This is a genomic window from Pseudoalteromonas sp. 2CM41L, assembly GCF_023161905.1.
Taxonomy (GTDB): domain Bacteria; phylum Pseudomonadota; class Gammaproteobacteria; order Enterobacterales; family Alteromonadaceae; genus Pseudoalteromonas; species Pseudoalteromonas atlantica.
In genome coordinates this window covers 1-57,671 of the sequence record NZ_JALNTN010000022.1, presented here as the reverse complement: position 1 = coordinate 57,671, position 57,671 = coordinate 1, and the positions used below count along the sequence as shown (strand labels likewise).

The window sequence follows — 57,671 nt, the reverse complement described above, 5'->3', positions numbered from 1 at the left end:
AAATCTTCAACACGGCTTTCATCTATATAGGCAAGGCAGCCATCATCTTCATCGTAATCTAGGCCGCCCTTTGCTGTGCAGTCTGCTTCATCTGTTACATCAAAGAAGTACTCGCGTGCATCACCTTCATTTGCCGATACTATAAAGTTTGCGCCTTTCCAGCTAAAGCTTGAAATTGTATCTGGCTGATACATACCATAAAGCCCTGGGTACGATTTAAAATTAACACCGCCGTCTTTATCTGAGGCATCTATTTGTAAATCTGACCAGTCTTTAAAGCCTAGCGCTTTTAGCTCTACGCTATTATCTTCTAGGTTAATAATAGCGAGACCGTTATTTTCTTGAATTGATACGTAGGCATATTTGTTATCTTTAGAAATGCTGACGTACTCAGGCTCTAAATCCATAGCTACTGTCGTATTTATTACATTTCCGTTAATAGTGCGCCCTGTAGGGTTAGCAAACACAAATCCATCAGACTCAAGTTCAGCTTGCTGACTATTGTAAGTAGTAAAGTCAATATTAGTTGCCGTATCGGCTACTACACCTTCTACTATATTAATTATGCTTACAGAGCCTTCTGGGTCGATACTGTAATCGCTATTAGGTTCACCTTCATTGGCTACAACTACTTTTGTACCGTCGTGGTTAAAAGTCACCATGTCTGGTAAGAAGCCCGCTGGTACATTTTTTATGAATGCCGGTGCATCGCCGCTTATATCGTAAAATGCAATTTGACCCGGTTCGCCCACATTTTTAGCAGCCATAGCCACAGCTAGCAATTGGTTGTTTTCATCTATTGCTATGCTGTTGGCATCGCCTGGGGTGTTGTCGTTTAAGGTAAGGGTAATGGTTGATGTTAGGTTAGTTGCACTCACTATCCCTTCGTTATCTTTAACAAGGGCAGCCGTATCAAAGGTGTCGGCGGGTATAATATTAACAATGGCTTCATCACCAGAGCTGTTAATGGCGTAAATCCACTTTTTAGATGCTTGATAAGCGACTATTTCGGCTGCACCTTCGGGGCTTTGGGCATTAAGTACAGCGCGGCCTACTAAACTTATATTTAACGCAGAGTTTGCATTAGTGCCGTTAGTACCATTTAGACCCGCTGTGCCTTGCTCCCCTTGGATACCTTGCGTGCCGTCTTGGCCGTCATCTCCATCTAGTGAGCAACCCGTTAATATTGATATGAGTGAAAGTGCTATAAGTGACCTTTTTAACATTGTTATTTTCCTTAGTGTGGTATTGAACAAAATAACAACACACAGGTATGACAAAGCTATGGCACTTTTAATAAAGCTTTTTTAACTTAAAAAACGAGTTTAAATGCTAAGGGGCACACAAGAATAAGGCTTACTGTATAACCTAAATAAGGCTTGGAATAGCTATTTTGAGTTTTAACACCTATTAAAGGCCTTAAAATATCAATACGTGTCACTATTAATGTAATAACCGCGCAAATACACCATGTACCAATAACAACCAAGAGTGGCTCAATAAAAGAACCTACCTCTAAAGGCTGCAAAACAAAACATAGGATTATGAGTACACTTTGGTGCAATAAATAAAAAGGGAACACCCAGCTATTAAATGTTTTTAAGTAATTAGTTTTAAAGTTTAAAAAATGCTGTGCGAGTGCAAGCATGGTAAGCACTCCCAATACTCTTTGAATATTGTATATAGTAGTAAAAATATAACTAGGTAAATCAAATACGTTTTGGTAAGCCATTAATATGTATATACACAGCAGGGTAAAGCTTACACATAACACCCAAAAATAGTGTTTTAGGCTCGCCCAAAAATAATTGTGTTTGGCTAACAGAAACCCTATAAATAGAAATATAAAGCCGTTAGCCTCCCTTACAGCATCTCCTTCTAAGTAGTTATGTGTAAGCAACATGGCTATGACTAATAAGCTTACCAGTAATGGCTGGCTCACTTTACCTAGCTTGAATAAAGGCGTAAAAAAAGGGAGCTTCATGAATAGTGAAAATAAAATAATGATAAGCATGAACTGCCAAAGAGAGCGTAAATACCATAAATGATTTACGTCTACGTGCGGCCATACCCCAGACTGGTAATTAGCAAACATCTCATTATTAATATCTAAAAACGCTAAGTAGAACTGCCAATACGTTATGTCTATTACGCTTTTTTGCGACATTTCTGCATACAATTGAAAGGGAACTATTAACCATAACCCCACCAGCAATGGTAGTAAGATAAAAATAGAGCGATTTAAAACAAATAACGCATTTGATTTAACACCTCTCACTTTATCGAGCATAAAGCGAAGTGCTACTCCAGATATAAACCAAATCAGTAGCATTCTCCAAGGAGCAAACACCAATAAAAAATACTCTACGTAGTGAGATATATAAGTACTTTTAAAGTGAAAGCCCCAGTTTTCGCTGTACAACATGCCAATGTGATAAAAAATAAGTACAGCAAACGCAATGACTCTCAGCCAATCAAGAAAGTAATGGCGGTTTGTTACGTGTAATTGTTTATTCATGCTAAAACCAATGTATGTCTATTGGTACTAGTAAGACTGAAACGACTCGCAAAAACTATTCATAAGTGCTTATATTACAGGCAATAGTGATAAACGGTGGTATTTAGGGATAAACTCACCACATAAATATAAGCACATACTATGAACCTACAACACTTTCAGCGTTTTCAAACCTTATACGCATCAGTATTACTGTGTGCTTACGTATTAATTAATAATACCGTAAATGCTACAACCCAAATTATGGAGGTAAAAAGATCAGGAGATTTAACATTTTTAATTTGGGAGCCATTTGTATGGGAGTATTCAAGCGCGTTAGGATCTTTGCTTATGTTTCCGGCTTTAATTTGGTTTTTGAATAACACACCTTTTAAATGGCATAAAATACCTGCTTCATTGGGTATGTATTTTGGCGCTTCAATTGTATTTAGCATGTTACATATTGCTATTATGGTAGGCAGTCGCAAGCTTGTATATTTAGCTTGGGGTCGCTCTTATGATTTTGGTTTGAGTTGGTTTGAATTAATATACGAATATCAAAAGGATGCTATAAGCTTTATATTTTTTATTGCGCTCATAAAAGTATATCAATATGTCGTTCAGCAATTAATTGGGGAGGCATCTTCTATAGAAGAAAGCGAGCAACAAGCCACACCCAGTCTAAACCGGTTGCTTGTAAAAAAGCATGGTAAAGAGTTTATTGTAAAAATAGATGATGTTGATTGGCTTGAATCATCGGGCAACTATGTAAACTTGTATATTGGCACGTCTATTTACCCTTTAAGAACGACCCTTACAGCACTAAGTGAGCAACTAGAAGATAAAGGCTTTTGCAGAGTCCATCGCAGCCATGGCGTAAACCTTGATAGAATAGAGTCTATTACACCGCTACCTAGTGGCGATAGTGAAATAAAACTAACTACAGGTAAGATGCTTAACTTATCTAGACGCTATAAAGAACAGTTTAAACTTCAACTGAAATAAAAAAGGCTACCTAAGTAGCCTTTTATAATTATTTTTTAACCGGGCGTTTCCAGCCCGTTAAATTACGCTGTTTAGAGCGTGCTATTGCAAGTTGTTCATCTTCAACGGTACTGGTGATCACAGAGCCTGCACCTACAGTTGCTGTTGTACCAATGTGTACTGGGGCAACAAGCGATGAGTTAGAACCAATAAAGGCGTTATCACCAATAATGGTTTTTGCTTTATTAACTCCATCGTAGTTACAGGTAATAGTGCCTGCGCCTATATTCACTTTTTCACCAATTTCAGCGTCGCCTAAGTAACTTAAGTGGTTTGCTTTAGAGCCTTTACCTAAGCGGGTTTTTTTAATCTCTACAAAGTTACCAATGTGCGAGTCTTCTTCCATTACCGCACCTGGGCGTAGGCGTGCATAAGGCCCCAGCGTACATTTAGCCGCTACGCTTGCATCTTCAATTAGGGTATTCGCTTTTATTACAACGTTATCGCCTATGGTACAGTTTTTAAGTACGCAGTTAGGGCCAATTTGTACGTTATTGCCAAGGGTTACATTACCTTCAAAAATAACGTTTATATCAATTAATACGTCTTCGCCTGTTTTAACATTGCCACGTACATCAATACGGGCAGGGTCGGCTAGGGTGGCACCATTTAACATTAGCTCTTCTGCTTGCCATGCTTGATAAGCACGCTCTAGGCCTGCAAGTTGTACGCGGTTGTTTGCGCCTTCTACTTCCATTGCATGATCGGGCTGTGCTGAGGTGATTTCTACACCTTCACTGTGCGCCATAGCAACGATATCTGTAAGGTAGTATTCGCCTTGCGCATTATTGTTAGATAGATTGCCTAACCATGTTTTTAAAAGCTTGCCGTTAACCGCCATAATGCCGGTGTTTACTTCGCTGATAAGTAGCTGCTCAGCGCTTGCATCTTTTTGCTCAATAATACCTACAAGCTTGCCATCTTCTCGTAGCATACGGCCATAGCCATTTGGGTTAACCAAATTAACTGTTAATACCGCCAAACCATTTTTAGGTGTTGCGGCTAGTAAGCGCTCAAGTGTTGATTGCTTTGTAAGGGGTACATCGCCGTATAAAACAAGCACAGTGTCGTCATCATTAATATGAGGGTTTGCTTGTGCTACTGCGTGGCCAGTACCAAGTTGTTCTGCTTGCAGTACCCAGTTTACGTCGTTATCGGCAAGTTGTTGTTGTAATAGTTCGCCGCCGTGCCCGTAAACTAAGTTAGTGGTGGTTGCACCAAGTGCCTTTGCGTTATCTATAACATGCTGTACCATAGGTTTACCTGCCACTTTATGCAGTACTTTTGGTAGAGCAGAGCGCATACGAGTACCTTTACCCGCAGCAAGAATTACTGTTGTTAGAGCCATTAAAACAATTTCCTTTTTCCGTTGTTTTAGTGAGGAGTTAATGAAAGTAGCTTAACTAGATTACGCATGTCACTCCATGTATACATACTCAGCCGTATTATAAAAAGTAATGGCTGAATCTATGATAAACAAACTGTTCATAATAATTACACTTATTGTAACCAGCTTTGCTAACCGATATAAGTGTAAAGCCAAATTACAGGCACAAAAAAGCCCACATAACGTGGGCTTTTAAAAACCGGATAGGCTTACTTTTTACGTAATTGCTGAATTACGCGAAGTTGTGCAATAGCTTCTGCTAGTTGCATAGCTGCTTTTTGATAATCAAATTCAGCTGCTGACGCATTAGCCATTTGGCTTTCTGCGTCACGCTTAGCTTGCTCTGCGGCTTGCTCGTCTAGGTCTTCACCACGAACAGCTGTATCAGCAAGTACGGTTACTATGTTCGGTTGAACTTCTAGTGTACCGCCAGCAATATAGATCAGTTCTTCTTCACCATGTTGCTTAACTAAACGTACCATACCAGGTTTAAGGGCAGTTAGTAGTGGGGCGTGACCGGCATTAACACCAAGCTCACCTTCACTACCAGATACTTGAATCGATTCAACTAGACCAGAGAACAAGCTCTGCTCTGCGCTTACTACGTCAAGATGTACAGTCATAGCTGCCATACTACCCTCCTAATTACATGCTTTTAGCTTTTTCTTGAGCTTCTTCGATAGAGCCAACCATGTAGAACGCTTGCTCTGGAAGGTCATCAAATTCACCGCTTAGAATGCCTTTAAAGCCAGCAATTGTGTCTTTTAGTGAAACGTATTTACCTGGCGCACCTGTAAATACCTCTGCCACGAAGAATGGCTGAGATAGGAAACGCTGGATTTTACGTGCACGAGATACAAGTTGCTTATCTTCGTCAGAAAGCTCGTCCATACCTAGGATAGCAATGATGTCTTTAAGTTCTTTGTAACGCTGAAGAACTGTTTGAACGCCACGTGCTGTATCGTAGTGCTCTTGACCAATTACTAATGGGTCAAGTTGACGTGAAGATGAATCAAGTGGGTCTACCGCTGGGTAGATACCAAGTGATGCGATATCACGTGAAAGTACTACTGTTGCATCTAAGTGAGCAAAGGTAGTTGCTGGAGATGGATCCGTTAAATCATCCGCAGGTACGTATACCGCTTGGATTGATGTAATTGAACCTGTCTTCGTTGAAGCGATACGCTCTTGAAGTACACCCATTTCTTCAGCAAGTGTAGGCTGGTAACCTACCGCTGATGGCATACGACCAAGAAGTGCAGATACTTCTGTACCAGCAAGCGTGTAACGGTAGATGTTATCTACGAAGAAAAGTACATCGCGACCTTCGTCACGGAACTTCTCAGCCATAGTAAGACCAGTTAACGCTACGCGTAAACGGTTACCAGGAGGCTCGTTCATCTGACCGTATACAAGCGATACTTTATCAAGTACGTTTGAATCGTTCATTTCATGGTAGAAATCGTTACCCTCACGAGTACGCTCACCAACACCTGCGAATACTGAGTAGCCGCTGTGCTCGATTGCGATGTTACGGATAAGTTCCATCATGTTTACGGTTTTACCTACACCGGCACCACCGAATAAACCAACTTTACCACCTTTAGCAAATGGACATACAAGGTCGATTACCTTGATACCAGTTTCTAAAAGTTCTACTGAACTTGATTGCTCTTCGTATGAAGGCGCTGCACGGTGAATAGACATACGGTCTTCTTCGCCGATTGGGCCAGCTTCATCGATTGGCTCACCAAGTACGTTCATGATACGACCAAGCGTTGCTTTACCAACTGGAACTTGAATCGCTTCACCTGTATTTTCTACCGCTGCGCCACGACGTAAACCGTCAGTAGTACCTAGTGCGATAGTACGAACAACACCGCCACCTAGCTGTTGTTGAACTTCTAAAGTCAAACCAGCTAAATCGCCATCTGTTACTTTTAGCGCGTCATATACGGCTGGCACGTTGTCTTGAGAAAACTCAATATCCACAACGGCACCGATAATTTGGACGACCTTACCTAAACTCATGTCTATTCCTCTCGTTAATCTTTGCCTGAAGCATTAAACTGCGGCTGAACCAGAAACAATCTCACTAATTTCTTGTGTGATTGCCGCTTGGCGGGCCTTGTTATAAACAAGCTGTAACTCATCCATAAGGTCGCCGGCATTATCTGTTGCAGCTTTCATTGCAACCATACGGGCAGCCTGTTCAGAGGCAGCGTTCTCAACCACACCTTGGTATACCTGAGACTCAACAAAGCGTACAAGCAAAGACTCTAATATAGCGTCTGGGCCTGGCTCGTATAAGTAGTCCCATGTGTGGGCAGATACTTCTTCTTCAGCTTTTGGCAAAGGGAGTAACTGGTCAATTGTTGGTTCTTGCTTCATGGTATTAACGAAGTTGTTATATACCAGGAATAAACGGTCAATTTTACCTTCTGAGAATGCATCTAGCATAATTTTTACAGGACCAATTACGTCTTGTACTGAAGGCTTATCTCCAAGGCCTGCTTTTTTAGCAAGCACTTGACCGCCAAAACGTTGAAAGAAACTAGCAGCTTTGCTACCTAAAGTTGCAAACTCAGCGTCCACACCTTTTTCTTTCCACGCTTTAATGTCTAATGCAACTTTTTTAAACTCATTTGAGTTTAAGCCGCCACATAGACCACGGTCTGTAGAGATAACAATATAACCAACTCGTTTTACTTCACGTTCTTCTAAGAACGGGTGAGTAAAATCAAGATTTGCTTGAGCAACACGACCAATTACTTTGCGTAATTTGTCAGCGTATGGACGGCTTGAAGCCACTCGTTCTTGCGCCTTTTTCATTTTAGACGCAGCAACCATTTCCATTGCGCTAGTGATCTTTTGAGTATTTTTAATACTCCCGATCTTGCTTTTAATCTCTTTTCCGCTGGCCATGACTCTCTCTCCGAATCAAGGTGTGCTTTAGTAAACTAAAGCGCACCATTAATAACTAAATTACCAAGTTTGCGTAGACTTGAACTTCTCAAGAAGTTCTTTAAGCTGCGCTTCGATCTCGGCGTTGTAGTTACCAGTTTCATTGATTTGAGCCACAAGCTCTGCGTATGTGCTACTTGCATAAGAAAGTAAAGCTGCTTCGAAATCCATAATTTTAGAGATTTCGATATCTTTCAGATAACCTTTCTCAGCTGCAAATAACGACAAAGACATTTCAGCAACAGACATTGGTGCGTACTGTTTCTGCTTCATTAGCTCTGTTACACGCTCACCATGCTCAAGTTGAGCACGAGTTGCATCATCAAGGTCAGACGCGAACTGCGAGAACGCAGCTAATTCACGGTACTGAGCTAGGGCTAGACGGATACCGCCACCTAGTTTCTTAACGATTTTAGTTTGTGCAGCACCACCAACACGCGATACCGAGATACCAGCATTTACTGCCGGACGGATACCTGAGTTGAATAAGTCAGTTTCTAAGAAGATCTGACCATCGGTGATAGAGATAACGTTTGTCGGTACGAACGCAGAAACGTCGCCGCCTTGAGTTTCAATGATTGGCAATGCCGTCAATGAACCAGTTTGTCCTTTCACTTCACCGTTAGTGAACTTTTCAACGTAATCAGCGTTTACACGCGATGCACGCTCTAAAAGACGCGAGTGAAGGTAGAATACGTCACCTGGGTATGCTTCACGACCTGGTGGACGCTTAAGTAGTAATGAGATTTGACGGTAAGCAACAGCTTGCTTAGATAAATCATCATATACGATTAATGCGTTTTCACCACGGTCACGGAAGTATTCACCCATAGTACAGCCCGAGAACGGTGCTAAGTACTGAAGTGCCGCAGACTCAGAAGCAGATGCTACAACTACGATAGTATTTGCAAGTGCACCGTGCTCTTCTAATTTACGTACTACGTTAGCAATAGTAGATGCTTTTTGGCCAACCGCTACGTACACACACTTAACGCCTGTGTTCTTTTGGTTGATGATTGCATCGATTGCTAGTGCAGTTTTACCTGTTTGGCGGTCACCGATAACAAGCTCACGCTGACCACGACCAACTGGAATCATCGCATCAATAGATTTGTAACCAGTTTGAACTGGCTCATCTACAGATTGACGCTCGATTACACCTGGTGCAATTTTTTCTACAGGTTCAAAACCGTCGTTATCTAAAGCGCCTTTACCGTCGATAGGAGCACCTAGTGTGTTTACAACACGACCAAGTAAGCCAGCACCAACAGGAACTTCTAAGATACGACCAGTTGTGTATACTTTTACGCCTTCAGTAAGGTCAGCGTAAGGACCCATAACTACTGCACCAATTGAGTCACGCTCAAGGTTTAGTGCGATAGCATAACGGTTGCCTGGAAGCTCAATCATCTCACCTTGCATACAGTCAGCTAGACCGTGGATGCGGATGATACCGTCAGTAACAGATACGATAGTACCTTCGTTACGAGCTTCACTTACAACTTCGAACTGCTCAATACGTTGTTTGATCAGATCTGAAATTTCAGTGGAATTAAGTTGCATGCTCTTTTTCCCAATTACGATTGTAGTGTTGTGGCTAAGCGGTTTAATTTACCGCGTACTGAGCCGTCGATTACAGTGTCACCCGCCTTAATAATAAGGCCGCCAACAACTGCAGCGTCTTCACTACAATTCAGCTTAACTTTGCGTGCGAAACGTTTTTCAAGTGTCGCTACCAATGACTCTTGCTGCGCTGCAGCAAGAGGGGTTGCCGAAATCACATCTACGTCGATTTCTTTGTCATACTCTGCTTTAAACGCAGCGAATAACTGAGCAACCTCAGGCAGTGCAATCAAACGTCCATTTTCAGCCATCACCTTAACTAGGTTCTGACCTTGTTCGTTGAGCTGCTCAGCACATAAGTTAATAAATAACTCAGCTTGTGCAGTAGCAGTAGGCAATCCAGCTAGAATGGCTGATGCTTGTTCATTGCTGGCAACTTCGCCTGCAAAAAACAACATGTCATTCCAGCTTTCAATCGTGCCTTTTTCAACGGCAAGTTCAAAAGCCGCTTTAGCGTATGGGCGAGCGATAGTAGTCAATTCAGACATGCTCATACCCTCCTAATTACAGCTCAGCGACAAGTTTTTCAACGATGTCACTATGTGCGGCTTGATTGATTTCACGCTCTAAAATTCTTTCAGCGCCAACCACTGCCAGAGTTGCTACTTGCTTACGTAGCTCTTCTGTTACACGGTTACGCTCTGATTCAATTTCAGAGTGCCCTTGAGCAATAATTTTTTCACGCTCTTCTTGTCCACGAACAGTTTCTTCGTCAACAATAAGCACGGCACGCTTTTTAGCTTGTTCAATGATATCAGCCGCTTGAGCTTTTGCATCTTTAAGCTGTTCTGCAGCTTTTTGTTGCGCAAGTTCTAAGTCTTTTTCGGCTCTATCAGAGGCAGCTAAACCATCTTCAATTTTCTTCTGGCGAGACTCAATTGCATCATTAAGTGGTGGCCATACATATTTCATACAAAATAGTACAAACACCGTAAACGCAATTAATTCACCGATAAGAGTGGCTGTTATGTTCACGACCGCTCCTCCTTAAAATAGTAAGCTGTTCAAAAAATAAAATTAAAGTACGAACAGGATTACCATTGCGATACCAACACCGATCATTGCTACCGCATCGATTAGACCAGCTAGGATGAACATCTTAACTTGTAATGAAGGTGCAAGTTCAGGCTGACGCGCACATGCTTCTAGGAATTTACCACCCATGTTACCGAAGCCGATAGCAGTACCGATTGCACCGAAGCCGATAAGTAAAGCAACTGCGATGTACTTAAGACCTAATACTAGTTCCATTTTTTTCTCCAAAGTTTCAATTGTTAAAGTTAAATATAAAAAGTGTATAAATTAGTGATTGTCTGAACTTGCCATGCTTAGGTAAACAATGGTTAGCATCATAAATACGAATGCTTGTAACACGATTACTAAGATATGGAATACAGCCCAAACAAAGTGCAACGGAAGTTGCATTAAACCAACTGCGCCGATAAGTATGAATATCAATTCACCAGCGTATAAGTTACCGAATAAACGCAGTGCTAACGAGAAAGGCTTAGACACTAGAGCGATTGTTTCTAGTAATAAATTACAAGGAATTAAGAAAATCATAGCCACTTTGCTATTAGAGCTAAACGGGTGAAGTGTAAGCTCTTTAATGAAGCCACCAACCCCTTTAATTTTAATAGAGTAACCAATCATCAGAATAAACACACCCAATGCTAATGCAGCAGTTAAGTTTATGTCTGTGGTAGGTACAATTTTCATGTAAACGTCGTGTGAGTCCATGCCAAAGGCTTGTTCACCAACAAAACCAGCAAGTGCAGGTAAGAAATCAACTGGGATTAAATCCATTAAGTTCATTAAGAACACCCAAACAAAAATTGTTAAGGCTAATGGAGCAATTAATTTGCTTTTACCGTGGTAAGTGTCACGTACGTTGTCACCAACGAACTCAACAATCATTTCAATAAAACATTGAAATTTACCCGGTACTCCGGTGTGTGCTTTCTTTGCGGCGCTTCGGAAGGTCCATAAAAATAATAGACCAAGTCCGATTGACCATGCGAGGGTATCTATATTCCATGTCCAGAAACCACTGTCTGCACACGCTTTGTTGAAGGCAAGACCTGAGTCGGTCATACACATCTTAGCGTTTGTTAAGTGATGCTGGATATGGCTTGATATAGTAACTTCTTCTGCAGCCATGTTATATCCCAAAAGTTAATGTTTAAAAAAAACGGGTGCAAACAATCCGGTAAAGAGCACAAATACGTAAACACAAAAAAACGGCACTAAAACGACCGTGGTTGACTTGAGTATCAGTGCAAACAATACGATTGTTAGCATAAATTTTAATCCGTTACCGCGTTTTAACGAGGTATACGCTTGATTTGCTTTGCTTGCACCCATATATCTGAATGCATAAAGCGCAAATACTAGGTGGGGAAGTATTGCTACGCTGCTACCGGCAAGTGCTGATACGCTGGCGTTTACTCCCCAACCAACAAAAATAATTACTGCAGCTACAAGTGCTACGATACCCTGAAGACAAATTAATTTAAATGCGGCAAGCCTATAAGGTCTTGCTAACTTATTAGTCACGTTTAGTTAACCTTTATGGCGTTCTAATTGTTAGGGTGTGAAAACTGGCGAAATTATACTTAATCCTACCAGTTTTGCAACTTGAGTAGACGCTTTGTAACACAAAATAGCTACAAATGTCTCTTATCGGACATGTAAAATTTTAATGGTCGGTATTGCTGTGATTTATACGATTTAAAATGCCATCAAGCTCATCTAAATTGGTGTAAGAAATAACCAACTTACCTTTGCCTTTCGCGTTATAATTTATTTCTACTTTAGCCCCTAAGTTGTCGGCTAATTTTTGCTCTAAGCGCTTAACATCTGGGTCTTTTTCAGGTGCTTCTTTAGCAGCAACCGGCTCTAAAATTGAGCGTACTAACTTTTCGGTTTCGCGCACAGTTAGCGCTTTAGCTACGGCTAATCTTGCAGCGTCAGATTGTGCTTCACCTTCAAGAGCTAATAAACAGCGTGCGTGGCCCATTTCTATGTCGCCATGCTCTAACAGAATTTTAACATCACTATTTAAATTGTTTAATCGTAGTAAATTGGTCACGGTAGTGCGCGACTTACCCACCGCATCGGCAACTTGCTGGTGCGTTAATTCAAATTCATTCAATAATCTGTTTAAAGCGATAGCTTCTTCCATTGCGTTTAAATCTTCACGCTGAATATTTTCTATCAGCGCAATAGCAACGGCGGCTTCATCTGGCACATCTTTTACAATACAAGGTACACTTTCAAGCTTTGCTATTTGTGCAGCACGCCAACGGCGCTCACCGGCTATTATTTCAAAGCTATTTTCTGCAACTGGGCGCACCACAATTGGCTGAATAATGCCTTGAGAGCGGATAGAGCTTGCTAACTCCTCAAGCGCTTCTTCAGACATATCTTTACGAGGCTGGTATTTTCCTGAGTGTAAAAACTCAATAGGCAGCTTTTGCAATTCATTCGCAACGGGCTGTGCTGCAGTTTGTACAGCTTCAGTCACATTTACTGTGTCTTGTTCCTTGCTTGAGCTCGGCGCTGGTTTTGATGAACTTAAAAGGGCATCGAGTCCTCGGCCTAAACCTCGTTTTTTAGCAGACATGTTATTTTTTTACCTTAAAGTTAGGCGACTACCGGCGCTGTTTTTTCTTTTCTGCGTAGCATTTCGCCCGCAAGTGCTAAGTAGGCTTTTGCGCCACTTGATGCGCGGTCGTAGTACATTGCTGGTGCACCAAAACTAGGTGCCTCGGCGAGACGCACATTACGTGGGATCACGGTGCGGTATACTTTATCGCCAAAATGTTGTTTTAATTGTTCTGATACATCATTTGCTAATCGATTGCGCGGATCGTACATAGTACGAAGAATGCCTTCAATTTGTAAGTTAGGGTTAACTAACTTTGCAAGTTGCGTAATAGTGTCCATTAATGCGGTTAACCCTTCAAGCGCATAATATTCACATTGCATAGGTACTAAAATAGAATCAGCAGCAGCCATGGCGTTTACTGTTAACATATTTAGTGAAGGCGGGCAGTCGATAAAAATAAATTCGTATTTATCTTGTATTTTTTCAAGCGCATTACGAAGGCGTACTTCGCGTGCAAACAATTCCATTAACTTTACTTCGGCTGCGGTTACATCGCCGTTGGCCGCTATCATATGATACTCACCCGAGGTTTCAGTGATTATCACCTCATCCATTGGTTTTTCTTCAATGAGTAAATCGTAAATGGTGGCGACATCGCCATATTTGTCTACACCGCTACCCATCGTAGCGTTGCCTTGGGGGTCGAGATCTATTAACAGCACTTTACGCTTCGTTGCAGCCATAGATGCAGCGAGATTAACAGCCGTTGTTGTTTTACCAACGCCGCCTTTTTGATTTGCTAATGCGATGACTTTTGCCACTATGTCTCTGATCCCTAGTCTTTAGAAAGAATAATTAAATGTCGTTGTGCATCAAGCTCAGGCACTACTAGCGAGATTTTATCTTCAAATTTTACCCCCTCAGGAAGCGACTCTAGCTCTTCACTAGGAAACACACCTTTAAGCGCTATAAATTTGCCTGAGTGATCAATTAAGTGTGAACACCAATCAACCATATCTTGCAGTGAAGCAAACGCACGACTTAGTACGCCATCTAATTTAACACTTGGTTGATATTCTTCAACTCTTGACTGCACAGGGGTGACATTATTTAGCCCGAGCTCGTGTTTAACTTGCATTAAAAAGCGAACACGTTTGCCTAAGCTATCAAGCAATACAAATTGCGTATCAGGTAGTGCAATAGCTAATACAATACCTGGTAAGCCAGGACCTGTGCCTACATCAATATAATGATGACCGGGTAAATGAGGTGCAACAACTAAGCTATCCATAATGTGCTTAATCATCATTTCTTCTGGTAAGCGTACAGACGTTAAATTATACGCTTTGTTCCATTTGTTTAGTAACTCAACGTATTTAACTAATTGCTGTTGTTGTTTTTCAGTTAGCGCAATATCAGTTTGCGCTAACAATGTTGTTAATTGTTGCTGTAACACAGTTTACCTTTACCATTACGCAGTTTTGCGTAATAAGCCTTGCTTCTTCAGATACACTAATAATAGCGAAATCGCCGCTGGGGTGATACCAGAAATACGAGAAGCTTGGCCAATAGTGTCTGGACGCGCATCCGTTAGCTTAGCAACTACCTCGTTTGATAAACCCGATACCGTTGAGTAATCGAACTCTTTAGGCAAAATGGTTTCTTCATGACGAAGCTGTTTATTGATCTCATCTTGCTGGCGCGCAATGTAGCCTGCGTATTTAGTATGGATCTCAACTTGTTCAAGTGCAGCTTGGTTTGTAAACTCAGATCCTAGCCCATCAATAGCCATTAAATCGTCGTAACGAATTTCTGGACGACGAAGTAGATCCTCTAAACTTGCTTCACGAGTAAGCGGTGTTTTTAATAAGGCGTTTACTTGATCAACCACAGCATGATCTTTATGGATCCAGGTTTCTTTAATACGCTGTTTCTCTTTTTCGATCACTTCCATTTTTTCGTTAAATGCCTGCCAGCGCTCATCGTTAACTAAACCAAGTTCACGGCCTTTTTCTGTTAAGCGAATATCAGCGTTATCTTCACGCAATAATAAACGGTATTCCGCACGGCTAGTAAACATACGGTACGGTTCTTTTGTACCAAGCGTTGCTAAGTCGTCTATCAGTACGCCCACATACGCTTCATCACGACGTGGAGTCCATGCATCTTTGCCTTGTACTTGTAAAGCGGCGTTCATGCCGGCAATTAAACCTTGTGCACCGGCTTCTTCGTAACCAGTAGTACCATTTATTTGGCCTGCAAAAAATAATCCGTCTATAAACTTGGTTTCTAATGACTGTTTTAAATCACGCGGGTCAAAGAAATCATATTCAATAGCATAACCAGGGCGACAAATATGTGCGTTTTCAAAACCATCTATCGATTGCACTATTTGTAACTGCACATCAAAAGGTAAGCTGGTTGAAATACCGTTAGGGTAAAGCTCGTACGATGTTAAACCTTCAGGCTCTACAAATATTTGGTGCTTGTCTTTATCAGCAAAGCGCACAATTTTATCTTCTATTGAAGGGCAGTAACGTGGTCCTATACCTTCAATTACGCCAGAGTACATAGGCGAGCGATGTAAATTGTTACGAATAACCTCATGGGTTTTTTCGTTTGTGTAGGTGATATAACACGGTATTTGCTGTGGGTGATCGCTTTGTTTACCAATAAACGAAAATACTGGTGTGGGCGCATCACCTGGTTGTTCTTGCATCTTGCTAAAATCAACTGTACGGGCATCAATACGTGGTGGAGTACCTGTTTTTAAACGGTCTACTCTAAAAGGTAACTCACGTAAACGATCAGCAAGTGCAATTGAAGGGGGATCGCCTGCACGACCACCTTTAAAATTCTCTAAACCAATATGTATTTGGCCACCTAAGAAAGTACCTACGGTTAATACAACACTAGGTGCGCTAAAACGTAATCCCATTTGGGTTACTACGCCAACAACTTTGTCGTTTTCAACGATAAGATCATCACACGATTGTTGAAATATTTTTAGGTTTTCTTGGTTTTGTAATGTGTTTTGAATTGCAGCTTTGTACAAAGCGCGATCAGCTTGTGCTCGAGTTGCACGAACAGCAGGTCCCTTTGAAGAATTTAAGGTACGAAATTGAATACCGCCTTTATCAATAGCCTGTGCCATAGCACCGCCTAGCGCATCAATTTCTTTAACCAAATGGCCTTTGCCTATGCCACCAATTGCAGGGTTGCAAGACATTTGACCAAGTGTATCCATATTATGAGTTAGCAGCAGGGTATTCATCCCCATACGTGCAGCAGCCAATGAGGCTTCAGTGCCTGCATGTCCACCACCTACTACGATAACGTCAAACTTTTCGTGAAAAATCATTAATGGGATCCTACTTAATCAAACCAGTAAACTTCAAAAGGGAGCGTATTCTACCTAGAAATTAGCAGAAGATAAATGATTAAACAGTGGGCAAGATCTAAGTCACTGATCACTTATAATATAAAGGATCTTTTAAAGAGATCTTTTAATACTATTACTACTAGTGATCGGGTTTTCTGTTGATAAGCTCTATTTATTCATTTAAAACATAAAATTAGATCAGATCTAAAGGTGTTAATATGATCGGATCATCAGGCAAATAAGCTCTGATCAAAAAGGGGGTTTATACACAGCCCAATATCGATTGGATCTTATCCCATGGATAAGCATGCTTAAAAACGCAGTTTGATCAGCGGTTATCCACAAAAGCTATTAAATTATTAGTAAATTGTGGGTAACTTTGTTTATGCATTTTAATCGATCACATTACTTTAATTGTGTTTTCTCTATCCACGAATCTAACCACTCTAGGGCGGTATCTTCGGGTAATGCCTCATCAAGAATATTTAATTCAAGCCTTGGCGCTATGCATGTTGCGCCAAGGCTTGCCATTAAACTATTTATATTACGCCCAGCAAGGTTATAGGTGTCGTAGCTGGTATCGCCTAAGCCAATGACTGAATATTTAATTGCAGATAAGTCACTTTGCTGATTTAGCTGCTCAATAAATGGTAAAAGGTTGTCGGGGTAATCGCCCGCGCCATAGGTCGATGTGCATATAAGCCAGATTGTATTGTGTTGATCAATATCAGATAAATTAGGTTGATCATGTAGTTCAGCACTTATACCTTGGTTATTTAACTCATCACATAGTTGTTCTGCTACATATTCTGCAGATCCCATTTGACTACCAACGATTATATTTACAGAACTCATATTTAAACTGATCACACATTACTTATTTGCCCGCTATGATAACTGAGTTAGGCTTGCAGTAAAGAAAACCTTTGTAATTTTGTATAACTATTTTTGAGTTGTTTTTGCTCTTTGTTGTAATTACTTATATAAGTTACTGAATATAAATGAATTAACAAAAACTATTTAAATGTAATCTTCTGATCAAGTTGTTGATAAGGTTGGGGAAAGCTCTGCTTAACTAGTATGTTTTGTAGATCTAAATAAAGCTAAGTCATTGATTTTTTATTATAAGTGAGGCCACCAGCCCACGTTTTTATATAGCTAAGCTGTTGTTGATCATAATGTGGATAGTAATCTTGTTGATAACTTAAAAAGGCGATCAAAAATAATTTTTAAAAACGATCCGATTAAGCAGATCTGCCCTAAAAAAGTGAAATTAAGTGTAATAAACCACGTTTTTTTATAGATCGTGACTGTTTAAGCTTATAAATGTGTCGCTATTTTAGATTTATTAGCCATAAAGTAGACGATTGTGGATAACCTTTTTTAATTAGTCTTATTATTTTTCAAGTTCAGCGAGAAGTTTTGCTGGTGGATCAATTAAAAACGAGGGCGTTGGCCTTAATAGTACCGGTTACTTTTGCTTATAAATTCATAAACTGTAGTTAAAACGATCTACTTAAGGATGCTTTTTAGCGGCATATTGGTACTTTTTTAAGCTATATCGAGCGCCAATTACGCGCTTAACGTGGTGTATTTTTATACTGTAAGAGATTACAGAGGTGAGTTGAATACGCTAAAATCAGGCGCGTTTTTATTTAACTTTAGCCCCATTTTAGCTTTTTAAATTTTTATACCGGGCATAAAAAAGGGCACTAATGTGCCCTAAAGTAAGTGTTATTTTATGCTGCTTTAGCGAGTTATTTACCAATACAGAATGAGCTAAATATTTTGCCTAGTAGGTCGTCTGAGGTAAATTCACCGGTTATTTCGTTTAAGTACTGCTGCGTTAAGCGTAGCTCTTCGGCTAATATTTCGCCGGCTACGTGCATTTCTAACTGCGTTTTACCAGTATCTAAGTGATAGGCCGCATGTTCAAGTGCATCTAAATGGCGGCGGCGCGCCATAAATCCACCTTCTGTTGCGCCCTGAAAGCCAATACAAGCTTTTAAGTGGTCGCGTACAAGCTCAATACCTTGCGCATTTTTAGCGCTTAAACTAATTACTGGGTATTGTTGGTTTTCATCCATACCTACTGCATCGCCCGATAAATCGGCTTTATTTCTGATAACGGTAACCCCCATTCCTTGCGGTAACTTTGCCATAAACTCAGGCCAAATTGCGTGTGGGTCTGTGTCGGTGGTGTCGGTGCCATCAAGCATAAACAACACGCGATCAGCTTGATTTATTTCATCCCACGCGCGCTCTATTCCTATTTGTTCAACGCGGTCTGGGCTTTCACGTAGACCTGCGGTATCGATAATATGCAGTGGCATACCATCAATATGAATGTGCTCACGTAGTACGTCGCGAGTAGTACCGGCTATTTCGGTTACTATGGCGGCTTCGCGGCCTGCTAGGGCATTAAGTAGGCTTGATTTACCCGCATTAGGGCGCCCTGCGATAACAACGCGCATACCTTCGCGCATAATACTGCCTTGCTTAGCTTGGCTCGTTACTGTGTGTAATTGACTGATAATGGCATCTAAATCGCCCGATACTTTGCCATCGGATAAAAAGTCAATTTCCTCATCAGGGAAGTCAATGGCTGCCTCTACATACATACGTAAATGAATAACTTTTTCTACTAGGGTTTCAATGTGTTTAGAAAACTCACCTTGTAGCGACTGTAGGGCGCTTTTAGCTGCTTGCTCTGAGGTTGCATTAATTAAATCGCTAATAGCCTCTGCTTGGGTTAAATCAAGCTTGTCGTTCATAAAGGCGCGCTCAGAAAACTCACCAGGCTTAGCTAAGCGAACGCCTTCTATTTGGCTAATTTCTTTTAATAGCATGTCGAGTACAACAGGGCCGCCGTGACCTTGCAGTTCAAGTACGTCTTCGCCGGTAAATGAATTTGGGCCTGCAAAATAAATAGCGATACCTTGGTCGAGTTGCTCGCCGCTTAAACTTTTAAAAGGAACGTAGTCGGCATAGCGAAGCTTAGGTACTTTACCTATTATTTTTTCGGCCACGCTTTTCGCAAGGCTGCCAGAAACCCGAATTATACCTACGCCACCACGCCCAGGGGCGGTCGCTTGTGCTGCAATTGTGTCTTGATTGATCATGCTATTTATTTGCCAACGAGAGTAACTTTAATGGCGCTATTGTAACCTATGCATTTATTGGTAGCGAATAGCTGTGGTAAAAAATAGGCAATAAAAAAGGCGACCTAAGTCGCCTTTATATGAGTAGCCGTTAAGCTAGCCTCTTACTTTTATACCTTGCTTTTCCATGCCACGGTAGATGATAAGCATCTGGACAATAGAAATAAGGTTAGACACTAACCAGTAAAGTACTAAACCAGATGGGAACCATAAGAAGAATACAGAGAAGATAACCGGCATAAAGGTCATCATTTTTTGCTGCATTGGGTCGGTAACCGTCATTGGTTGTAGTTTTTGCGTCACAAACATACTTGCACCAAATAATATTGGTAATACGTAGTATGGGTCTTTTGTAGAAAGGTCAGTTAGCCAAAGAATGAACTCTGCATGGCGCAGCTCTGTTGATTCTAAGAATACGTAAAATAGTGCTAAGAAAATTGGCATTTGTAGCAAAATAGGGAAACAGCCACCCATAGGGTTAACTTTTTCTTTTTTGTACATTTCCATAGTAGCTTGGCCGAACTTTTGACGGTCATCACCATATTTTTCTTTTAGGGCAGCCATTTTAGGCTGAAGGGCACGCATTTTAGCCATTGACGTGTATTGCGCTTTAGTCAGTGGGTACATTAACGATTTAACGATAATAGTGATGGCAATAATAGCGACACCCCAGTTACCTAAAATGCTGTGTAACCATTTAAGAAGTACAAATAAAGGCTGCGAAATAAACCATAACCAACCGTAATCTACAGTTAAGTCTAAATCTGGGTGAATCGCTTCAAGAATATCTGACTCTTTAGGGCCCATGTAGTAAGTCGCATTAAGAGTTTGCTCGCTGCCGGCTTGTACATTTATAGGCGCTGCTTTTGTACCAATAATAGCGGCATTACTTTTAGTAATTAAGCTGTAAAGCGTGTGTGTTTCGTCTTGCTTAGGTACCCATGCACTTACAAAGTAATGCTGAATAAATGCAACGTAACCGCCTTGGGTGTTTTTATTTAAGTTTTTGTCAGCCATATCTGAAAAGCTGTATTTTTCGTACGACTCTTCATCAGTACCGTAAGCTGCACCTAAATAGTTTTGATCTACTAAGCTGCCTTTTTCTTGTACGGTACGCTTAATTTGCGTGTATAGCTGTACTTGCACTGGCGCACTTGTAGCATTATTTACTGTGTACTCTAGGCCTACATCGTATTGACCTTTTTTAAATACGTATGTTTTAGTGAAGCTAACGCCATTACTATCAACATAGGTAAGTGGTACACGTAGCTCATCACCGCTTAGCGTGTAGGCTTTTTGCGTTGCTTGGTAAGTAGGGCGACCATTCGCTGATGCGTCTGGGCCATTTAAACCAATTAAACCACTTTGTGAGAAGTATTGATTGCCATCAAACTCGCCTAGAAGCATAAATGGTGTTTCTTCACCTTTTACTTCTTCATATTCGAGTAAGTCTGCTTCAACAATGTCACCGCCTTTGGTGTCTATTTTTACTTTGAAAACGTCAGTCGTAATGTCAATAACTGAACGCTTAGCAGCGGTAGCCGAAGCAGGTAAACCTGAATCTGACGATGACGGTATATAATCATCTGACTCTGGTGACGTTGTGTTTAGTGTTTGTGTAGTGGCACTAGGATCGGCTTTAGGAGTGTTGTAGTCATTATTCCATTCTTGAAATAATAAAAACGACACTAACATTAAACCGATTAATAAAAACGTGCGTTGCGATTCCATAACAGCTCTTATTTCTCGTGTTGGTGGTTAATACGGGTTAATTTTTCAGGAACGGGGTCTTCTCCGCCTGAATGTAAAGGATGGCATTTTAATATGCGTTTAAGTGCTAACCAACTCCCTTTTACAAATCCATGCAAATTAATTGCTTGAATAGCGTAATGAGAGCAGCTTGGATTAAAACGACAATGCGGGCCTAGTAGTGGGCTTATCCACATTTGATAACCGCGGATAAATAACACTAAACAACGCTTTGGAATAGCAACAAGTGGTTTAAGTAACCTCATGGTGTTTATACCCCTGCGTATATTTAGTGAATAGATACCATGTATTTAAAGGCTCAATTAGAGATTTTAAACGCATGATTAAAAGGTGAGCTAAAGATACCCTAATTAACCCTGCAATTCTATTGCTATCGGGTTTGTTTATTAGATTTAGCTGATTTGTTTGGGCGTTTTTTAAAAGGTGGTGGTTTAGGTGCACCAGGTTTGCAGCGTTCATTTATTTTACGCCACAGCTTTGTAAGTTGTTTGGTTATTTCTTCGTTAGACTGCTCATCAATACCACTTTTTACCATAAGCACAATATCGATATTATCGATGGTGTGTTGATTTAAACGAAAACTTTCGCGAGCGAGTCGTTTAATACGGTTTCGTTGGCATGCCTTTTTTACACGTTTTTTAGCAACAGTGAGTCCTAACCTAGGTTTATCTTGGTCATTAGGTTTAGCTAAAAGAGTAAATAAAGGAGTTGCAGCCCGAGCGGGTTCATTAAATATGCGAGAGTAATGCGAGGGAGTTAACAGACGTAACTCCCTGCCAAAGCTAAAGTCTTCCACTTATATATTAAGCAGAAAGAACTTTGCGGCCTTTAGCGCGGCGACGTGCTAATACTTTACGGCCATTTACAGTTGCCATGCGAGCACGGAAGCCGTGTGCACGTTTGCGTTTTAAAACGCTAGGTTGAAAAGTTCTTTTCATAACAATCTCATCCGATCGGTTAAAGTTAAAACATCCTATGCAGGTCGCGATCCTGGCACAGGTGCCATTGCGAGCGCGAGATATTATAGATTAAGCACTTTAAAGTCAATCATAATTGCGCTGTAAACACCGTGTTTATTACATTTTTTGTACGCTGGCTTGATATTTATGGATTAATTTTAAAGCAAAATGGTCTGCTTTTGCGCAAAAAGGCGAATTAATGGCCGAGTGTGACTAAAAGAATGTGGATCGTAATAAAGTAGGGTGATCAACTAGGATCATCATAATTAAGAAGTTTTCCACAGCTGGTGTTTAAAAAGTGAATAAAAGCATGGGAAAACTCATTTAGATCGTAAAATTGGTTCGCGATCTCAGTGTGTTTTTGTTATGATCTGTTATCAGGCTTTAAAATAAAAGTCGCTATAAATCAGTCTGTTAAGATATTTATACACTGATATCAACAATTTTATAAAAATCAATCTTTTACTTGTGGATAAAGTGCCTTCATAATACCCGGTCTTGGGTCGGGTAGCTGGCCAATTGAACGCAATAAATGTATGATTTTTAATCATTATTGATGTGCGGGAATAAAAATTATACCTCTGGGAGTTTAACTGTGTATCTGTCGGTTTGGCAAAGTTGTTTATATGTATTGCAAGATGAGTTGCCTTCGCAACAATTCAGTATGTGGGTAAGACCACTACAAGCAGAAAGTACCGAAGATACCTTAACGATTTACGCACCTAATCGCTTTGTTCTTGATTGGGTAAGAGAAAAGTATTTAAACCGTATTAATGAGTTACTGGTAGAAATTTGTGGTGATGAAGCGCCCGAATTACGTTTTGATGTAGGTAGTAAACCACTACTAAATACTCAAGCGGCGGCGCCAAGTGTTGAAGCCCCTGCATCACCTAGTTCACAGGCACCTGCTAAACAGCAACCTGTAGAACAAAAAGCAGCAGTAGAGCCTGCGCCTAAATCAGGCTATAAATCTAATATAAAAGATAACTATACCTTTGACAGCTTTGTTGAGGGTAAATCTAACCAGCTAGCAAAAGCGGCTGCAACACAAGTTGCAGATAACCCTGGCTCTGCCTTTAACCCAGTATTTATTTACGGTGGCACAGGCTTAGGTAAAACTCACTTATTACATGCAGTAGGTAATGGCATTATGGCTAACAAGCCCGATGCTAAAATTGTTTACATGCATTCTGAGCGTTTTGTGCAAGACATGGTAAAAGCACTACAAAATAACGCCATTGAAGAATTTAAACGTTATTACCGTAGTGTTGATGCGCTAATGATTGATGATATTCAATTTTTTGCTAATAAAGAGCGCTCACAAGAAGAGTTTTTTCATACCTTTAATGCATTATTAGAAGGTAATCAGCAAATTATTTTAACCTCTGACCGCTACCCAAAAGAAATTGAGGGTGTAGAAGACAGGCTTAAATCACGATTTGGTTGGGGTTTAACGATTGCTATAGAGCCGCCAGAGCTTGAAACGCGTGTTGCCATTTTGATGAAAAAAGCGCAGCAGAGTAAAATTAATTTACCGCACGAAGTCGCTTTTTTTATCGCTAAAAAATTACGCTCAAACGTACGTGAATTAGAAGGCGCGCTTAACCGTGTAATAGCTAATGCTAATTTTACCGGACGCCCAATTTCTATCGACTTTGTAAAAGAAGCGCTGCGCGATTTATTGGCACTGCAAGATAAGCTTGTCACTATAGACAACATACAGCGCACTGTGGCTGAGTATTACAGAATACGTGTGTCAGATCTGTTATCTAAGCGCCGCAGCCGCTCTATCGCGAGGCCGCGTCAGGTAGCTATGGCATTATCTAAAGAATTAACTAATCACAGCTTACCTGAGATTGGTGACGCATTTGGTGGACGTGACCACACCACGGTATTACATGCGTGTAGAAAGGTTAAATCACTTCGTGATGAAAGCCACGAAATAAAAGAAGATTATCAAAATTTAATAAGAACGTTGTCATCTTAGGGCTGACTTTATTATGCAAATAACCATTTCAAGAGAACAATTTTTAAAGCCATTAGTGCAAGTATCGGGTGCGATTGAACGTAAACATACGTTACCTATATTATCTAATGTATTGTTAGTGGTAGAAAACGGGCAACTTTCAATGACAGGCACAGACCTTGAAATTGAACTAGTTGCAGGTGTTTTTGTTGGTGATGATATTGCCGATACAAAGTTAACGCTACCTGCTAAAAAATTACTCGATATTTGTAAAAGCCTGCCTGATGGTTCTGAGCTTACATTGAGCTTACAAGAGCACCAACTGCTTTTAACTAGTGGTAAAAGCCGCTTTTCACTTACTACACTTGCCGCGGAAGACTTTCCTAATTTAGAGCAGTGGGATGGCGAGGTTGAGTTTCAGCTAACGCGTTTAGAGTTACGTAAGTTACTTGAAAGCACACATTTTTCAATGGCTAACCAAGACGTTCGTTATTACTTAAATGGCATGTCGTTTGAAGTAGATAATAGCGACATAAAAACAGTGGCCACCGATGGCCACCGTTTGGCAATAGCGCAAAAAGAATTAGGCCAATCGTTAAATACGCAGCGCCAATTAATAATACCGCGCAAAGGTGTGCAAGAAATTATGCGCCTTATGGTTGCCGATGAAGAATTAGTTACTATTCAATTTGGCGCTAACCATATTCGTATTATCGATGTGGAATTTACTTTTACTAGTAAGTTAGTGGATGGCCGCTTCCCTGATTATCGCCGCGTATTACCGCGTGGTGGAGATAAAGTAATTACCGCTAACCGTGAATGGTTACGTAACGCGTTTCAACGTGTGTCTATTTTATCTAACGAAAAATTTAGAGGTGTGCGTTTAAACCTTGCAAATGGCTTACTTAAAATTACGGCTAATAACCCTGAGCAAGAAGAGGCTGAGGAAATAGTAGAAGTAATGTATGAGGGTGATGAGCTAGAAATTGGTTTTAATGTATCGTATGTATTAGATGTACTTAATACATTAAAAACAGAAGATGTACTATTTACATTAGCAGATTCAAACAGCAGTGCGCTTATTGAAGGTGCGGGCGATGAAGAAGCAATGTACGTGGTTATGCCTATGCGATTATAAGATACCCATTATAAATGAGTTTAAGTCACTTGAGCCTCAAGTATTTTCGTAATATTGAGGCACTGACGCTAGAACCAGTCAACGGCGTTAATATAATTTATGGTGAAAACGGCAGCGGAAAAACCAGCCTTTTAGAGGCTATTTATTACCTTTCTCACGGCAAATCTTTTCGAACACCTAAACATAAAAGTATTATTCAACATCAGCAAGATCAGTTTGTAATACATGGCCGCAAAGCGCTACACGACTTGTCTATTCCTATTGGGATTAGTAAAACCCAAAGTGGTGAAACTAATTTAAAAATACAAGGCAAAGCCAGCAGAAAAATCTCTGAACTTGCGCAGTTAATGCCTGTGCAAATTATTACACCCGAAAGCTATTCATTGTTTTTTGGTGGCCCAAAAGAGCGACGTAAGTTTTTAGATTTGGGTTTGTTCCACGTGGAACATGAGTTTTTTTATTTATGGCAATCGTTTAATAAAGTGCTTAAACAACGCAATGCATTATTAAAAAGTAAGCCAAAGAATTATTTTGACCAAATTAGGTTTTGGGACAAAGAATTTGTTAGACTGGCAGAACAAATAAATAAATTAAGAATGGCGTATATAAGTAGGTTTAAGCAGCAGTTTTTTGATAAAATGTGTGCAGAATTAACGCTTATACGCGATTTAGAAATCAACTTTAATGCAGGCTGGAAAGACAGTGAGTCTTTGAGTGATGCATTAGAGCAAAACTTTGAGCGAGACGCTCGCCAAGGTTTTACAAGTAAAGGCCCTCATAAGGCCGATTTTAGTTTTAGTGTCGCTGGCAACAGCGTAGAGAATACGTTTTCACGCGGTCAATTGAAGTTATTGCTTTATGCGTTAAAAGTAACGCAAAATAGTTTAATTGAGTCAGAGACAGATAAGCAATCTATATTGCTAATAGATGATCTACCTTCAGAGTTAGGCGAAGATACAAAAGAGAAAGTGGGTCAATTATTGGCTCATTGCAGTTCTCAAATTTTTATTTCTTCAATTTTGTCTGAAAGTATTTCTGCTGTGGTGGAACCCATGCAACGAGAACTACAAATGTTCCACGTGAAACATGGCAACCTAATAACAAGATAAGTGGGATTAACCATGTCTGAGAATTATGATTCGTCGAGTATTAAAGTACTTAAAGGATTAGACGCAGTAAGAAAGCGTCCTGGAATGTATATAGGGGACACCGATGATGGCACAGGCTTACACCACATGGTGTTTGAGGTCGTTGATAACTCTATCGATGAAGCCTTAGCAGGTCATTGTGATGATATTTATGTAACGATTCACTTAGACGGTTCAGTCTCTGTAAGAGATAACGGTCGTGGTATCCCAACTTCTATCCATGAAGAAGAAGGTGTGTCTGCTGCCGAGGTTATCATGACGGTACTTCATGCTGGTGGTAAGTTTGATGATAACTCTTATAAAGTATCAGGTGGCTTACACGGTGTTGGTGTATCGGTAGTAAATGCATTATCAGAAAAACTAACCCTTACTATTCGTCGTGAAGGCAAGTTACACGAGCAAACTTACAGCATGGGCGTACCTAACGCACCATTAGCCATTATTGGCGACGCTGACACTACGGGTACTGAACTGCGTTTTTGGCCAAGTGGCGAAACATTTACAAACCTTGATTTTCATTATGATATTTTAGCTAAGCGTTTACGCGAGCTATCGTTTTTGAACTCTGGTGTAAGCATCATCTTATCTGATGAACGCGAAGAAAATAAAACCGACCACTTTAAATATGATGGCGGTATTCAAGCGTTTGTTGAATACTTAAACCGCAATAAAACACCTGTACATAAAGGTGTATTCCATTTTACTCACGAGCGTGAAGAAGATGGTATTAGCGTTGAAGTTTCAATGCAGTGGAACGATGGCTTCCAAGAAAACATTTACTGTTTTACTAATAACATTCCACAACGTGATGGTGGTACTCACTTAGCCGGCTTTAGATCTGCGCTAACACGTACACTTAATAACTACATGGAAAAAGAAGGCTTTAACAAAAAAGCTAAAACAACCAGTAATGCAACGGGCGATGATGCGCGTGAAGGCTTAACAGCGGTTGTAAGTGTTAAAGTACCTGATCCTAAGTTCTCATCACAAACTAAAGACAAGCTAGTATCAAGCGAAGTTAAATCTGCGGTTGAGCAAGCAATGGCTGAAAAGTTTTCTGATTTCTTATTAGAAAACCCAATGGATGCCAAAATTGTTGTTGGTAAAATTATTGATGCAGCACGAGCACGTGAAGCGGCGCGTAAAGCCCGTGAAATGACTCGTCGTAAAGGCGCTATGGATTTAGCAGGTTTACCTGGTAAATTAGCAGACTGCCAAGAAAAAGACCCATCATTATCTGAACTATACATAGTGGAGGGTGACTCAGCTGGCGGTTCAGCCAAGCAGGGTCGTAATCGTAAAAACCAAGCAATTTTGCCACTTAAAGGTAAAATCTTGAACGTAGAGAAAGCACGCTTTGATAAGATGCTTTCTTCACAAGAAGTAGCAACTCTAATAACAGCTCTAGGTTGTGGTATTGGCCGTGATGAATATGACCCAGAAAAACTACGTTACCACAGCATCATTATCATGACCGATGCGGACGTGGATGGTTCTCACATTCGTACATTGCTACTAACGTTCTTCTATCGCCAAATGCCAGAAATTGTTGAGCGTGGTTATATTTACATTGCACAACCGCCACTTTATAAAGTGAAAAAAGGTAAGCAAGAGCGTTATATTAAAGACGATCCTGCACTTGTAGAGTACCTAACATCACTTGCACTAAATAATGCTGCGCTTTACACAAGCGAAGATGCAAGTGCAATTGAAGGTGAAGCGCTTGAGCAAATAGTACAAGATTACCAAAACACAGTAAAAGTCATTGAGCGCTTAAAACGTAAATACCCTAACACGGTAATGGAACGTTTGATTTACCAAAGCGAGTTAAAAGTAGAAGACTTATCTAACGAAGCTAAAGTAATTGAGTGGACTAAAGAGCTAGTTGACGACTTAGTTGAACGTGATGAAGATGCGACAATTTTCCACGCTGGAACAGAGCATGATGCAGAGCGCAACTTGTACTTCCCGGTTGTGAATATTCGTCAGCACGGTGTGGATAAAGCACACGTATTACATTACGACTTTATTGCATCACGTGACTACCAACGCATTGCTGTTACTGGCACGAAGATCGCAAACATCTTAAAAGAAGGCGCATATGTTCAACGTGGTGAGAAAACAAAACCTGTTGATAACTTTGTGGATGCTTTGGAATGGTTGATCGCAGAATCTAAGCGCGGGATCTACATTCAGCGCTATAAAGGATTAGGCGAAATGAACCCTAGCCAACTGTGGGAAACCACAATGGATCCTTCAGCTCGTCGTATGTTACAAGTAACAATTGAAGATGCTGTAGCGGCAGATCAATTGTTTGCAACATTAATGGGCGATCAAGTTGAGCCACGTCGTGAGTTTATAGAAACCAACGCACTTCGCGTAGTTAACTTAGACGTGTAAAAAATTATACTTACATCTTAAAAGGAGCCTAATGGCTCCTTTTTTATTTTAACAACCGCACAAACTGCTTAAAACCTGCGTGTGCACAAGGTATACTGAGGGTAATTTTCACGCTACTTTCAGATAGTAAAAAGCCAAATATGCAAAAATATGACGTTAAAACCTTTCAAGGTTTGATCCTGGCTTTACAGGATTATTGGGCGCAGCAAGGCTGTGTCATTATTCAACCACTTGATATGGAAGTGGGCGCAGGGACATTTCACCCGCAAACATTCTTAAAATCTATTGGCCCTGAGCCAATGTCGAGCGCATACGTACAACCGTGTCGCCGTCCTACCGATGGCCGCTACGGCGAAAACCCAAATCGCTTACAACATTACTACCAATTTCAGGTAGTTTTAAAGCCATCACCAGATAACATTCAAGAGCTTTACCTAGGCTCACTAGAAGCGATGGGAATTGATACCCTAACGCACGAAGTACGCTTTGTAGAAGATAACTGGGAATCGCCAACACTAGGCGCATGGGGCTTAGGTTGGGAGATTTGGCTAAACGGTATGGAAGTAACGCAGTTTACTTACTTTCAGCAAGTAGGGGGCTTAGAGTGCTCTCCTGTAACCGGTGAAATTACCTACGGCCTAGAGCGTTTAGCAATGTACATTCAAGGCGTAGACAGTATTTACGACCTAGTATGGGCAGACGGTCCATTAGGGCGTGTAACTTACGGCGATGTATTCCATCAAAATGAAGTAGAACAATCTACTTACAACTTTGAACACGCAAACGTAGATGACTTATTTGCACAGTTTGATAAGTGTGAAGCTGAGAGCCAAAAGCTAATTGAAGCAAATTTACCACTACCTGCTTACGAGCAAGTAATGAAAGCATCGCACGCGTTTAACTTACTCGATGCGCGCCATGCAATCTCAGTAACCGAACGTCAGCGTTATATTTTACGCGTTCGAGCGTTATCAAAAGCGTGTGCACAAAGCTATTACGATGCACGTGAAGCGCTTGGTTTCCCGCTGTGTAAGGATAAGTAAGCATGTCATCACAAAATTTATTAGTAGAAATTGGCACCGAAGAGCTGCCACCAAAAGCACTGCGCAAATTAGCAGAAGCCTTTGCCGCAAACTTAACCGCAGAGCTTGAAACACTAGAGCTTGGGCATGAAGGCGTAAGCTGGTATGCATCGCCTCGTCGTTTAGGTTTACAAGTAAAAGCGCTTGAAGCAAAGCAGCAAGATAAAGAAGTAGAAAAGCGTGGCCCTGCAACTAAAGCTGCGTTCGATAGCGAAGGTAACCCAACTAAAGCAGCAATGGGTTGGGCACGTGGTTGTGGTATTGACGTAAGTGAAGCACAAACTCTTGAAACCGACAAAGGCGCTTGGCTTTTACATATTGCTAAAGTAGCAGGACAAGAAACCAAAACGCTGATGAGCGATGCCATTGCAAAGTCGTTAGCAAAGCTGCCAATACCTAAGCCAATGCGTTGGGGCGCGAATAAAACACAATTTATTCGCCCAGTTCATACCGTAACTATTTTATTTGGTGATGAACTTATTGAAGGCGAAATTTTAGGTAAGCAAGTAACTAATCAGTTACAAGGCCACCGTTTTCATCATCCAGAAAAAATCACCATTAACCATGCTGATGACGTGTTCGACGTATTAAAATCAGCCTACGTTATTGCTGATTACGAACAACGTAAAGCGCAAATCCGTGCACAAATAGAAGAAGCTGCAAGCGCAGTGAATGCGGTTGTTGCAATGGATGAAGACTTATTAGAAGAAGTTACTTCACTAGTAGAGTGGCCAGTAACGTTAACGGCAACATTTGAAGAAGCATTTTTAGATGTACCTGCCGAAGCGCTAATTTACACCATGAAGGACGATCAAAAATACTTCCCGCTATTAGATCAAAACGGCAAACTTTTAAATAAGTTTTTGTTTGTATCTAACATCGAAAGTAAAGATCCAAGTGTGGTTATATCTGGTAACGAAAAAGTAGTGCGCCCACGTTTAGCCGATGCGCAGTTCTTCTTTGAAACAGATAAAAAGAAAACCCTAGAAAGTCGCTTAGAGTCACTTGATACTGTTTTATTCCAAAAGCAATTAGGTACGCTTAAAGATAAATCTGTACGTATTAGCGAACTTGCCGGCTACATTGCAGAGCAACTAGGCGCCGACAAAGACCTTGCAAAACGTGCTGGCCTATTAAGTAAAACAGACTTAATGACCGAAATGGTAATGGAATTTACCGACGTGCAAGGTGTAATGGGTATGCACTATGCACGCTTTGATGGCGAAGCAGAAGATGTAGCTATTGCACAAAACGAGCAATACATGCCGCGTTTTGCGGGCGACAATTTACCTACAAACCTAATCAGCTGTGCAGTAGCAATTGCAGATAAGTTTGATACGCTGGTGGGTATTTTTGGTATAGGCCAAGCACCAAAAGGTGACAAAGACCCATTTGCACTTCGTCGTGCTGCCATTGGTGCACTGCGTATCATGGTAGAAAAAGAGCTACCGCTTGATATTTTAGACCTAGTAGCAAAAGCACAAACACTGTTTGGCGAAAAGCTTACTAACCTAAATGTATCAACCGACGTATTTGACTTTATGCTAGGGCGCTTCCGCGCATGGTATCAAGACGAAGGCATTGAAGTAGATGTTATTCAAGCAGTACTGGCACGTCGTCCTACTAAACCTACTGACTTTGACCGTCGTGTTAAAGCAGTAAGCCACTTCCGTACGTTAGACGCCGCAGAAGCGCTTGCAGCAGCGAATAAGCGTGTAGGTAACATACTAGCTAAAAATAACATTACCACCGAAGGTGATGTTGATGAGAGCCTATTAAGCGACGACGCTGAAAAAGTATTAGCATCACAAGTAGCAAAATTTGCGACTGAGCTTGCACCACTTTACGCTGATGGAAACTACCAAGAGGCATTAAGCCAATTGGCAGGTATTCGCCAAAGTGTTGATAACTTTTTTGACAACGTCATGGTTATGGCCGACGATGAAGCTGTAAAGCAAAATCGCCTCGCACTATTAAGCCAGTTAAGCCGCTTATTTTTAGATATTGCAGATATATCTGTACTACAAAAATAACACCGCTTAAGCCAATAAAAAGCCAGCGTATTGCTGGCTTTTTAGTTTTAACAGAACGAAGGAAACCCATTAATGATGCCAATGAAACGAATTTTAACGCTTGCCATTGCCGGCTTACTCACAGCGTGTACTAGCCAAGTGTCTATTAACGACGTACTACCACAGCAAGAGCTGGATAAAACAATTTACCTAAGAGGCGATTTTACGCTTTGGGATGCAGAGCCTCAGTACCAGTTTATGCCTGTAGGCGGCGCGCTTTACCAAGCTGAAGTTAAATTTAGCACCCCAGGTAAAGTGTACGAATTTAAAATAGCCGATGCCGACTTTAGTGAAGGCTATAACTGCGGCTATAGCGACTCACAACCAGCAGGGCAAAAACTAACGCTCGGCCAACCCGTACTTGCAGACTGCAATACTATTTATAACTACTTCAGTTACTCGCCTGCAATAAAAGGTACATACATAGTAAGTATTGATTACAGTGACTACGATAAGCCGAAAGTGACGATTAATAAGAAATAGCTGTTAGCTGGGAGCTGTCAGCTTTTAGCTGCCCGAGTGGGTTTATAGATTTATGACAAGGATGTTGTAGGTAGAGTGAAACGAAGCCCAACATGTGCGGCGAATAAAACTGTTCTGCTGGTTATCAAATACGTTGGGTTTCGTAAAACTCAACCCAACGTACATCAATAATAATTTTTATTGATTGCTATAAATATACAATCAAATTAATGAGCTTAGTTAGTCTAATTACAGTCGTAAACCAAAAGCGCGATAATGGATAAGTAGATTTTAAGTAGGTTGGGTAGAGTGAAACGAAACCCAACATATGCGGCGAATAAAACTGTTCTGCTGGTTATCAAATACGTTGGGTTTCGTAAAACTCAACCCACCTAGATCAATAATAATTTTTATTGATTGCTATAAATATACAATCAAATTAATGAGCTTAGTTAGTCTAATTACAGTCGTAAACCAAAAGCGCGATAATGGATAAGTAGATTTTAAGTAGGTTGGGTAGAGTGAAACGAAACCCAACATATGCGGCGAATAGAACTGTGCTGGTGGTTATCAAATACGTTGAGTTACGTAAACTTGTCTTGATTATAATTAACAAAACTAATCTATACTCTTATTTATCTGTTTATTTTATGGATAAAAATATGCGTTATAAACGTATGTTAGAGGCGGGCGCATGTTATTTTTTTACGGTAAATTTAGAAGATAGATCTCAGCCTTTGCTTGTGGAAAATATAGAGTTATTACGACGTGTATATTCAAAGGTGGCAAAAAAGCATCCAATAAAGACGATTGCAATTGTTATCATGCCCGATCACCTTCATGCTATTTGGCAATTACCTAAAGGTGATAGTAATTACGCAATGCGTTGGCGACTTATAAAATCAGGTTTTTCTCGAGAGCTGCCAGCAACAGAGTTTTGTAATAAAAGTCGAATAGCGAAAGGAGAGCGCGGGATTTGGCAGCGTCGCTATTGGGAACATAAAATTAGAGATGAAGAAGACTTAAATAATCATATTAATTATATTCACTACAACCCGGTGAAACATAACCATGTTATTAAAGTGAGTGATTGGCCATTTTCAAGCTTTCATCAATACGTTAAAAAATCAAAACTAAGCCAAGATTGGGAGTGCAATAATGATTCAACCACTTTGTATGATGAATAAAATTTCGGTGTTATTAAACAAGTTGGGTTTCGTAAACTCTACCCAACCTACATCTGGTTTAAGTTCTTAACGATGCGTTAAATATTCAAAAATAACCTAACTTACTAAACCAACTTTCAAACCTTAAAGCCCTTTCTTCACCACATACCTATACGGTGCTTCATCGGCGTCTGTGGCCACCAGCGTGTGATCCATAAACGTACAAAAGCTCGGAATATCGCGAGTGGTTGATGGGTCATCAGCGGTAATTAATAACGTTTCACCGTCGTTCATCTTACGAATTGCCGCGCGTATCATCATTACAGGTTCTGGGCAGCGTAGGCCCATGGCGTCTAATTGGTGATCGGGATTATCAAAGCTCATAAAAAGTTACCTGTAAAAATAGTCGCGGCTTGGTTAGGTCGGGTAGTTTAGCGCAATTAATCTGTTTGGTTAACTGTTTTGCATATAACGGGTAAGCGTAATACAGTAAAAAATAATCTGGTTTAAATTTAATACACCCGATCACATTATTCATATCGGCAATAAGCTGGTGCTATAAAAAAAGGCGAACTAACTTGCGCTAGTTCGCCTTTTTAATCACCAAGATGGTCTACATGTTTAAGTTAATACTTAGTCTTGAACACGTTCAAATACAGTCGCGATGCCTTGGCCTAAACCAATACACATAGTTGCTAGACCATATTTTGCATTTTTGTCTTCCATTAAATGTATAAGCGAGGTGCTAATACGCGAACCTGAACAACCTAGTGGGTGGCCAAGTGCGATTGCGCCGCCGTTTAAATTCACTTTTTCATCAACCACGTCTGCTAAACCTAAGTCTTTAAGTACAGGCAGTGATTGTGCTGCAAATGCTTCGTTAAGCTCTGCTACGTCAATGTCATCAATAGTAATACCAGCTTGTGCAAGTGCTTTTTTACTTGCTGGTACTGGGCCGTAACCCATGATTGATGGATCGCAACCGGCAACAGCCATTGCTTTAACGCGTGCACGAATTGGTAAGCCAAGCTCTTTTGCTTTCTCTTCGCTCATTACTAACATGGCTGATGCGCCATCAGAAAGTGCAGAAGATGTACCCGCAGTAACCGAGCCAGAAGCAGGGTTAAATACTGGGCGAAGCTGAGATAAACCTTCAACCGTTGTTTCAGGGCGAATTACTTCATCATCTTCAACTAAAATTAAAGAGCCATCAGCTGCGTGACCTTCCATTGCTAAAATTTCGCGGCGGAAACGCCCTTCAACTGTTGCAGCATGTGCACGTTGATGTGAGCGGTATGCAAATTCGTCTTGCTGCTGGCGGCTAATTCCGTGAATAGTAGCAAGGTATTCTGCAGTTAAACCCATAGAGCCAGATGCTTGTGCAATTGAAGTTGCTAAGCCTGGGTGAAAGTCGTTACCGTGAGTCATAGGTACGTGACCCATGTGCTCAACACCACCAATAAGGTAAGTGTCGCCAGCGCCTGTCATAATAGCGCGTGCTGCGTCATGCAATGCTTGCATTGACGAGCCACATAAACGGTTAACGGTTGTAGCTGGTACTGAATGTGGAATACCCGCAAGCAGTGATGCGTTACGTGCAACGTTAAAGCCTTGCTCTAATGTTTGCTGTACACAGCCCCAATAAATATCGTCAATTGATGCAGGGTCAACTGCTGGGTTGCGCTCTAATAACCCTTTCATAAGGTGAGCACTTAAATCTTCCGCACGCTTGTTTTTAAATACGCCGCCTTTTGAGCGACCCATTGGTGTGCGGATACAATCTACAATTACTGGATTATTCATGATATTAACCTTCCACCTTATAGAAAACACGACCTTCTTCGGCCCATTTGCGAGTTTGCTCTGATACTTGGTAAATCGCACCTAGGTGAGCATATTTGTCTGCTGCTGCAACAAAGTTAGTTAAACCTGTTTGATCTAAGTAACGGAACGCGCCGCCTCTAAATGGAGGGAAACCAACGCCGTATACAAGGGCCATATCAGCTTCTTGAGGAGAAGCAACAATGCCTTCTTGTAAACAAAGTAGTACTTCGTTGATCATTGGGATCATACAACGGTCGATAATTTCTTGTTTATCAAATTCTTTAGGTGCATCAGTAATTGGCGCTAGTAGCTCAACTGCTGTTGCATCGCTTGATTTTTTAAGACGACCACGACGGTCTGTTTCGTACTTGTAAAAACCTGCTTTGTTCTTTTGACCAAAACGTTTTTCGTTAGCAAAAACAGTCACCGGATCTTTTTCTGCGCGTGCCATACGCTCAGGGAATCCGTCAGCCATTACGCCAGTACAGTGATACGCCGTATCAATACCTACAACATCAAGCAGGTAAGCCGGGCCCATTGGCCAGCCAAATACGTTTTCCATTACTTTATCTACTTTTGCAAAGTTAGCGCCTTCAACAACTAATTTGCTAAAGCCTGCAAAGTAAGGGAATAAAACACGGTTTACAAAAAAGCCTGGGCAATCGTTTACAACAATTGGAGACTTGCCAAGTTTAAGGGCGTAATCAACTACTGCATTAATTGTTTTATCGGAGGTTTTTGCACCACGGATAATTTCTACTAATGGCATTTTTGGTACTGGGTTGAAAAAGTGCATACCACAGAAGTTTTCTGGCTTATCGAGTGCTTCTGCAAGTAAGTCTATACAAATAGTCGATGTGTTTGATGTAAGTACCGTGCCTTCTGGCATGTTCTTTTCAAGGTCAGCTAATACCGCTTGCTTAACTTTAGGGTTTTCTACAACCGCTTCAACAATAATGTTGGCGTTTTGTAGGTCTGCATCGTTAAGCGTTGGCTTAATTTTACTAAGCGTTGCCAGCATTTTTTCCATTGGCATATGGCCGCGTTTAACTTTTGCACCCAGTAGTTTAGATGCTTCACCCATACCTAAATCAAGCGCATCCTGTTGGATGTCTTTCATTACAATTGGGGTACCTTTATAAGCAGACTGGTATGCAATACCGCCGCCCATAATACCTGCGCCTAATACAGCTGCTTGTTTAATCTCAACATCGCTGTGCTTAGCAAGTTTACGTGCTTTGCCTTTAATAAACTGGTCATTTAAGAAAATACCGGTTTGTGCAGCTGCTTCGTTAGTGCGCGCAAGTTTTGCAAAGTTAGCATTTTCGATTGCCATTGCTTCATCGCGAGTACAGTTGGCCGCTGCTTTAATAGTGCGAACTGCCATAACCGGAGCAGGATAGTGGCCTTTGGTTTTACCCATTACCATACCTTCTGCCATTGCAAAGCTCATGCCTTGCTCAACACGGTTTAATTTAAGTGGCTGAAGTTTAACATCGCGCTTTGCCTGCCAATCTAGCTTGCCGGCAATTGCTAATTCAAGTGTTGCTAGGCTTGACTCTAAAAGTTTGTCAGCACTAACTACCGCGTCAAACGCACCTACTTTTAGGGCGTCAGCGGCACGGTTTTCTTTGCCTGAGGTGATCCAAAGCATGGCGTTATCTGCGCCAATAATGCGTGGTAAGCGCACTGTGCCACCAAAACCAGGCATTATACCTAGTTTAACTTCTGGTAAGCCCATTTTAGCGGTTTCGCTTGCAACGCGATAATCGGTAGCAAGTGCCCACTCACAGCCGCCACCAAGTGCCAAGCCATTCATAGCGCTAAGAGTTGGGAATGGTAAGTCTTCGATTGCGTCAAAAACGTCGGTTGCGTTTTTGATCCACGTTACTAATTCTTCTTCTGGTTTAGTAAATGTTGGTAAAAATTCGAAGATATCTGCCCCAATAATAAAGTGATCTTTATCACTGGTAAAAATCATGCCTTTGATATCAGAATTAGACGCTAATTCTTTTAATGCTGCTGCACAATCTGAAAGAGTTTGCTGAGATAGTGTGTTTACAGAACCTGCAACACAAAACTTAAACTCGGCGATGTTTTCCTTTAGGAAGCTAACTTCAAAGGAATCGCTTTTATATAACATTATTATTCTCCCTAGTTGACGAACTAAGACTGGTACGATGAGTTTGCATTTCGACCAGTGTGCTTGCTTTAAAATTAAAATGCAACGAAAAATTTAACTCGGTTACAAACGGTTGGTTAAAATATAGCTGGTTTGGTGCTAAGGTGTACTGGAATGTGCTAAAGGTACTCATTAATTATTATGAGTGCGTAAATTAAATGTTGTTCATACTTTATTAAAGGCACTCTCATTATTGTTTTAGTGTCTCAAACTGGAAATTATTAACCCTGACAGGTCGTTAAACCTAAAGGATATTATGAAAAAATTTTTATTAAGCGCTGTGGCAGCTGCCTTTATTCTTCCTTTTAGTTCTGCCCAAGCGAGTATCGATAATGACGCGTTTTTAGATGCTGAAAAAAAAGTGCGCTATGGAAGCTACCAAGACTTTAAAGAAGTAATAAACGGGTTAGACCACCCGCTAAAGCCGTATGTCGAAAAAACATATTGGCAACGCCATCCCAATTTTAAATACCAAAGCGAAATAGAAGATTACCTAACCATTTATGAGCATACCCCGCTTGAGTGGCCGGTACGTAAAGCGTGGCTAGAGTATCTTGAAAAAAACAATAAAAAAGCAGCGTATATAAAAAACTACCGAGAAACGTCTAACGCAGCGCTAACATGCACGTTTTTAGATTTTCAGCTTGATTTAGGGGCGCCAGAAAAAGCCATTTTTAATCAGGTTACCGATTTATGGACGGTGGGTAAGTCGCAACCGAATGAATGCGACCCGCTATTTTCGCTTTGGCGCAAAAAAGGCTATTTAAATAATGAGCTTGTATGGAAGCGCATAACGCTTGCAGCGCAGGGCGGTACGCAAAGTTTACTCCCTTATTTAAAAACGTTGTTACCTAAAAACGAGCGTTACTTAGCCGATTTATACTTAAAAGTACGCCGCGACCCTAGTGCGGCCGCAGGCTTGTATCGTTATAAAACTAAGTCGGCAAAAGAAGCGCAAATAGCCATTTATGGTGTTAAGCGTTTAATTTGGCGCGATAAAGCGTTGGCTTTAAGAGCCTGGCAAAAGCTAGAAAAAATGTTTACTTACAGCGATGAAGAAAAAGCAGATCTATATTACACGTTTGCTTTATCGCTTGCTTCAAGTGGGCATAAGCAGGCCAGCTTTTGGCTTAATAAAGTGCCTAAAGCGCGACAAGACAGAAAGCTAATTCAGTGGCAACTTGGTAATATGCTTAAAACCCAAGACTGGGAAGGCATAGCGGCTTTTTTTACAGGTAAAGACGATTTAAGTTTAGGCCAGCAATATTGGCTTGCTTATAGCTATGCTAAGCGAGGCGAGCAACAAAAAGCAGACGAAATTTGGACTAAAGTGGCCGCTAACCGCGATTACTATGGTTTTTTAGCGGCGGCACGATTAGGGCTGCCGGTTGATTTAAATAATCAGCCTTTGCAGGTTGATCAAAAACTAGTAGAGAAGGTGAAGAATGCGCCGGGCTTTAAACGTGCAAAAGCACTTTACGAACTCGAGCGTTTTACCTCTGCACGCCGAGAATGGAATTACTTAACGAACACCTCTACTGATGAAGAAAAACTAGCTGCCTCAAAGGTTGCAGCGCAAAACAATTGGCACGATAACGTTATTTTCACGTTAGCTAAAATTAAAGCATGGGATTATGTTGAACTGCGTTTTCCGTTTGCATTTCAAGATATATTTGAGCGCTACAGTAAACGCAGCAAAATAGACCCCGCGTGGAGTATTGCAATTGCACGGCGCGAAAGCTCGTTTGCACCAGATGCGCGTTCGCATGCAAATGCGCGTGGTTTAATGCAATTGCTCCCTAGTACGGCAGAATACGTTAACAAAGCAAGGGTATCGAGTACGCGTTTGTACCAACCTAAAACCAATATACGCTTAGGTACTAGTTACTTGCAGTACTTAAAAAAGAAAAACAAAGGTAATGAAATACTTGCTACGGCATCTTACAACGCAGGGTATCATCGTATTAAACGCTGGTTACCTGACGAAGCCATACCAGCAGAGCTATGGGTTGAGCTGATCCCGTATAGAGAAACGCGAGACTACGTAAAAAATGTGTTTGCTTATCGCCAGGTTTATCACACCCGGATGGGCCGAGAAGGAAACGTGCTCGCGCCGTTACTCAACATGAAAATGGGCGGGTAAATTATGTAATACCAATTGCCTAAAATATTTAGCCATTCTAGCGTGCTAAATAAAGGGCTAATAACTTAACATGATGGGTATAAGTATTAGGGGGATATTTACATGTTAAATATCCCCCTTTTTTGAGCGCTTTACGTTTAAGTGGTAGACTCAAAGCAAGTTAAATTTAACAGATGGATTAACAATGGATAAATTAGCCGTTTTATATGCAGAGCATATTGCCACATTACAACAACGTACGCGTACAATTTGTGACCGTGAAGGGCTCGAGGGTTTAGTTATTCACTCAGGCCAAGCTAAGCGCCAGTTTTTAGACGACATGTATTACCCATTTAAAGTTAATCCACACTTTAAAGCATGGCTTCCTGTTATTGATAATCCACATTGTTGGATTGTGGTAAATGGTAGCGATAAACCGAAGCTTATTTTTTACCGCCCAGTTGATTTTTGGCACAAAGTACCAGATGAGCCGCGTGATTTTTGGGCTGAGTACTTTGATATAGAATTATTGCTACAGCCTGATCAAGTTGAAAAACTATTACCTTACGATAAAGCTAAATACGCTTACATGGGCGAATACCTAGAGGTAGCGCAAGCGCTTGGCTTTAGTATTATGAACCCTGAGCCGGTACTTAACTATTTTCATTATAACCGTGCTTATAAAACGCAGTACGAGCTTGAATGTTTACGCCAAGCAAACCGCATCGCGGTAGATGGACATAAAGCAGCACGCGATACGTTTTATAATGGTGGTAGCGAATTTGATATTCAGCAAGCGTACCTTATGGCTACACGCCAAAGCGAAAACGAAATGCCGTATGGCAACATAGTAGCGCTTAACGAAAACTGCGCTATTTTGCATTACACACATTTTGAGCCAAAAGCACCGCTTACTCATAATTCGTTTTTAATCGATGCTGGCGCAAACTTTAATGGGTATGCCGCAGATATAACCCGTACGTACGATTTTAAAAAACAGGGCGAGTTTGCTGAGCTAGTACAAACTATGACGGCAATACAAATTGAGCTAGGCAACGCATTAAAGCCTGGCATGTTATATGGCGATTTACACGTTGATTGCCATAACCGTATTGCGCAAATTCTTAGCGACTTCAATATTGTAAACTTACCTGCAACAGAAATTGTGGAACGTAAAATTACCTCAACATTTTTCCCTCATGGCTTGGGCCATCACCTTGGTTTACAAGTGCACGATATGGGCGGCTTTATGCGTGATGATAAAGGCACCCACCAGCCATCGCCAGAAGGGCACCCATTCTTGCGTTGTACTCGTAAAATAGAGAAAAACCAAGTGTTTACTATTGAGCCAGGGCTTTACTTTATAGACTCATTATTAGGTGATTTAGCGCAAACCGACAGTAAGCAGTTTATTAACTGGGAAAAAATTGAGTCGTTAAAACCATACGGCGGTATTCGTATTGAAGACAATATTATTGTTCACGAAGACAGCCTAGAAAATATGACTCGTGATTTAGCGCTCGACTAAGCTAATAAAGACGAGCTCGCCAATACGCGCTAAAATACGCGAATGCAAAGGGGCCTTTTGGCCCCATTTTTAATTGAGCTTTAATTATGTCTGAATATAAATACCCCGCCGATGATGTGTTTCATCAAGAAGAAATTAAAAAAAGCACCTTTATAGTTCATATCGCGCATACGCCAGACCTACAGGCTGCTAAAGCATTTATTAAAAGCATTGAAGAAAAGTACCCAGATGCTCGTCATAATTGTTGGGCGCACGTAGCGGGTAACCCAGGCGGAAGCCATGTTTATGGTTTTTCTGATGATGGCGAGCCAAATGGTACCGCAGGAAAGCCGATGCTTAATGTGCTGGTGGGTTCTGGACTTGGCGAAATTACTGCGGTTGTCACCCGTTATTTTGGTGGTATAAAGCTGGGCACCGGTGGGTTAGTGCGTGCCTATGGTGGGTCGCTTAATAATGCACTTTCGCAGCTAAAAACGGTGACGAAAGTACCGAGTATCGAGATTGTAGGCCAAAGTGAATACAGCATGCAGGGCGCAATAGAGCAATTGTTAAAAACCAATTATCAAGTACTTAATATAGAAAAACAATTTACTGCTAATATTGAATGGGTTATTACTATTGATAGCCGCCAAGCAAAACAGGCCATTAAAGATATTTTTGATTTAAGCCATGGCGCAGTTGAGTTAACTATCAAAGAGTAAGACAATAACTTACACACTTATATTTACTAATAATAAAAGCGATAAGCTACATGCAATTTCGTACCATCATAAAAATCCTTGGCCAACTTGTTGCGCTGTTTAGTATTACCATGGTGCCGCCTGCGGTGGTGTCTTTATTTTATAAAGATGGTGGTGGTGTTCCTTTTGTATTAGCGTTTATATTTAGTGTGGTTATTGGTTTAACAGCTTATTACCCAAACAGGCATGAAAACGGCGACTTAAAAGCACGCGAAGGCTTTTTAATTGTTGTACTGTTTTGGCTGGTACTAGGGGCGTTTGCATCGTTACCGCTGATTTTTTTACAAGAACCTAATTTGTCTATGGCCGATGCGGTGTTTGAGGCCTTTTCTGGCCTTACAACCACTGGGGCCACGGTACTTACCGGAATTGAATACCTGCCTAAGTCTGTTTTGTTTTATCGCCAGCAATTACAGTGGTTTGGCGGTATGGGTATCATTGTACTTGCTGTTGCTATACTGCCCATGCTTGGGGTCGGTGGCATGCAGTTATACCGAGCTGAGATCCCAGGCCCAGTAAAAGATTCAAAAATGACCCCCCGCATTGCCGATACCGCAAAGCACCTTTGGTACATTTATGTGTCGTTAACGGTAACCTGTATGTTGGCGTATTGGGCGGCAGGTATGGAGTGGTTTGATGCTATATGCCATGCGTTTTCTACAGTGGCGATTGGCGGTTTTTCTACTTACGATGCCTCAATAGGGCACTTTGATAGCCCTGTCATTAACTTTATATGTGTTTTCTTTTTAATTATTGCTGCGGTTAACTTTTCACTGCATTACGCGGCGGTAGCGAGTCGTAATATTCAGGTATACATTCGCGACCCTGAATTTAAAGTTTTTTTACTGATACAGTTAGCGCTGGTGGTGATTTGTTTTACGGTGCTCTCATCTAACGAAATATTTGCCGATGGCGATGAAACCCTCGATCAGGCCTTATTTCAGGCGGTGTCTATGAGCACCACAGCCGGTTTTGCCACCGATAACTTTTCTACTTGGCCGCTGTTTTTACCTATATTACTTATTTTTTCGAGCTTTATAGGTGGCTGTGCAGGTTCAACCGGTGGCGGTATGAAAGTTGTACGCGTGTTTTTACTTTACCTACAAGGCATACGTGAGCTTAACCGCTTAGTGCACCCACGTGCTATATACTCTATTAAGCTTGGTCGTAAAGCCCTGCCCGATAAAGTAGTTGAAGCGGTTTGGGGGTTTTTCTCAGCGTACGCATTGGTGTTTATTATTATAATGCTGGCACTAATGGGAACTGGCATGGATAACATTACCGCGTTCTCTGCTACGGCGGCGTGTTTAAATAATTTAGGCCCAGGCTTAGGTGATGTTGCCTCGCATTATGGGGCGGTGAGCGATGGTGCCAAATGGCTATTAACCATTGCCATGGTATTTGGTCGCTTAGAAATATTCACCTTACTCGTGCTATTTACGCCGACCTTTTGGCGTGGGTAATAATATATAAATGATGCTTAGGAACAGGCATGCCACATTCTAATTTAGATAAATTACACCAGTTAACAACAGGGCGATTGGTCGACTTGGAAATTGTTACGCCTACCAGTAGTAAACGCGTAAAAACAGAGTTTATTGGCTTGCTAGAAAATAAATTTATTATTTTAAATTACCCAAGTTCAAAGCGTTTACCTGCTGCAAGTGATTACCTACGTGACGGTGTAATGGTGGTGGTAAGAGCGGTTATAGAAGGCAGTGGCGGACAAGTAATAGCATTTAGGCAGCAGCTTATGTCGGTTGCCTCACACCCTGCTAGGCTCATTTTTATTAATTACCCTACGCAAGTGCAGTTATTTGCACTGCGCGCGCAAACACGCATACCTACCTTATTACCTGCAAAATTAACTCTCAGTGACGATAGAGTACTTGAAGGGGTGATTAAAGACATCTCGCTTACCGGGGTGATGTTTGATGTACGCGGCGATCAAAACGATGAAAATATTAAAGATATGCAATGCAAGGTGACGGTTGATACCAACAATAAAGCATTTACTGGCGAAATATGCAGCGTAAAAGAGCACGCCGCGGGAGTTAATTGTGGTATTAAACTTCTAGCCAGTGAAGATGAAATGAAGGCATTTATGAAAGAGCATTTTATCGATCCCGCAATGCTTGAGCTGCCATTAGAATAAGCACTTTCGCTTAATAGCAACAAATGGCCACTTTTTACTTGAGTGGCAGTCATATTTTTTAAAACTTCACAAAATAATTTTTATTTTCTATAAAAATCAGCTGTATAGATTAGTTTTACGAGTGAGTTATTTTAATACGTTAGCTCCCCTCACGGCTAAAATTTAGTCTCTTTTTTCGATAAATCTTCATCCTTACAATTTACGCCGAAAATTGTAGCTTTTTTCTTTTATGTAACTAGCTGTTTTTATTGCTTTTAAAAACTTAGCTTTACCCATTGTTGCTAGTTTGCAACACAAAACCCCCGCAAATTTATCAAAAATAGCCAAGCACTCTTTTAACTGATTGAAATTAATCAGCTTTTAAAACTTGGCATTCAAGTTGTAATAGTCTGGCTGTACTGAACAATAACGTGATTTAAAGTAAAACACTTAATCGCACACATATACTTGAAGGAATTATATTATGAAAAGCATTAATAAAACTTTAGCACTTATCGCCCTTGCTTCATCATCAGCGGCATTTGCAGCAACCGATTTTGATACGTTAGATGTAGATGGCAGCGGCACGATTAGCAAATCAGAGGCATCAATTGATGCAAAACTGATGAGCATGTTCTCAGAATTAGATACTGACCAAGATGGTGAGCTATCAAAAGAAGAATTTTCAGAAGCTTAAAGTGTGGTAACAATCCTGAGTTGCCAATGACAACCTAAGTAGGCAAGGGAGCTTACGAAAAAGGATTACAAGGATTGCGTACACCACGTAGTGAACTTAACTAATTTGTTTATATTGAAGGATTAAATTATGAAGCATTTAAATAAAGCACTCGCATTTATGGCTATTGCCTCTTCTTCTGCTGCCTTTGCAGGGACTGATTTTGACACGCTAGATGTAGATGGCAATGGCGCCATTAGCCAAGCTGAAGCATCGGTTGATGCGGATTTAATGGCTGAGTTTGTTGAGCTTGATACCGATGGAAATGGTGAGCTTTCAAAGCAAGAGTTCTCTAAATACTAGGGTGTGATGATCTTTGCCAATTGAGCGCAGGACAGCGCATGTTCACTTAGCAAAGAGTCATTTGCTCTAATCCAATGTGCATTAAAACTTAATAATGCACATTGGCAAAAGCACTTTTTAGTTAATTTTTAAACCCATGGATCTTAGAAAAGGATTTCCTCTTAATTAGGACACAACTATGAAAACATTAAATACAGCACTTGCCGTTATCGTATTAGCTTCTTCATCAGCGGCGTATGCTGCAGTCGACTTTGCCTCGTTTGATGCCGATGGTGATGGTGCAATTTCAAAGCAAGAAGCGCAGGTAAATTCACAGCTAGTGAAAATTTTTGACCAGCTAGATACTGATGGTAATGGTGAAATTTCTGAGCAAGAGTTTTCAAAAGTACAGTAATTAGAAGCTGCTAAGCAGGGTTGCCTAGCATTAAAAAAACATACTCCACTAAAGCCGCCTTAGTCAGCGGCTTTTTTGTGTTTAACTATAAAAATATAGCGCTAACTTGGAATAGCTTTTCTACTACGTTGATATGCTTTTTATCGATTAAAAACATAATAACGTGATCACCAGACATAATAACCGTGTCGTCGTGGGCAATCAGTACGTCGTCATTACGTACAATAGCACCAATCGTTGTACCTGCAGGTAGCTTGATATCGGCAATCGCACGGCCAACTACTTTTGATGTGTTTTCATCGCCATGGGCAACGGCTTCAATGGCCTCTGCCGCGCCTTTACGTAACGAGTACACATTAACAATATCGCCACGGCGTACGTGTGTAAGTAGCGCCGAAATAGTTGCTTGTTGTGGTGATATAGCAATATCTATTTCACCCCCTTGCACTAAATCTACATACGCACCACGCTGAATAAGCACCATGGTTTTTTGTGCGCCCATGCGTTTTGCAAGCATGGCCGACATTATATTTGCTTCATCGTCGTTGGTTACGGCAATAAACACATCAACTTGCTCTATGTGCTCTTCAGATAGTAGTTCTTGGTCTGAGGCGTCTCCACAAAACACGACGGTGTTATCTAGCATTTCAGAGAGTTGCTCAGCACGCTCTTTACTGCGCTCTAATAACTTAACGCTGTGGTTTTTTTCCAGTGAGCGAGCAAGGCCTGCACCAATGTTACCGCCACCGGCTATCATAATTTTTTTGTAAGAACGCTCAAGTTTTTGTAGCTCGTTCATAACCGCACGAATATGCTTAGTGGCAGCAATGAAAAATACTTCATCGTCCGCTTCTATTACCGTGGTGCCCAGCGGCTTTATAGCTTTACCTTGGCGATAAATTGCTGCTACACGGGTTTCTACATTCGGAATATGCTCTTTTAAAGCAGAAAGCGCATAACCCACTAATAAGCCACCGTAGTAAGCTTTTACAGCCACAAGAGAGAGCATGCCATCGGCAAATTGCAGCACTTGCAACGCGCCTGGGTAATCTATTAAACGGCGAATATATTTGGTAACAAGTGCTTCGGGGGCAATATAGTGATCAACCGGGAGGTCATCGTTATGAAATAGCTTTTCGCGGTATTTTAAATATTGCTCTGATCGGATACGGGCTATTTTAGTTGGCGTATTAAAAATACTATACGCGACTTGGCAGGCCACCATATTAACTTCATCTGAGCTGGTTACCGCAATAATCATGTCGGCGTCTTCAGCACCTGCACGCCTGAGCACATCTGGGTGTGCACTGTGCCCCGTGACCCCTTGTAAGTCGTACTTATCTTGTAGCTCTCGTAAGCGGTTGCCGTCTATATCAACAACGGTTATTTCGTTTTGTTCGCCAACTAAGTTTTCAGCAAGCGTACCACCGACTTGTCCGGCACCGAGTATGATTATTTTCATTATTTACCCGAATTACTGTTTAATTAAAAAAATAGCCATTTACTGTTTAATAAATGGCTATTGAGTGTACGGCTATTAGGCTTTTTTAACTAGCTTAGCGTAATAAAATCCGTCGCTTTCACCTGGTAGTAATTGTAAACCAGGGTTGGTAACAGTGTCGTTGTCGTGCAGTGGTATATGCTCAACGTCACTATTATTAGCTAAAAATTTAGCGACTTGCTGTTGGTTCTCTTGCGGCAGTACCGAACAGGTTGCGTATATCATTGTGCCGCCTGGTTTTAGTAGCGGCCAAATGCTATTGAGTATATCGCTTTGTAGTGTGGCTAAATCTTCAATGTCTGATGCGCGGCGAAGCCATTTTATATCTGGGTGGCGGCGTATAACACCGGTTGCCGAACAAGGGACATCTAATAAAATGCGGTCAAACTGTTGCTCATCCCACCAGGTGTGTGGCTGCGAAGCGTCTGCACATTGTAGGTCTGCGCCTAAGCCGATACGGGTTAAATTTTGTTTAACACGTTCTAGGCGAGTGGCGTCACTATCAAGTGCTAATACTTCTGCATCGGCAAGCTCTAATATATGACATGTTTTACCACCAGGTGCTGCACAGGCATCTAAAATGTATTCATCAGCTTGAGGTGCTAAAAAGCGTGCGGCTAATTGCGCTGCGGCGTCTTGTACAGAGCAGGCACCCACATCAAATTCTGGCAACGAAAATACATCACGCGGCTTAGCTAGTTTAATACCATCAACAAACTCAGGGTTTAACGTGTGCTCTATATCGTTAGCCGTTAACATTTCGCTGTATTGTTGCGTGCTGTATTGGGCTTGATTGACACGTAACCACATAGGGGCTTGTTGTTGGTTTTCTTCAAGAAGCGCTTCCCAGTTGTCTGGGTAGGCAGCTTGCACTTGTTTAATAAACCAATTTGGATGGTTATATAAACACACTGGTATTTGCTTGGCTTTTTCTTCAAGCTCGCTTTGTTGGCGCTGAAAACTACGCAAAATAGCGTTAATTAAGCCTTTTAAGCCTAATGCACGCATTTGGCCAAGGGCATTAACGGTTTCAGAAATGGCGGCATGCGGTGGCACGCGCATATGCTGCAGCTGATAGATACCGACATACAACAAAAACTGAAAAATACGACGCTTACCTTTAAGTGGCTGTTCTACTAAATGTTGGCAGTAGTTTTCAAGGCTAGGTAGGTAGCGCAACACGCCGTAACAAATTTGCTGTAATAGCGCTTTGTCTTTAGGGGGCAGGCCTTGGCTGGCAAATGGTAGCTCTTGATTTAGTGAAGCGCCTTTATCAACCACGTTATATAAAGTTTCAGCGGCAAGCGCACGTACGTTTTGAACATTACTCATTGTTTTCGCCTAATACGGTGCCAGGAGTTACCCAGTCACTGCGACCGTTTAAAAAGTCGCTAATTGCCATTGGTTTTTTACCTTGGGGTTGCAGCTGTGTAATACTTAATGCCTGCTTGCCACACGCCACTACAATGCCGTTTTTATCGCTTGATAAAACAACGCCCGCAGGGCCTGTTTGCTCAACGACTGAGGCTTGGTAAATTTTTACGCTGTGCTCACCCATTTGAGTAAAACACACTGGCCATGGATTAAATGCACGTATATTACGCTCAATTTGTACGGCACCCATCGTCCAATCAATATTTGCTTCCTCTTTTGAAAGCTTTTTAGCGTAATTTGCCAGCTCGTCGTTTTGCGGCTCTGCTATAAGCTCGCCATTGGCTAACTTATTAATGGTTTGAACAAGTGCTCCGGGACCAAGTTCAGCCAGTTTAGTGTATAAACTGGCACTGGTTTCATCCGCAGCAATAGGGCAGCGGCTAATGTGCAGCATGTCGCCGGTATCAAGCCCTTCATCCATTTGCATTATGGTTACGCCGGTATCTTCATCGCCAGCCCAAATTGCGCGCTGTATAGGCGCAGCACCGCGCCAGCGCGGTAAAATAGAGCCATGCACATTTAAGCACCCTAAGCGTGGTGCCTCTAAAATGGCTTTTGGTAAAATTAAGCCATAAGCCACCACAATCATGATATCGGCATTTAAGCTTTTAAGCTCAGTGAGTGCGTCTTCATTTTTTAATGATTGTGGCTGAAAAACAGGTAGCTCATGCTCAAGCGCAAGCGCTTTTACTTCACTGGCTTTTAACTTTTTACCACGCCCAGCAGGGCGGTCTGGTTGGCTGTAAACTCCAACAATTTGGTGTTCGCTTTGAATTAACGCTTGTAGGTGACGAGCGGCAAAGTCCGGCGTACCGGCAAATATAATGCGTAGTGGTTTTGTCACTGAGTTTTCCTAAGGTGCTTATTACTTCGCGGCAAATTTAGCTTCTTTTTCAAGCTTTTTGCGAATACGTTGACGCTTTAATGGCGATAGGTAATCAATAAATAGTTTACCTTGTAAGTGATCTAGTTCGTGTTGAATACAAATAGCTAATAGCTCATCTGCATCTAGTACAAATTCTTCACCATTTTCGTTAAGAGCAGCAACGGTTACGGTTTCAGCACGGTCTACTTTTGCGTAAGAGTTAGGCACTGATAAACAGCCTTCTTCGCTAATTGTTGCACCATCTTTTTTAATAATTTGTGGGTTAATTAAAACCAGTGGTTCGTCGCGTTCTTCTGATACGTCGATCACCACAATACGTTGATGAATATCAACCTGTGTAGCAGCTAGCCCAATGCCGTTTTCATCGTACATTGTCTCTAGCATGTCTTTTACAATTTGGCGAACGTTGTCATCAACCTGTGCAACTTCTTTTGCTACCGTACGTAAACGCTCATCTGGAAATCTTAAAACTTCTAACCTAGCCATAGTTACCTTTTTACACTTGTGCTTAATTTAGGGTATTGTATGCTCTTATTTTAGCCATTCGCGTTCCCCTTTAACAGGTTTTGGTCAATAATAATGAAAAAACAATACAAGGAAGCCCAATGAAATCTCAATTGGCTGCAATTATGTTTGCACTAAGTACTGCTTTTCCTGCAGTCGCTGATGTTTTACAAATAAAAAAAGATGCTCCAAAACAATATGTTGTAAAAAAAGGCGATACCCTTTGGGATATTTCCGGCATTTATTTAGAAGAACCATGGCTGTGGCCAGAGTTGTGGCAAATGAACCCGCAAATAGATAACCCGCATCTAATTTACCCAGGCGATGCACTCGCGTTAGTGTACGACGCCGACGGTAACCCGCGTTTGGTGATTAATAAAGCGTACAGAAAGTTATCGCCGCAAGGGCGTATTACACCAAAAGGTAATAACGCCATCACCACTTTGCCACTTGAAATAATTAAACCTTATTTAAGTTATGAGCAAGCAATTAACAGCGATGACATAGATGATAAGCCGTATATTTTAGGGGCAAACGAAAATACTAAAACGCAAACTCTCGGGCATATTTTATACGTTAAGGGCGATTTAAAAGTACATAAAGCGTATGCTATTTATCACAAAGGCGAACCTTACATAGATACACAAACCGGTGAAGAGCTAGCTACTCGCGCTACTTATGTCGGTATGGCTCGTGCATTTAGAACGGGCGATGAAAGCAATGGCGTACCATCGTCTTTACGGGTTGAGTCAGTTAAACAAGAAATACAACAAGGCGATTTTTTACTCCCTGCTATGCAAGGGCAAATGTTACCTGCGTACTTTAATATGCATCGTCCTAAGCAAAGTGTATCCGGCAGTGTTATTGACTCGCCGCGCCAAGTAAGAGAATTCAGCACAATGGATGTAGTGGTGCTAAACTTAGGTGCTGAGCAACAAATTGAAGTTGGTCATATCCTCGATTTAGAACGCCAATCACCCACCGTTATTGATGGCCCACGAGGACCGCGTTATCCAGAGGATTCGAGCAAATTTGAAAAGCTTTTATCTGATGCAGGTGAATTATTTGGCAGCGAGCCAGATGAAGACACCACAACATGGACAATGCCACACGAAAAAGTGGGTGAGTTAATTGTATTTAAAGTGTATGACAAAGTGAGTTATGCATTAATAACAAAAAATCAGCACCCAATTCGCGTTGGAGATAGTGTAGTAATTCATTAAGTTGTAGCGAGTCGGTGCTCTAGGAGAGAGCATGGATCAGTCATCTGGTAAGCTAGCCCACTGGCTTGCCTTTTATATGTGTAAAGGCTTAGGTATTAAAACACTGTTAGCCTTATCACATACTCACCCCCTCGAATCATTATTTGATTTAAACCAAAGCGAATTACAACAGCTTGGCCTTACCCAAAACCAAGCCTGCAACTTACTCAATACCAATTGGCAGCAAGTAAACCATTACGAACAACAAATACAGCAGCTTAATATTACAGTGGTGTGTATTTTTGATGCGCTATACCCAAACGAACTAAAACACATAGCCAGTGCCCCTTTACTGTTATTTTGTAAAGGTGATATATCGCTGTTATCTAGCCCGCAAGTGGCCATTGTTGGCAGTAGAAACGCGACCCCTACGGGGCTTGAAATAGCCTCAGAGCTTGCTTATCAGCTTACTTTAGCCGGTATTACTGTTACCTCGGGCATGGCGCGGGGTATTGATGGTGCCGCGCACAAAGGCGCATTGGCCAATAATGGCAAAACAATTGGTGTATTAGGGACTGGGGTTGATATTTACTACCCCAAACGCCATAAATTATTAACAGACCAAGTATTAGAGCATGGCTTATTAATAAGCGAGTTTTTACCGGGTACCGCTGCTAATGCGCATAACTTTCCACGCAGAAACCGTATTATATCTGGGCTGTCTTTAGGCGTGGTTATTGTAGAGGCTGAAATTAAAAGCGGTTCATTGATCACGGTACGTTACGCTATTGAACAAAATAAAGAAGTGTTTGCAGTACCAGGCTCTATTAAAAACCCATTATCGCAAGCGAGTCACTTTTTAATAAAGCAGGGCGCTAAGTTAGTCGAAAATGTAACAGATATTTTAGATGAGGTGAGCTTTTCTTATCAAAGCGGTCTATATAATAAAGAGGAGCCTGTAAACAAACAGTCACAGTGTGAGGTGTTAAATAGTATAGGGTATGAGGTAACCAGTGTTGATGAAATTGTACGTCGCGCCAAGTGGCCAATTGATAAAGTGCTGGCAAGGTTGCTCGATTTAGAGTTAGACGACGAAATAGAGCGAGTGTTAGACGGGTATATAAAGCTAAGCACAGGAAGGTAATATGTTTGATATTCTCATGTATCTTTTTGAAAACTACATTCACAGTGAAGCCGATATTTATATTGAAGAAAACGAGCTTACCGATGAATTACTTCGCGCGGGCTTTAATAAGACCGAAATTTTTAAAGCATTAAACTGGCTTGAACAATTGGCCGATTTACAACGCAGCGACGAGTCGCCTTATTTAATTACAAAGCCTCACCAAGCAATGCGCATTTTTACCGATAGCGAATGCAAAATGTTAAACGTTGAATGCCGTGGCTTTTTGATGTTTTTAGAGCAAATAAGGGTGGTTAACAGTGTAACCCGTGAAATGGTTATGGACCGCCTTGCCGCATTAGATAAACCTTATATTTCGCTCGACGACTTAAAGTGGGTGGTGCTTATGGTGTTATTTAACGTACCTGGCTCAGAAGAGGCTTACGAGCAAATGGAAGACCTTATATTTGACGAACCCACCGAACTTCTACATTAAAATTGTATGCCAAACCACTTAAACCTATATGCACAGCTTGTATCTTTAAGTGGTTTGGGTATATTAGGCGAAAATTCAGCAACCCGTTAGGAACCTCATGAGTAAAATCGACCATTCGCTTTTCTCGGCGGATAAACACGCCTTAGAAAAAGAATACGAAGTCTGCCCACAATGTGGTTCTGAATTAGTGATCCGTAACTCTAAAACAGGTCCGTTTTTGGGTTGTGCTAGTTACCCTAAATGCGACTTTATTCGTCCATTAGCGCATCACGACAGCAACGAAATAAAGGTGCTTGAAGATTCAGCCTGCCCACAGTGCACAAAACCGCTGGTGGTTAAAAACGGCCGTTATGGCATGTTTATTGGCTGTACAGGATACCCTGAGTGTCATTATATCGCCCACGATGACGAACCTAATAATAACGATGATGTATTATCTGGGTGTCCTAAATGCAAAAAAGGGCAGCTAGTTGCACGCAGCAATAAATTTGGTAAAACGTTTTACTCATGCGATTGTTACCCAAGCTGTAAATATACTCTAAATAACAAACCCATAGCCAAGCCATGCCCTAAGTGCGATTGGCCGCTTGTTATTGAGAAAAAAATGGCCAATGGTACTGTGCTACAGTGCCCACAAAAAAGTTGCCTGCATAAACTTACCACTACTGATTAATATAAATTTCTGGAGCATATTTTGTCAGACCTTTCTACATTGCCTACGGCTATATCTTGCTTAGAGCAAGGTGAAGTTATTTTATATCCTACTGAAGCTGTCTATGGTTTAGGGTGTGATCCAGATAATCAGCAAGCTGTTGAGAAGTTGCTAGAAATAAAACAGCGTCCCGTTGAAAAGGGCCTTATTTTAATCGCCGATAACTACGGCCAGTTATTAAAGTATGTTGACGATGTAAAGCTGCCAATGGACAAACGCGCTGATATTTTCTCTAGTTGGCCCGGTGCTATTACCTGGGTAATGCCTGCAGCTGAAAATACGCCTAAATGGTTAACAGGGCAGTTTGATACGATTGCAGTACGGGTTACTGATCATCCAAGTGTTAAGCGCTTATGCCAGCAATTAGGCAAGCCTCTTGTCTCTACTAGTGCTAATTTAACCGGACAGCCAACGGTAACAAGTATTGAACAAGCCAAGCAGCAGTTTGCAGATAAAGTAGGCTGTTACATTGATGAGCCCTTAGGGGGCAACACGCAGCCAAGCACAATTAAAGATGCCATGACCGGCAAAGTATTTAGAGGTTAATATGCAAAGCGAATTATTAGAACAAGTAAAAGCGTATTTTATGGCTTTGCAAGACACCATTTGCCAAGGTTTAGAGCAGGCCGATGGCAGTGCAAAATTTGTAGAAGATAGCTGGCAACGTGCCGAAGGCGGTGGCGGGCGTACGCGTGTTACCACTAACGGTAATGTAATAGAGCAAGGCGGCGTTAACTACTCGCATGTGTTTGGTGCATCTATGCCGGGCTCTGCGACCGCTCATAGGCCAGAGCTTGCAGGGCGAAGCTTTCATGCATGTGGTGTTTCATTAGTTATTCATCCAAAAAACCCACATGTTCCTACAAGTCATGCCAATGTACGCTTTTTTATAGCTGAAAAAGAAGGCGAAGAGCCTATTTGGTGGTTTGGCGGAGGGTTTGACTTAACGCCTTTTTACCCCGTTTTTGAAGATGTACAGCATTGGCACCAAGTCGCACACGACATTTGTGCACCATTTGGTGAACAAGTGTATCCAAAATACAAAACGTGGTGTGATGAATATTTTTACCTAAAACATCGCGACGAAACACGCGGTGTAGGCGGCTTATTTTTTGATGACTTAAACGAGCTAGGGTTTGAGCAGAGCTTTGCATTTATGCAATCGGTTGGTAATGGCTTTTTAGATGCGTACTTACCTATTATTGAGCGTCGTAAAAATGACGAATATACGCAACAGCAGCGCGACTTTCAATTGTATCGCCGCGGTCGTTACGTAGAATTTAACCTTGTGTGGGATAGAGGTACTCTATTTGGCTTACAAAGCGGTGGGCGCACAGAGTCTATATTAATGTCGATGCCGCCACTGGCGCGTTGGGAATACAATTATAAGCCCGCGCCCGACAGCGCAGAGGCTAATTTGTATCAATACTATTTACGTCCACAAGAGTGGCTAAGCACTAAACCTACTGATTTGATAGCCAGAGAGTGGCAGTTATAAATATTAAATTAAGGTAGGGGCTGTTTAATCCGCAAAGGTCAATAAACCCTAATAAAAGGCGCTTAATAGCGCCTTTTTGCTAAGTAGTTACAATTAGTGCTCATTAATCATATGGGTGGCAAGTTGTCCAAAAGACTGCTTTAACCCTTCGCGCAGTAGGGGGTTGTCTACTTCTATATCGAGGGTTTTATTCATGCAATACATCCACTGATCGCGCAGGTCTTTATTTATAGTAAAAGGCATATGGCGTTTGCGCAGCATAGGTTGGCCATGTTTTTCAGTAAATAGGTTAGGGCCGCCTAACCAACCTGATAAAAATTCAAAAAACACTTGGCGAATTCTATCTAATGGCAGAGGATGCATATCATATAATGGTTTGGCGTATTCATCGCTGGCCATTATGTCGTAGAATCTATTAGCAATAGCACGGGTACCTGCTTCTCCACCAATAATTTCATACGGTGTTTTCTCAGGAGTGGGCGCTGGTTGCTCAGGAGCTGGTTTAGATTTTGAAAAAAGTCGTTTAATCATATTACTTATCATCGTTAATAGGCAGTGTACAACTGCAAAGAGGTTGCTTTAAAATGGACAAATATGCGGTTTTTGGAAATCCAATCAAACATTCAAAATCCCCCGCGATACATAAACAATTTGCTGTATCTTTGGGCGAGCAAATCGACTACCGCGCAATATTAGCACCTATCGATCACTTTGAAAAAACAGTAACCACCTTTTTTGAGCAAGGCGGGATAGGTGCCAACGTTACTATGCCATTTAAAGAGCAAGCATATGCCATGGCTGATGAACTCACCCCGCTTGCTAAAATTGTTGGTGCAGTTAATACACTTAAAAAACGCGATGATGGCACTTTATTAGGCGATAACACCGATGGCGTGGGCTTTGTTAATGATTTACTTGCCAATGAAGTGACAATTACCAATAAGCGTATTTTAATTATTGGTGCTGGAGGCGCAGCAAGAGGGGTGATACTACCGCTACTTGAGCATAACCCAGCTGAAATAACGATTGTTAATCGCACGGCAAAAAAAGCGCAAGACTTAGCACAACTATTTACTGAATATGGCAAGGTAACAGGCTATGGGTTTGATACATTACCTGTAAGCAATTACTCACTTATCGTAAATTCTACCTCTAGCAGTATGAACAATGAGTTACCAGCACTTGACGAAAAACACCTAGGCCAGTGCGCAGTGGCATACGATATGTTTTACTCCCAGCAAAATACCGTATTTATGAACTGGGTTGCAGAGCATAATAACCACGCTAAGCTATTAGATGGCAGCGGTATGTTGGTAGGCCAAGCCGCACAGGCATATTATGTATGGCGTAATAAAATGCCCGCCATACTTCCTGTTGTTAAAGCACTAAAACAAGGCATGCTTAAATGAATCAAGCCATACAGTTTATAGATAGACTCGAGTTTAGAGAACCTTCCCACCAACTAGTCTTTTTTGCACAAGTAACAGGGATGCTGGTGGAGTGTATTATAGATTTACGAAAGCTAGGGCTTCAAGATGAAAGCCATGCAACGCAGCACTTTGATAAATACCGGTTTGATTACGAAGAATGTGCCGAGCAACTTATAGAAGATGAAAGTTATAACTCGGCAGGGCAGATAGAAGTGAATCTAGTTGATCTCTGCTAAATACTCGTCTTTTAATTGCACATAGTTATCTGCCGATACTTTTAAAAAGGCAAGCTCTTGCTCTGTTAATGGGCGGGCTTGCTTTACTGGACTACCAACATATAAATAACCAGACTCCAATCGTTTATTTGGCGGTACTAATGACCCCCCACCAATAATAACGTCGTCCTCTACTATTACATTATCCATTACAATAGCGCCCATACCGACAAGTATACGATTTCCAAGCGTACATCCATGCAGCATCACCTTGTGTCCTACTGTCACATCATCACCAATAATAAGTGGGTAACCATCTGGGTTACTTTTAGTCGCGCGTGATAAATGAAGAACACTACCGTCTTGTATATTTGTACGTTCACCAATACGTATATAGTTAACATCTCCTCGCGCTGCCACTAAAGGCCATACGCTACAGTGGTCACCAATCGTAATATCTCCTACCAAAACAGACGACTCATCAACATAAACAGACGAATTAAAAGAGGGAGTCACACCTTTATAAGAACGGATAGCCATATATATACCTTTTAAATACCAGTTATAGTCGCTTGAGTGTAACAGCAACACTTAAATATAGGCCAGAAAAGGCCTGTTTTGATTATAAAACTACCAGTTATAGAGGGGTTAGTTCACATATTGACCGAACAGTGCTTTTTTTTGGTTTTTCTTTAAAAAAGTGCTTGCGTAAAAATCTGTTCTCCCTATAATGCGACCCCACTGAGACGGGGAACGCCAACGCATAGCGAGGCAGGAGCTGCTCACAGAGTTAAGTAAAACTTCGGTTTTAAATCTTCTAAAAAGAAAGTTTAAAATTAAGTGTTGACTCGAAAAATAAAGGATGTATTATACGCA

The 57,671-nt window shown here is 41.2% G+C and carries 56 protein-coding genes (1 of these 56 running past the window's edge); 25 read left to right on the top strand and 31 right to left on the bottom strand.

Features of this window, described 5'->3' with window-relative positions; all coding sequences use genetic code 11:
* Together MTF64_RS18740 and MTF64_RS18735 are read right to left on the bottom strand one after the other, a co-directional pair.
* Window positions 1-1,226, bottom strand: the 5' portion of a protein-coding gene (locus MTF64_RS18740) for a choice-of-anchor I family protein (protein ID WP_248452309.1). 568 nt of this gene lie to the left of the window's left edge; 1,226 of the gene's 1,794 nt are visible here — the first part of the coding sequence; the start codon lies at window positions 1,224-1,226; the stop codon falls past the left edge of the window.
* An 86-nt stretch (window positions 1,227-1,312) separates the two neighbouring features.
* The gene (locus tag MTF64_RS18735) at window positions 1,313-2,518 is read right to left on the bottom strand and encodes an acyltransferase family protein (RefSeq protein ID WP_248452308.1); all 1,206 of its coding nucleotides are present in this window, start codon (window positions 2,516-2,518) and stop codon (window positions 1,313-1,315) included.
* A gap of 141 nt (window positions 2,519-2,659) precedes the next feature.
* Here MTF64_RS18735 and MTF64_RS18730 point away from each other — a divergent pair, with 141 nt between their 5' ends.
* The gene (locus MTF64_RS18730) at window positions 2,660-3,502 is read left to right on the top strand and encodes a LytTR family DNA-binding domain-containing protein (protein WP_248452307.1); all 843 of its coding nucleotides are present in this window, start codon (window positions 2,660-2,662) and stop codon (window positions 3,500-3,502) included.
* A gap of 28 nt (window positions 3,503-3,530) precedes the next feature.
* Here MTF64_RS18730 and glmU read toward each other — a convergent pair whose 3' ends face one another.
* From glmU to rpmH, 20 genes are all read right to left on the bottom strand, one after another.
* Window positions 3,531-4,889, bottom strand: a complete 1,359-nt coding sequence (gene glmU, locus MTF64_RS18725) for a bifunctional UDP-N-acetylglucosamine diphosphorylase/glucosamine-1-phosphate N-acetyltransferase GlmU (RefSeq protein ID WP_248452305.1) — start codon at window positions 4,887-4,889, stop codon at window positions 3,531-3,533.
* Window positions 4,890-5,137: 248 nt separating this feature from the next.
* Window positions 5,138-5,560 (bottom strand): F0F1 ATP synthase subunit epsilon, encoded by a 423-nt coding sequence (locus tag MTF64_RS18720; RefSeq protein WP_004588077.1) that lies wholly within the window; start codon window positions 5,558-5,560, stop codon window positions 5,138-5,140.
* Window positions 5,561-5,573: 13 nt separating this feature from the next.
* Window positions 5,574-6,959, bottom strand: coding sequence for a F0F1 ATP synthase subunit beta (atpD, locus tag MTF64_RS18715; RefSeq protein WP_004588076.1), 1,386 nt, complete (start codon window positions 6,957-6,959; stop codon window positions 5,574-5,576).
* Between the two features lie 33 nt (window positions 6,960-6,992).
* On the bottom strand, window positions 6,993-7,853 hold the full coding sequence (gene atpG / locus MTF64_RS18710) for a F0F1 ATP synthase subunit gamma (RefSeq protein ID WP_004588075.1): 861 nt from the start codon (window positions 7,851-7,853) through the stop codon (window positions 6,993-6,995).
* 60 nt (window positions 7,854-7,913) lie between these two features.
* Entirely contained in the window at window positions 7,914-9,455 is a 1,542-nt protein-coding gene (atpA, locus tag MTF64_RS18705) for a F0F1 ATP synthase subunit alpha (protein WP_004588074.1), read from the bottom strand.
* Window positions 9,456-9,469: 14 nt separating this feature from the next.
* Entirely contained in the window at window positions 9,470-10,003 is a 534-nt protein-coding gene (gene atpH, locus MTF64_RS18700) for a F0F1 ATP synthase subunit delta (protein ID WP_004588073.1), read from the bottom strand.
* Window positions 10,004-10,019: 16 nt separating this feature from the next.
* Complete coding sequence (atpF, locus tag MTF64_RS18695; protein WP_004588072.1) at window positions 10,020-10,490, bottom strand: F0F1 ATP synthase subunit B; 471 nt, start codon at window positions 10,488-10,490, stop codon at window positions 10,020-10,022.
* A gap of 42 nt (window positions 10,491-10,532) precedes the next feature.
* Complete coding sequence (gene atpE / locus MTF64_RS18690; RefSeq protein WP_004588071.1) at window positions 10,533-10,766, bottom strand: F0F1 ATP synthase subunit C; 234 nt, start codon at window positions 10,764-10,766, stop codon at window positions 10,533-10,535.
* Between the two features lie 51 nt (window positions 10,767-10,817).
* Window positions 10,818-11,675, bottom strand: a complete 858-nt coding sequence (gene atpB, locus MTF64_RS18685) for a F0F1 ATP synthase subunit A (RefSeq protein ID WP_004588070.1) — start codon at window positions 11,673-11,675, stop codon at window positions 10,818-10,820.
* A gap of 15 nt (window positions 11,676-11,690) precedes the next feature.
* Window positions 11,691-12,071, bottom strand: coding sequence for an ATP synthase subunit I (locus MTF64_RS18680; protein ID WP_024032126.1), 381 nt, complete (start codon window positions 12,069-12,071; stop codon window positions 11,691-11,693).
* 142 nt (window positions 12,072-12,213) lie between these two features.
* Window positions 12,214-13,140: a ParB/RepB/Spo0J family partition protein gene (locus MTF64_RS18675; RefSeq protein WP_004588068.1), complete on the bottom strand. Its 927-nt coding sequence runs from the start codon at window positions 13,138-13,140 to the stop codon at window positions 12,214-12,216.
* A gap of 20 nt (window positions 13,141-13,160) precedes the next feature.
* A complete protein-coding gene (locus tag MTF64_RS18670; protein ID WP_004588067.1) occupies window positions 13,161-13,946 on the bottom strand; it encodes a ParA family protein in 786 nt (261 codons plus the stop codon).
* A 14-nt stretch (window positions 13,947-13,960) separates the two neighbouring features.
* The gene (gene rsmG / locus MTF64_RS18665; protein WP_004588066.1) at window positions 13,961-14,581 is read right to left on the bottom strand and encodes a 16S rRNA (guanine(527)-N(7))-methyltransferase RsmG; all 621 of its coding nucleotides are present in this window, start codon (window positions 14,579-14,581) and stop codon (window positions 13,961-13,963) included.
* Window positions 14,582-14,596: 15 nt separating this feature from the next.
* Window positions 14,597-16,486, bottom strand: coding sequence for a tRNA uridine-5-carboxymethylaminomethyl(34) synthesis enzyme MnmG (mnmG, locus tag MTF64_RS18660; protein WP_054983815.1), 1,890 nt, complete (start codon window positions 16,484-16,486; stop codon window positions 14,597-14,599).
* Window positions 16,487-16,912: 426 nt separating this feature from the next.
* Window positions 16,913-17,362, bottom strand: coding sequence for an FMN-binding protein MioC (gene mioC, locus MTF64_RS18655; RefSeq protein WP_024032128.1), 450 nt, complete (start codon window positions 17,360-17,362; stop codon window positions 16,913-16,915).
* A gap of 902 nt (window positions 17,363-18,264) precedes the next feature.
* Window positions 18,265-19,629, bottom strand: a complete 1,365-nt coding sequence (mnmE, locus tag MTF64_RS18650) for a tRNA uridine-5-carboxymethylaminomethyl(34) synthesis GTPase MnmE (RefSeq protein ID WP_004588063.1) — start codon at window positions 19,627-19,629, stop codon at window positions 18,265-18,267.
* A gap of 135 nt (window positions 19,630-19,764) precedes the next feature.
* A complete protein-coding gene (gene yidC / locus MTF64_RS18645) occupies window positions 19,765-21,399 on the bottom strand; it encodes a membrane protein insertase YidC (protein ID WP_248452304.1) in 1,635 nt (544 codons plus the stop codon).
* Between the two features lie 8 nt (window positions 21,400-21,407).
* Window positions 21,408-21,683: a membrane protein insertion efficiency factor YidD gene (gene yidD / locus MTF64_RS18640; protein ID WP_004588061.1), complete on the bottom strand. Its 276-nt coding sequence runs from the start codon at window positions 21,681-21,683 to the stop codon at window positions 21,408-21,410.
* A gap of 125 nt (window positions 21,684-21,808) precedes the next feature.
* Complete coding sequence (gene rnpA / locus MTF64_RS18635; protein ID WP_029772813.1) at window positions 21,809-22,234, bottom strand: ribonuclease P protein component; 426 nt, start codon at window positions 22,232-22,234, stop codon at window positions 21,809-21,811.
* Between the two features lie 7 nt (window positions 22,235-22,241).
* A complete protein-coding gene (rpmH, locus tag MTF64_RS18630; RefSeq protein ID WP_004335215.1) occupies window positions 22,242-22,376 on the bottom strand; it encodes a 50S ribosomal protein L34 in 135 nt (44 codons plus the stop codon).
* A 616-nt stretch (window positions 22,377-22,992) separates the two neighbouring features.
* Between rpmH and dnaA the strand changes: the two genes are divergently transcribed.
* From dnaA to MTF64_RS18590, 8 genes are all read left to right on the top strand, one after another.
* Window positions 22,993-24,384 carry a chromosomal replication initiator protein DnaA gene (gene dnaA, locus MTF64_RS18625; RefSeq protein ID WP_004588059.1) on the top strand — a complete coding sequence of 464 codons (1,392 nt, stop codon included), beginning with the start codon at window positions 22,993-22,995 and terminating at the stop codon, window positions 24,382-24,384.
* A gap of 13 nt (window positions 24,385-24,397) precedes the next feature.
* Window positions 24,398-25,501 carry a DNA polymerase III subunit beta gene (dnaN, locus tag MTF64_RS18620; RefSeq protein WP_029772814.1) on the top strand — a complete coding sequence of 368 codons (1,104 nt, stop codon included), beginning with the start codon at window positions 24,398-24,400 and terminating at the stop codon, window positions 25,499-25,501.
* 14 nt (window positions 25,502-25,515) lie between these two features.
* The gene (gene recF, locus MTF64_RS18615) at window positions 25,516-26,610 is read left to right on the top strand and encodes a DNA replication/repair protein RecF (protein WP_024032132.1); all 1,095 of its coding nucleotides are present in this window, start codon (window positions 25,516-25,518) and stop codon (window positions 26,608-26,610) included.
* 12 nt (window positions 26,611-26,622) lie between these two features.
* Window positions 26,623-29,049 carry a DNA topoisomerase (ATP-hydrolyzing) subunit B gene (gene gyrB, locus MTF64_RS18610; protein WP_138576244.1) on the top strand — a complete coding sequence of 809 codons (2,427 nt, stop codon included), beginning with the start codon at window positions 26,623-26,625 and terminating at the stop codon, window positions 29,047-29,049.
* Between the two features lie 140 nt (window positions 29,050-29,189).
* On the top strand, window positions 29,190-30,092 hold the full coding sequence (gene glyQ, locus MTF64_RS18605) for a glycine--tRNA ligase subunit alpha (RefSeq protein WP_004588055.1): 903 nt from the start codon (window positions 29,190-29,192) through the stop codon (window positions 30,090-30,092).
* Between the two features lie 2 nt (window positions 30,093-30,094).
* Entirely contained in the window at window positions 30,095-32,164 is a 2,070-nt protein-coding gene (gene glyS / locus MTF64_RS18600; RefSeq protein ID WP_248452302.1) for a glycine--tRNA ligase subunit beta, read from the top strand.
* Between the two features lie 72 nt (window positions 32,165-32,236).
* On the top strand, window positions 32,237-32,686 hold the full coding sequence (locus MTF64_RS18595) for a hypothetical protein (protein ID WP_248452301.1): 450 nt from the start codon (window positions 32,237-32,239) through the stop codon (window positions 32,684-32,686).
* Window positions 32,687-33,327: 641 nt separating this feature from the next.
* Window positions 33,328-33,852: a transposase gene (locus tag MTF64_RS18590; protein WP_248452300.1), complete on the top strand. Its 525-nt coding sequence runs from the start codon at window positions 33,328-33,330 to the stop codon at window positions 33,850-33,852.
* A 123-nt stretch (window positions 33,853-33,975) separates the two neighbouring features.
* Here MTF64_RS18590 and tusA read toward each other — a convergent pair whose 3' ends face one another.
* The 3 genes from tusA to fadB form a co-directional block, all read right to left on the bottom strand.
* Entirely contained in the window at window positions 33,976-34,215 is a 240-nt protein-coding gene (gene tusA, locus MTF64_RS18585; protein WP_029772820.1) for a sulfurtransferase TusA, read from the bottom strand.
* Between the two features lie 249 nt (window positions 34,216-34,464).
* The gene (fadA, locus tag MTF64_RS18580) at window positions 34,465-35,634 is read right to left on the bottom strand and encodes an acetyl-CoA C-acyltransferase FadA (protein ID WP_004588050.1); all 1,170 of its coding nucleotides are present in this window, start codon (window positions 35,632-35,634) and stop codon (window positions 34,465-34,467) included.
* A gap of 4 nt (window positions 35,635-35,638) precedes the next feature.
* Window positions 35,639-37,798 (bottom strand): fatty acid oxidation complex subunit alpha FadB, encoded by a 2,160-nt coding sequence (gene fadB / locus MTF64_RS18575; protein ID WP_248452299.1) that lies wholly within the window; start codon window positions 37,796-37,798, stop codon window positions 35,639-35,641.
* Between the two features lie 295 nt (window positions 37,799-38,093).
* On the opposite strand from fadB, the gene MTF64_RS18570 reads away from it, so the two are divergent.
* The 8 genes from MTF64_RS18570 to MTF64_RS18535 all read left to right on the top strand — a co-directional run bounded on the left by MTF64_RS18570 (window position 38,094) and on the right by MTF64_RS18535 (window position 45,794).
* Window positions 38,094-39,980, top strand: coding sequence for a transglycosylase SLT domain-containing protein (locus MTF64_RS18570; protein WP_248452298.1), 1,887 nt, complete (start codon window positions 38,094-38,096; stop codon window positions 39,978-39,980).
* 184 nt (window positions 39,981-40,164) lie between these two features.
* A complete protein-coding gene (pepQ, locus tag MTF64_RS18565; RefSeq protein WP_004588047.1) occupies window positions 40,165-41,487 on the top strand; it encodes a Xaa-Pro dipeptidase in 1,323 nt (440 codons plus the stop codon).
* Window positions 41,488-41,573: 86 nt separating this feature from the next.
* Window positions 41,574-42,188, top strand: a complete 615-nt coding sequence (locus tag MTF64_RS18560; RefSeq protein WP_024032141.1) for a YigZ family protein — start codon at window positions 41,574-41,576, stop codon at window positions 42,186-42,188.
* A 50-nt stretch (window positions 42,189-42,238) separates the two neighbouring features.
* Window positions 42,239-43,690, top strand: a complete 1,452-nt coding sequence (locus MTF64_RS18555) for a TrkH family potassium uptake protein (RefSeq protein WP_004588045.1) — start codon at window positions 42,239-42,241, stop codon at window positions 43,688-43,690.
* A 29-nt stretch (window positions 43,691-43,719) separates the two neighbouring features.
* Window positions 43,720-44,382, top strand: a complete 663-nt coding sequence (locus MTF64_RS18550) for a flagellar brake protein (RefSeq protein WP_248452297.1) — start codon at window positions 43,720-43,722, stop codon at window positions 44,380-44,382.
* 463 nt (window positions 44,383-44,845) lie between these two features.
* Window positions 44,846-45,058, top strand: coding sequence for an EF-hand domain-containing protein (locus MTF64_RS18545; protein WP_004588043.1), 213 nt, complete (start codon window positions 44,846-44,848; stop codon window positions 45,056-45,058).
* Window positions 45,059-45,187: 129 nt separating this feature from the next.
* Window positions 45,188-45,400 (top strand): calmodulin-like protein, encoded by a 213-nt coding sequence (locus tag MTF64_RS18540; RefSeq protein ID WP_004588042.1) that lies wholly within the window; start codon window positions 45,188-45,190, stop codon window positions 45,398-45,400.
* 178 nt (window positions 45,401-45,578) lie between these two features.
* The gene (locus MTF64_RS18535; protein WP_004588041.1) at window positions 45,579-45,794 is read left to right on the top strand and encodes an EF-hand domain-containing protein; all 216 of its coding nucleotides are present in this window, start codon (window positions 45,579-45,581) and stop codon (window positions 45,792-45,794) included.
* An 85-nt stretch (window positions 45,795-45,879) separates the two neighbouring features.
* Here MTF64_RS18535 and trkA read toward each other — a convergent pair whose 3' ends face one another.
* The 4 genes from trkA to def all read right to left on the bottom strand — a co-directional run bounded on the left by trkA (window position 45,880) and on the right by def (window position 50,101).
* Window positions 45,880-47,256 (bottom strand): Trk system potassium transporter TrkA, encoded by a 1,377-nt coding sequence (trkA, locus tag MTF64_RS18530; protein WP_004588040.1) that lies wholly within the window; start codon window positions 47,254-47,256, stop codon window positions 45,880-45,882.
* A gap of 75 nt (window positions 47,257-47,331) precedes the next feature.
* Entirely contained in the window at window positions 47,332-48,627 is a 1,296-nt protein-coding gene (gene rsmB, locus MTF64_RS18525; RefSeq protein WP_004588039.1) for a 16S rRNA (cytosine(967)-C(5))-methyltransferase RsmB, read from the bottom strand.
* The gene (fmt, locus tag MTF64_RS18520) at window positions 48,620-49,573 is read right to left on the bottom strand and encodes a methionyl-tRNA formyltransferase (protein ID WP_248452296.1); all 954 of its coding nucleotides are present in this window, start codon (window positions 49,571-49,573) and stop codon (window positions 48,620-48,622) included. The genes rsmB and fmt overlap by 8 nt, the downstream gene beginning before the upstream one ends.
* Before the next feature lie 21 nt (window positions 49,574-49,594).
* Window positions 49,595-50,101 (bottom strand): peptide deformylase, encoded by a 507-nt coding sequence (gene def / locus MTF64_RS18515; protein ID WP_004588037.1) that lies wholly within the window; start codon window positions 50,099-50,101, stop codon window positions 49,595-49,597.
* 119 nt (window positions 50,102-50,220) lie between these two features.
* On the opposite strand from def, the gene MTF64_RS18510 reads away from it, so the two are divergent.
* The 6 genes from MTF64_RS18510 (at window position 50,221) to hemF (ending at window position 55,150) form a co-directional block, all read left to right on the top strand.
* Window positions 50,221-51,342 carry a LysM peptidoglycan-binding domain-containing protein gene (locus MTF64_RS18510; RefSeq protein WP_004588036.1) on the top strand — a complete coding sequence of 374 codons (1,122 nt, stop codon included), beginning with the start codon at window positions 50,221-50,223 and terminating at the stop codon, window positions 51,340-51,342.
* A gap of 31 nt (window positions 51,343-51,373) precedes the next feature.
* Complete coding sequence (dprA, locus tag MTF64_RS18505) at window positions 51,374-52,465, top strand: DNA-processing protein DprA (protein ID WP_004588035.1); 1,092 nt, start codon at window positions 51,374-51,376, stop codon at window positions 52,463-52,465.
* 1 nt (window position 52,466) lies between these two features.
* Window positions 52,467-52,940, top strand: coding sequence for a DUF494 family protein (locus tag MTF64_RS18500; protein ID WP_004588034.1), 474 nt, complete (start codon window positions 52,467-52,469; stop codon window positions 52,938-52,940).
* 97 nt (window positions 52,941-53,037) lie between these two features.
* On the top strand, window positions 53,038-53,613 hold the full coding sequence (locus tag MTF64_RS18495; RefSeq protein ID WP_248452295.1) for a type I DNA topoisomerase: 576 nt from the start codon (window positions 53,038-53,040) through the stop codon (window positions 53,611-53,613).
* A gap of 21 nt (window positions 53,614-53,634) precedes the next feature.
* Complete coding sequence (locus MTF64_RS18490) at window positions 53,635-54,198, top strand: L-threonylcarbamoyladenylate synthase (protein WP_055255673.1); 564 nt, start codon at window positions 53,635-53,637, stop codon at window positions 54,196-54,198.
* 1 nt (window position 54,199) lies between these two features.
* Entirely contained in the window at window positions 54,200-55,150 is a 951-nt protein-coding gene (gene hemF / locus MTF64_RS18485) for an oxygen-dependent coproporphyrinogen oxidase (protein ID WP_054983830.1), read from the top strand.
* 93 nt (window positions 55,151-55,243) lie between these two features.
* Here hemF and MTF64_RS18480 read toward each other — a convergent pair whose 3' ends face one another.
* Window positions 55,244-55,681: a group II truncated hemoglobin gene (locus tag MTF64_RS18480; RefSeq protein WP_029773006.1), complete on the bottom strand. Its 438-nt coding sequence runs from the start codon at window positions 55,679-55,681 to the stop codon at window positions 55,244-55,246.
* Window positions 55,682-55,734: 53 nt separating this feature from the next.
* Here MTF64_RS18480 and aroE point away from each other — a divergent pair, with 53 nt between their 5' ends.
* Both aroE and MTF64_RS18470 read left to right on the top strand, forming a co-directional pair.
* A complete protein-coding gene (aroE, locus tag MTF64_RS18475; RefSeq protein WP_248452294.1) occupies window positions 55,735-56,559 on the top strand; it encodes a shikimate dehydrogenase in 825 nt (274 codons plus the stop codon).
* Window positions 56,556-56,816 (top strand): DUF1488 domain-containing protein, encoded by a 261-nt coding sequence (locus tag MTF64_RS18470; protein ID WP_024031321.1) that lies wholly within the window; start codon window positions 56,556-56,558, stop codon window positions 56,814-56,816. Before aroE ends, MTF64_RS18470 begins: the two co-directional genes overlap by 4 nt.
* Here MTF64_RS18470 and MTF64_RS18465 read toward each other — a convergent pair.
* Window positions 56,799-57,335, bottom strand: coding sequence for a gamma carbonic anhydrase family protein (locus MTF64_RS18465; protein ID WP_029773008.1), 537 nt, complete (start codon window positions 57,333-57,335; stop codon window positions 56,799-56,801). The two genes, MTF64_RS18470 and MTF64_RS18465, sit on opposite strands and share 18 nt — an antisense overlap.
* Window positions 57,336-57,671 lie beyond the last annotated feature (336 nt).

Coding starts and splice junctions, on each gene's coding strand:
- MTF64_RS18465 (WP_029773008.1), bottom strand. CDS start 57,335: ATGGCTATCCGTTCTTATAAAGGTGTGACTCCCTCTTTTAATTCGTCT.
- MTF64_RS18545 (WP_004588043.1), top strand. CDS start 44,846: ATGAAAAGCATTAATAAAACTTTAGCACTTATCGCCCTTGCTTCATCA.
- MTF64_RS18560 (WP_024032141.1), top strand. CDS start 41,574: ATGTCTGAATATAAATACCCCGCCGATGATGTGTTTCATCAAGAAGAA.
- MTF64_RS18470 (WP_024031321.1), top strand. CDS start 56,556: ATGAATCAAGCCATACAGTTTATAGATAGACTCGAGTTTAGAGAACCT.
- hemF (WP_054983830.1), top strand. CDS start 54,200: ATGCAAAGCGAATTATTAGAACAAGTAAAAGCGTATTTTATGGCTTTG.
- fadB (WP_248452299.1), bottom strand. CDS start 37,798: ATGTTATATAAAAGCGATTCCTTTGAAGTTAGCTTCCTAAAGGAAAAC.
- atpE (WP_004588071.1), bottom strand. CDS start 10,766: ATGGAACTAGTATTAGGTCTTAAGTACATCGCAGTTGCTTTACTTATC.
- atpD (WP_004588076.1), bottom strand. CDS start 6,959: ATGAGTTTAGGTAAGGTCGTCCAAATTATCGGTGCCGTTGTGGATATT.
- gyrB (WP_138576244.1), top strand. CDS start 26,623: ATGTCTGAGAATTATGATTCGTCGAGTATTAAAGTACTTAAAGGATTA.
- MTF64_RS18535 (WP_004588041.1), top strand. CDS start 45,579: ATGAAAACATTAAATACAGCACTTGCCGTTATCGTATTAGCTTCTTCA.
- glmU (WP_248452305.1), bottom strand. CDS start 4,889: ATGGCTCTAACAACAGTAATTCTTGCTGCGGGTAAAGGTACTCGTATG.
- MTF64_RS18555 (WP_004588045.1), top strand. CDS start 42,239: ATGCAATTTCGTACCATCATAAAAATCCTTGGCCAACTTGTTGCGCTG.
- MTF64_RS18550 (WP_248452297.1), top strand. CDS start 43,720: ATGCCACATTCTAATTTAGATAAATTACACCAGTTAACAACAGGGCGA.
- atpA (WP_004588074.1), bottom strand. CDS start 9,455: ATGCAACTTAATTCCACTGAAATTTCAGATCTGATCAAACAACGTATT.
- MTF64_RS18735 (WP_248452308.1), bottom strand. CDS start 2,518: ATGAATAAACAATTACACGTAACAAACCGCCATTACTTTCTTGATTGG.
- MTF64_RS18510 (WP_004588036.1), top strand. CDS start 50,221: ATGAAATCTCAATTGGCTGCAATTATGTTTGCACTAAGTACTGCTTTT.
- MTF64_RS18495 (WP_248452295.1), top strand. CDS start 53,038: ATGAGTAAAATCGACCATTCGCTTTTCTCGGCGGATAAACACGCCTTA.
- MTF64_RS18500 (WP_004588034.1), top strand. CDS start 52,467: ATGTTTGATATTCTCATGTATCTTTTTGAAAACTACATTCACAGTGAA.
- rpmH (WP_004335215.1), bottom strand. CDS start 22,376: ATGAAAAGAACTTTTCAACCTAGCGTTTTAAAACGCAAACGTGCACAC.
- trkA (WP_004588040.1), bottom strand. CDS start 47,256: ATGAAAATAATCATACTCGGTGCCGGACAAGTCGGTGGTACGCTTGCT.
- glyQ (WP_004588055.1), top strand. CDS start 29,190: ATGCAAAAATATGACGTTAAAACCTTTCAAGGTTTGATCCTGGCTTTA.
- MTF64_RS18590 (WP_248452300.1), top strand. CDS start 33,328: ATGCGTTATAAACGTATGTTAGAGGCGGGCGCATGTTATTTTTTTACG.
- mnmG (WP_054983815.1), bottom strand. CDS start 16,486: ATGATTTTTCACGAAAAGTTTGACGTTATCGTAGTAGGTGGTGGACAT.
- yidD (WP_004588061.1), bottom strand. CDS start 21,683: ATGAGGTTACTTAAACCACTTGTTGCTATTCCAAAGCGTTGTTTAGTG.
- atpB (WP_004588070.1), bottom strand. CDS start 11,675: ATGGCTGCAGAAGAAGTTACTATATCAAGCCATATCCAGCATCACTTA.
- dprA (WP_004588035.1), top strand. CDS start 51,374: ATGGATCAGTCATCTGGTAAGCTAGCCCACTGGCTTGCCTTTTATATG.
- pepQ (WP_004588047.1), top strand. CDS start 40,165: ATGGATAAATTAGCCGTTTTATATGCAGAGCATATTGCCACATTACAA.
- glyS (WP_248452302.1), top strand. CDS start 30,095: ATGTCATCACAAAATTTATTAGTAGAAATTGGCACCGAAGAGCTGCCA.
- atpH (WP_004588073.1), bottom strand. CDS start 10,003: ATGTCTGAATTGACTACTATCGCTCGCCCATACGCTAAAGCGGCTTTT.
- def (WP_004588037.1), bottom strand. CDS start 50,101: ATGGCTAGGTTAGAAGTTTTAAGATTTCCAGATGAGCGTTTACGTACG.
- mnmE (WP_004588063.1), bottom strand. CDS start 19,629: ATGATCAATCAAGACACAATTGCAGCACAAGCGACCGCCCCTGGGCGT.
- recF (WP_024032132.1), top strand. CDS start 25,516: ATGAGTTTAAGTCACTTGAGCCTCAAGTATTTTCGTAATATTGAGGCA.
- MTF64_RS18595 (WP_248452301.1), top strand. CDS start 32,237: ATGATGCCAATGAAACGAATTTTAACGCTTGCCATTGCCGGCTTACTC.
- dnaN (WP_029772814.1), top strand. CDS start 24,398: ATGCAAATAACCATTTCAAGAGAACAATTTTTAAAGCCATTAGTGCAA.
- yidC (WP_248452304.1), bottom strand. CDS start 21,399: ATGGAATCGCAACGCACGTTTTTATTAATCGGTTTAATGTTAGTGTCG.
- tusA (WP_029772820.1), bottom strand. CDS start 34,215: ATGAGCTTTGATAATCCCGATCACCAATTAGACGCCATGGGCCTACGC.
- MTF64_RS18675 (WP_004588068.1), bottom strand. CDS start 13,140: ATGTCTGCTAAAAAACGAGGTTTAGGCCGAGGACTCGATGCCCTTTTA.
- rsmB (WP_004588039.1), bottom strand. CDS start 48,627: ATGAGTAATGTTCAAAACGTACGTGCGCTTGCCGCTGAAACTTTATAT.
- MTF64_RS18480 (WP_029773006.1), bottom strand. CDS start 55,681: ATGATTAAACGACTTTTTTCAAAATCTAAACCAGCTCCTGAGCAACCA.
- MTF64_RS18570 (WP_248452298.1), top strand. CDS start 38,094: ATGAAAAAATTTTTATTAAGCGCTGTGGCAGCTGCCTTTATTCTTCCT.
- aroE (WP_248452294.1), top strand. CDS start 55,735: ATGGACAAATATGCGGTTTTTGGAAATCCAATCAAACATTCAAAATCC.
- MTF64_RS18720 (WP_004588077.1), bottom strand. CDS start 5,560: ATGGCAGCTATGACTGTACATCTTGACGTAGTAAGCGCAGAGCAGAGC.
- MTF64_RS18540 (WP_004588042.1), top strand. CDS start 45,188: ATGAAGCATTTAAATAAAGCACTCGCATTTATGGCTATTGCCTCTTCT.
- fadA (WP_004588050.1), bottom strand. CDS start 35,634: ATGAATAATCCAGTAATTGTAGATTGTATCCGCACACCAATGGGTCGC.
- atpG (WP_004588075.1), bottom strand. CDS start 7,853: ATGGCCAGCGGAAAAGAGATTAAAAGCAAGATCGGGAGTATTAAAAAT.
- mioC (WP_024032128.1), bottom strand. CDS start 17,362: ATGAGTTCTGTAAATATAATCGTTGGTAGTCAAATGGGATCTGCAGAA.
- MTF64_RS18730 (WP_248452307.1), top strand. CDS start 2,660: ATGAACCTACAACACTTTCAGCGTTTTCAAACCTTATACGCATCAGTA.